Below are 57,671 nucleotides of genomic sequence, written 5' to 3'. Positions count from 1 at the left end.
ACGGCGGCCACGCGGGCCACCACTTCGGCCGGGTTGAAGGGCTTGATGATGTAGTCGTCGGCGCCCACGCGCAGGGCGGCCAGTTTGTCGGCATCCTGGTCGCGGGCTGTGAGCATGATGACGGGCGTTTCGCCGCGCCGCCGCACTTCGGCCAGCACGGCCCAGCCGTCGACGCGGGGCATTTGCACGTCGAGCAGCAGCAGGTCCGGCGCCAGCGCCAGGTGCTGCTGCAGCGCTTCCTGGCCATCGAGGGCGAAGGCCGTGCGGTAGCCGTCGCGCTCCAGATAACCGGCGAGGATGCGGGCGATTTGCGGTTCATCTTCGGCGATCAGGATGAGGGCGGAAGGGGGCGTGGTGGCAAGAAAAGAGGGCTGGCTGGCGCTGTGATGATAGTTCATGCAAATAGTCTAGCATTCTTCTTTCTCTCCATCGAATCTCCACATTTCTTTGACGAAATATCCACCTTGGCCTTTTATGCTGCGCTTATCTGTCGACCGGACCGCCGGTTGGGATCTGCCATAGAGAAAGACCATGCATCCGAGCCACTTCACCAAGAAAAACATGTTGATCGCCGCGGCACTGCTCAGCCTTGCCGCCTGTTCCAAACCCGCGCAGGAAGAAGCGGCCGCGCCGCCCGCCGCCGTGACGGTGCTCAAGCTGCAGGCGGCGCCCGTCGTCCTCAGCGACGAATTGCCGGGCCGGGTGGCCGCCTTCCGCACGGCCGATATCCGCCCGCAGGTGGGCGGCATCGTGCTGCGCCGCCAGTTCGAGCAGGGCGCCGACGTGACAGCGGGACAGAAGCTGTTCCAGCTCAATCCGGCGCCATTCCAGGCGGACGTCGATTCGGCCGCCGCCGCCCTGCAGCACGCGGTGGCCACGGCGAACCGCGCCAGCAGCCAGGCAGACAGGCTGAAACCGCTGGTGGAAGCGGACGCCATCAGCCGCCAGGCGTATGACGACGCCGTGGCCCAGCGCGAGCAAGCCGTGGCCACCGTGGCGCAGGCGCGCGCGACCCTGGCGCGGCGCCGCCTGGACCTGGCCTTTGCCAGCATCGAGGCGCCGATTGCCGGGCGCATCGGTTCCGAACTGGTGACCGAAGGTGCGCTCGTAGGCGTGGCCGATGCTGCGCCGATGGCGCGCATCCAGCAGATCGACAAGGTGTATGTCGACGTGCGCCAGCCGGCCGCCGCGCTGGCCGCGCTGCAAGCCTCGGGTACGGGTGGCGCGGACAAGCTGCCCGTGACCATTCTGGGCGCCGACGGCCAGCCGCATCCCGTCACGGGCCGCATCCTGTTCTCGGGCATCAGCGTCGATGCGGGCACGGGCGACGCCGTCATCCGCGTGCTGGTCGACAATCCGCAGCGCCAGCTCTTGCCCGGCATGTTCGTGCGCGCCCGCATCGCCCGCGCCGTGCAGGCCAACGGCGTGCTGCTGCCGCAGCAAGCCGTCTTGCGCAGCAGCGGCGGCCAGGCGCAGGCCTGGGTGCTGGACGGCACGAACAAAGCCAGCCTGAAACCGATCGCCGTGGGCGACGTGGTCGAGCACCAGTATGTGGTCAGCGGCGGCCTGAAGGCGGGCGACACCGTCGTCATCGAAGGCCAGGAACGCCTGCAGCCGGGCGCCACCGCCGCGCCGCAGCCATGGAAGCCGGCCGTCGTGGCAGCCGCAGCTGCCGCCAAAGCGCATTGATGCGCCATTTGAATCCAATGAAAGTCTAACGACATGCCTCAATTTTTCATCAACCGCCCCGTCTTTGCGTGGGTGGTGGCGGTCTTCATCGTCCTGTTCGGACTGATCGCCATACCGCAATTGCCGATTGCGCGTTTTCCTTCCGTGGCGCCGCCCAGCGTCAGCATCAGTGCCGTGTATCCGGGTGCCACGCCGCAAACCATGAACGATTCCGTGGTGGGCTTGATCGAACGCGAACTGTCGGGCGTCAAGCACCTGCTGTATTTCGAGTCGTCCACAGATACCTCGGGTTCGGCCTCGATCACCGTCACCTTCCAGCCGGGCACGGACCCGGAAATGGCGCAGGTGGACGTGCAAAACCGCCTGAAAGCCATCGAGCCGCGCCTGCCGCAAGCCGTGCGGCAAAACGGCTTGACGGTGGAATCGGCGTCGTCCGGCTTCCTGATGATCGTCAGCCTGATTTCCGAGAATGGCCAGCACGATGAAGTGGCGCTGGGCGACTACCTGGCGCGCAACGTGACGGAAGAGCTGCGCCGCATTCCCGGCGTGGGCAAGGTGCAGCTGTTCGGTTCCGAGCGGGCCATGCGCATCTGGGTCGACCCGGCCAAGCTGGTGTCGTACAACATCGCCATGGGCGAGCTGACGGCCGCCATCGCGCAGCAGAATGCGCAGATCGCCCCGGGCCGCCTCGGCGATTCGCCCGCCGTGCACGGCCAGCGCGTGACGATTCCGCTGACGGTGCAGGGCCAGCTGCAAACCCCGGCCGAATTTGCCGCCATCGTGCTGCGCGCGAACGCGGATGGCTCGAAAGTGACCATCGGCGACGTGGCGAAAGTGTCGCTGGGCGCGCAAAGCTTCAATTTCAGCATACGCGAAAACGGCCAAGCCGCGTCGGGCGCCGCCATCATGCTGTCGCCCGGTGCCAACGCCGTGCAGACGGCGGCCGCCGTGCGTGCGCGCATGGCCGAACTGGCGCACACCATGCCGGCCGGGATCAAGTACTCGGTGCCGTTCGATACGGCGCCGTTCGTGAAGATATCGATCGAAAAGGTCGTCGTCACCTTGCTGGAGGCGATGGTGCTGGTCTTCCTCGTCATGTACCTGTTCCTGCAAAAGATACGCTACACCCTGATTCCCGCCATCGTCGCGCCGATCGCCCTGATGGGCACATTTACCGTGATGCTGATGGCCGGCTACTCCGTCAACGTGCTGACCATGTTCGGCATGGTGCTGGCCATCGGCATCATCGTCGATGATGCCATCGTCGTGGTGGAAGCGGTCGAGCGCCTGATGGCGACCGAAGGCCTGTCGCCGAAGGAAGCGACGTCGAAGGCGATGCGCGAAATCACAGGTGCCGTGGTCGGCATCACCCTGGTGCTGACGGCCGTGTTCATCCCGATGGCGCTGGCCAGCGGTTCCGTGGGCGCCATCTACCGCCAGTTCACCCTGGCGATGGCCGTGTCGATCCTGTTCTCGGCGTTTCTGGCCTTGACCCTGACGCCGGCCCTGTGCGCCACGATGTTGAAACCGATCGGACCGCATGACCATGATAAAAAAGGCTTTTTCCTGTGGTTCGACCACCAGTTTGAGCGCATGACGGCCCGCTACGAAAAAGGCGTGGTGGCGATGCTGAAACGCGCCGGCCGCTCGATGGTGCTGTACGGCGCCATCGTCGCGGCGCTGGGCGTGGCCTTCATGCAGCTGCCGTCGGCCTTCCTGCCCGAGGAAGACCAGGGCTACTTCATCACCTCGATCCAGCTGCCGTCCGACGCCACCATGGAGCGCACGCTCGATGTCGTCAAGCTGTACGAGCAGCACGTGGCCACGCGTCCCGGCATCGAAGTGAACCAGTCGATCCTCGGCTTCAGCTTTTCCGGCGCGGGACCGAACGCGGGCCTGGCCTTCACCATGCTGAAGGACTGGAAACAGCGCAACGGCGCCACGGCGCAGGAAGAAGTGGCGCTGGCGCAGGCGGCCATGTCGCAGGCGAAGGAGGGCGTGATCATGAGCCTGATGCCGCCCGCCATCGATGAACTGGGCAACTCGTCCGGCTTTTCGATGCGCCTGCAAGACCGCGCCAGCCAGGGCATCGCGGCCCTGCAGGCGGCGCAGAATCAGCTGCTGGGCCTGGCCGCGCAAAGCAGCAAGGTGGCGGGCGTGTATCCGGACGGCTTGCCGCCCGGCGCCAGCGTGCGCCTCGATATCGACCGCACCAAGGCCGAAGCGCTGGGCGTATCGTTTACGGCGATTGCCGACATGCTGACGGCGGCCATGGGTTCGACCTATGTCAACGATTTTCCGAACGCGGGCCGCATGCAGCAGGTGATCATCCAGGCCGACGCGCCGTCGCGCATGCAGCTCAACGACGTGCTGGCCTTGCGCATCCGCAATAACGCGGGCGGCATGGTGGCCCTGGGCGAACTCGTGCGCCCCGTGTGGAGCGAGTCGCCGCTGCAGCTGGTGCGCTACCAGGGCTACCCATCGGCGCGCATTTCCGGCAGCGCGGCGCCCGGCGTGTCCAGCGGCGACGCCATGCTGGAAATGGAGCGGCTCGTGAAGCAGTTGCCGCCGGGCTTCGCGCTGGCGTGGACGGGCCAGTCGCTGCAAGAGAAGGAATCGGCGTCGCAGGCGCCCATGCTGATGGCGCTGTCGATGCTGGTGGTCTTCCTCGTGCTGGCGGCCCTGTATGAAAGCTGGTCGATTCCCGTCTCCGTGATGCTGGTGGTGCCGCTGGGTTTACTGGGCGCCGTGCTGGCCGTGATGCTGCGCGGCATGCCGAACGACGTGTTCTTCAAGGTGGGCATGATCACCATTATCGGCCTGTCGGCGAAGAATGCGATTCTGATCGTCGAGTATGCGCGCCAGTTGCAGGCGCAGGGCAAGGGGCTGGTCGAGGCGACGGTGGAAGCGGCCCGCCTGCGCCTGCGCCCGATTTTGATGACGTCATTGGCGTTCGCGCTGGGCGTGGTGCCGCTGATGCTGGCCACGGGCGCCAGCGCCGAGACGCAGCACGCGATCGGCACGGGCGTGTTCGGCGGCATGATTACCGCCACCGTGCTGGCCGTATTTTTCGTGCCCGTGTTCTTTGTCGTGGTGCTGGGCGCCGTCGACAAGATGGGCACGTACTTCAACAAACGCAGTGATCGCATCGCCGTCAAGGCGGTGGAAGGAGAGTTGTAATGCGTTTATTTTTTCTCACGCCCCTGGCCGCGCTGGCCTTGTCGGCGTGTTCCCTGACGCCGCCGCTGGTCAAGCCGGCGGCACCGATACCAGCCAGCTATGCAGAGATTGCCGCGCCAGCCGCGGCCGACACTGCGGCCGACCTGGGCTGGCGCCAGATGCTGCTCGATGCGCGCCTGCAGCGCCTGGTCGATATCGCGCTGGAAAACAACCGCGACTTGCGCGTGGCTTCGCTCAATGTGGAAGCCGTGCGGGCGCAGTACCAGATCCAGGATGCGGGCCGCTATCCGGCCATCGGCGCGAATGCGGGCGGCGTGCGCCAGCGCGGCGCCGACGCTGTGACACAGAATCAGTTCACTGCCGGCATCGCCATGAGCGCGTTCGAGATCGACCTGTTCGGCCGTCTGCGCTCGCTGTCGGACGCGGCGTTTGCCCGCTATCTGGCCACGCAGCAGGGCCAGCGCGCCGCGCATATGGCCCTGATCGGCGCCGTGGCCGACGCCTACCTGGAGCAGCGCCTGGCCGAGGAACAGCTGGCGCTGGCCCGGCAAACCCTGCTTGACTGGCGCCAGGCGCTGGTCCTGACGCAGCGCCTGCACGGCGCGCAGCAGGGCAGCGGCCTGGACGTCGCGCAAGCGCAAGGGCAGGCGGCCACGGCGGAAGCGGACGTGCAGGCGCGCGAACGGGCCAGTCTACTTTCGCGCAACAACCTGGAATTGCTGCTCGGTGCGCCGCTGCCCACGGACTTGCCCGCCGGCCGGCCGCTCGATGGCCAGCCCGTGCTGACGCAGCTGCCGCCCGGCCTGCCGTCGGACTTGCTGGCGCGCCGTCCCGATATTTTGCAAGCCGAGTACGCGCTGGCGGCGGCGAATGCGGAAATCGGCGCCGCCCGCGCCGCCTTCTTCCCCCGCCTGTCCTTGACGGCGTCGCTGGGCTTTGCCAGCCCGGAACTGGGCGACCTGTTCCGCGGCAGCGCGCGCAGCTGGTCGTTCGCGCCGCAAGTGACGCAGCCGCTGTTCCAGGGCGGCCAGCTGCGCGCGGAACTGCAGCTGTCGCGCCTGCGCAAGGACGTGGCCGTGCTGCAGTACGAACAGGCGATCCAGGCGGCGTTCCGCGAGGTGCGCGACGGCCTGGCCGGCAGTGCCACGTTTGCGCAGCAGATCGCCGCGCAGGAGCGCGTGGTGGCGGCGGCGCGGCAGCGTCAGCGCCTGTCGCAGCTGCGCTACGACGCGGGCCAGGACAGCCGCCTGGAATTGCTCGACGCGCAGCGCCAGTCGTATGCGGCCCAGCAAGCCCTGCTCGACGCGCGGCGCGACCAGTTCAAGTCGGCCGTGGCGCTGTACAAGGCGCTGGGTGGCGGCCTCGAGGAGTAAACCTCCGTCTACCAGGGCAGCGCCACGGGCACGCTGTCGCGGTGCTTCGCCTGGTAGTGGGAACGCAGGAATTGCGCCAGGAAGGTGAATTCGTTGTAGCAATGCATGAGCAGGGCGCGGGCGAATGCATCGGGGAAGAGGGCGGCGATCTCTTGCGGGCTGTGGCCGGCGTCCGGCAAGTCCTGGCCCATGTAGAAATGGCTGCGCAAGGTCATGCCCCAGGCCGTGTCGCGGCCCATGTGCAGCAGGCGCCCGCCGATGACGGCGCCGTCCGCGGTGCGGGGCGGCGCATAGCTCATGCCCACCCTGGCGCACACGGCGGCTGAAATGCGGCCCTCGGCCCGCGCCGCCTCGTATTGCCGTCCCTCGAAGAATTCACGGGGATCGCGGAACTGGATGGCCAGCTGTTCGGCCGGCATGCCGCTGAAAAATTCTTCCGCCAGATGGATGGAGCCGACGTGCGTCCCGGCGCTGCCTTCGATCCAGTCGCTGGCCAGATGGTCGACCGGGTGCCACATCAGGTAGCGCTCCGTGTCGGGCCGCGAGCGGAACCACCATTCAAACATCTCGCCAGTGCAATTTGGCAAGTCGGTGCGGCACGCCACGTGCAGCACGCCGCTGGGCAGCCGTTCAAAGCCCGTTTCCAGCGCCAGGGGAGCGGGGTGCAGCAGGGCGTGGACGTCGTTGAGATCCATGGTCTTACCTTTCAGTGTGGGTGGTGGAAACAGCGGTGGTGCCGGCCGGGCGGCGGCGCAGCAGCGGGGCGGCGGCCACGGCCGCGCCCAGCAGGGCCAGTGCGGCCGTGGCCGCAAACATCGCCGCGTGGCTGCCGGGCAGATACGTCATGAAGGAAGAGAGAAATTGCCCGCCGAAGATGGCCATCGACAGATAGGCGAGGTTGCGGTTGCGGCTGGGCAAGTGGCTGCGCTCGACCGTCATGTGCGTGCACAGGGGCACGGACAGGCCGAAGCCCATCCCCAGCGCCACGGCGCCGGCCAGCAGCGTGGACAGCGCGGCGGCCCCCGCGAACAACAGGTGTGCCAGCGCATAACAGGCGAAGGCGGCGCCCAGGGTACTGTGTTCATGCAGGCGCCGGACCACCTGGGGCATCAGCCAGGCGGCCGCCACGGCCACCAGCGACACGAAGGAAAGCAAATACCCGGCCCGGTCCTCGCTCCAGCCCAGCTGCTGCAGGCGCAGGGGCAGGATGATGATGGCGGCGAAAAACACCGTCATGGAGAGTGCCGCCAGCGCATGGACGAAGAGCAGGGCGCGCGACGGGCCGGGCGCTGGCGGCGCGCCATCCATGCCGGCATCCCCGGCAGGGGCAAGTGCCGGCACGCAGCGCCAGGCGCATGCCAGCAGCACCCACGAAGCCAGATACAGCAGGAAGGGATAGCGCCAGCCCGCTGTGGCCAGCAGGCCGCCCAGGGCGAGGAACAGCACGCCGCCCAGTTCGATCGTCATGCCTTGCCTGGCGATCATGCGCAGCCTTGCCTGGCCGCTGAACAGGGCCGAGATCAGCCCCGTGCCCGAGGCCATCACCAGCGCCGTCGGCGCGCCCAGCAGGAAACGGTTGGCGAACACGGCAACGTGCCCATGCAGGAACATGCCCGAGACGCCCAGCAAGCCGTACAGGAACAGCCCCGCCAGCAGGCTGCGGTGCAGTCCCAGGCGCTGCATGAGCATGGCGGCGAAGGGGCCGGACAGCACCACGCCCAGCGAGGGCAGCGTGACGAGCCAGCTGGCGGCGTCGGCCACGCCGAGCCGCGCGGCGATGGACGGCAATCCCGGGACCAGCACGCATCCCACCATGATGGTCAGGCTGGCAACGGAAAGGAGCGTGCACGTTGCTGTCTTCGATATACTGCGGCTGGACATGCGCCTCCCCGGTGCTTATGTTAAAAAACCGTTAATCGGAACACTGTTCCGAATGATGGAACAATTATAGGGCCATGTACAATGCCGGTCAATGCCATCACGGCAGCTATCGTCATGCACAATTGGGTAAAGAAATGAGTGAAGAAAACGAAGGTAATAGCGGCAAGCAAGTCATTGCGCGCGCGGCGGCGGTGCTGCGCGCGCTGGAAAACCAGACGGGCGGCCTGAGCCTGGCGCAGATCGCCAAGGGCGCGGACTTGCCGCGCACCACGGTGCACCGCATCGTCGCCGCGCTGGAAGCCCAGCAACTGGTCAGTTCCGGCGCCGGCGGGGTGAAGCTGGGTCCGGCCATCGCGCGTCTGGCGGCGTCGGCGCATACGGACGTGGTGGCGGTCCTGCGGCCGTATGCGGAAGCGTTGGGCCGGCGCACGCGCGAAACGGTGGACGTGTGCGTGTACCGCGGCCTGCATGCGGTGTCGGTGGACCAGTACTGTTCCGACCATGAACTGCGCGTCGTGTCGGCCGTGGGAACGGCCTACCCGATCCACTGCACCGCGCATGGCAAGGCCTTGCTGGCGCAGATGCCGGAAGACGCGCTGGCCCGGCTGTTCGGCGAACGCCTGGAAGCGCGCACGGACCAGACCATCACGGCGCTTGCGCAACTGCTGCCGCACCTGGAACAGGTACGCGCGCAGGGCTACGCCGTCGATATGGAAGAGCACGCGCCGGGCGTGTGCGGCATCGGCGTGGCCCTGAACACGGGGACGAGCGAGCGCTACGCGCTGTCGCTGGGCGTGCCGGCCCTGCGTTTCCACGCCCAGCGGGAACAGCTGCTGTCGGCGCTATTGCAGTGCAAGGCGGAAGTCGAAGCCGTGCTCGGTGCGCCGGGCGGTGCGTAGCGCACACCATGTGCAGGCATAAGATGGCTTGATTGCCGGCGAATCTGCTTTCGGAATGCTACGCGGGCTTGACGCATCGCCATTTTCCGCTGTTGCTTGCCGCCATGCGTATGGGGCGCGCCTGTCGTGCGTGGAAATGATTTCAAAATAACAAGCGTTCTGCCGCCTTGATGTTATTATAATTGTAACATCACTATTCCTCAGTGTTCTGCGGGACTGGTGTCTTTTCTGGTTCACATTGCAAAAGGAGTAGATATGCGTCAGTCCCATGTCGCGCTGTTGTTATCGGTTTGCATAGGCGGCGCACACGCTGCGCCCGCGATCCTGGCATTCGATGCCGATCACCTGAAGGTGGTTGAGGGCCAGCCGGTGCGCCTGCACTGGGAGGTGAGCGGGGCAGCCACGGTCACGCTCAATGGCGTGCCGGTCAGCGGCAACAGCCAGATTGTCAGGTATGCGGCCGGCGATGCCTCCACCTTACGCCATACCTTGACGGCCAGCACTCCCGGCGGGGTGGAAACCGCCACACGTACCATCGAACTGTCTCCCGGGATAGTGCTGGACAAGGACTATATTCCCGAAGCGTACGCGACCGGCTGCAAACCCGTGCAGGAGCCCGATTTTGTCCTCAGCCATGAGTATGCGCGCATCGAGCCGCGCGACTGCGCCTCGGTGAAGGTGCGCAACCCCGTGTTTGTCTGGCCGGAGATTTATAACGCCACGCAGATGGTCTTGACGCTCAATTTCCCTAGCGGAAAGAGTCCATTGCAGATAACCACGACGCGTACCTCGCTGATCCTGCCGGAACTGTTGAGTGAAACCGGGCTGTACACGTGGCAGGTGCAGTATCGCCTGCCGAACGGCCAGAGCAGGTCCGGCGCGGTCCGGCGCTTTCATTTCGACGGCAATGCCGTCGACAACCTGCCCGATCTGCCCACCGCCGCCGAAGTCATCGCCAGGATAGGACCGCGTTTGCATCCGCGCTTGATTCCGCTGGCGGCCGATGGCCAGGTCATGCAAGCGTCGGCCATCCACGCCGCCGTGCAGGCCAGCCCCCTGGCGGCATCCTACAAAACGTACCTGGCCGAGGCGGAGCAGGTATTGGCCAATACGAAGTACGCCATGCCCGCGGAGCCCATCGGCCTGAAACCGGAAGTTATCGCCGACGCAGCGTTCAGGGCTGCCCAGGGGATAGAGCGGTTGTCCGTGGCGGCGCTGCTCAAGGGCGACCAGCGGTATCACGCACAGGCCATCGCCCGCCTGCTGCAGCTGGCCAGCTGGGCGCCCGACGGCGCTACCGGCGAATGCCAGCAGGACCAGGCCAACAGGCAGATCATGCTCACCCTGGCCCAGGGGCTGGACATGTTTTACAACAACATGACCACGGCGGACCGCTATGTGCTGATCAATGTGATCAACCAACGGCTCAACCCGCTGATGTACAAGATGGAGGCGAGTTTGCGCGCCAATCCGTATGACTCCCATGTGCTGGCCGCGGCCTATTATGCGGTGCAAACCCTGATGCTGTCGGCCGGTGCCGTCGGCCAGGGACCGGCCGGCGACGTGACGTTTGAACAGGGTGCCGAATATGACAAGTCCTGCAATGCAAAAGGCAAGCCGCTGGCGCCGGTTGACCGTTTTACCACTGCCTGGGAAACGCTGATCACGAGTTCGGGCACGTGGGGTGGCGGCACGGACAGCGCGTTCGGCAATGGTGTCAGTTACGCGTGGAACACGCTCAATGCCTATGCGCCGGCCTTGGCCTCGTATCTGTTGATGGCCAACGTGGATCTCAGCCGTATCCCCGCGCTGCGGCAGTTCGGCGATAATTTCCATGCGCAGACGGTGCGGAACCGCTGGAGCAAGGTGCGCGGCACGTTCGGCGACGGCAGCAACCTGACGGGGGATTATGAATCCTATGCCTGGAACTCCTACCGCCTGTTTGCCCAGGTATCGCAGAATCCTGTCGATGAATGGTATTACCGGGACAATATTGAGCAGACACAGTCCTTTGCCTTGCCTTTCCATCATTATTTTCTGACGGCAATCAGACCGCCCGTTGAGCCCGCCGTGCTGCCCATCTTGAAACGCACGTATCTGTTCGAGGATGCGGGCGTGGTCGCCATGCATTCCAATACGGCCTATCCGCAGCGTTCCAGCCTGTTCTTCCGTTCCAGCCGTCTTGGCGCCATCAACCACAGCCATGCGGACAACAATGCGTTTACCTTTGTGTCAAAAGGCAAGAGTATTTTCATTTCGGGCGGCATCTATGATGAATTTGGCAGTTTGCCGGAGCAGAAGATAAGGCGCGCCACGCGCTACAAGAATGCGCTGACGTTCGACGCGGGAGAGGGATATGAGGACGCCGGCATAGGCCAGGCCGAGCCGGCGGCAAGCCCCGTTGCGCCGGGGGCGCCGCTGTTTTATATGCAGCCACATGGCAGGCTGATCAATTTTCATGCGGCCGAGACGAGCGACTGGTCGGTCGCCACCGGGGATGCCACGGACGCCTACCGCAGCCGCGACATAAAAACGTCAGTCTGGAACCCCTTGCTGCAAGGCGCGGTGCGCACGGTCGCCTATAACCCGAAGGCGGGCGTGGCCCTGATCTACGATTGGGCGCAAAGTGCGACCAAGCGCCGCTGGCAGATGAATTATCAGACGCTGGTGGCGCCGGTGGACATCGGCGCGCGGGAATTCCGGGTCGATGCGGGCGATGGCGTCAGCGTCTGCGTCAGTTATCACGGCTATGACGGAACGTTTTCGGCGCCGGAAAAGATGTCCAAGGTAGCCCAGGATACGCAACTGGCATGGCCGGCAGGGGAACCTGAGCAATATCATACGGCGTACAAGACGAATATACGCAGCAATTCCATGGCCAGCCTGATCGTCCTGAAGGAAGACTGCGATGCTGTTTCCGTGACGGCCGAGTATTTGTCGCCGACCAAGCTGCTCGTCAAGGTCGATACGAGCTGGTTCCTTTTCGATAAAAAAGCTGTGCAGCTATCGGAATAGGGAGGGCTTGGCAAGGCGCCGTGCCGGCCAGTTGCGGTCAGGTGAATGATGGCTTTGATTCTATTTGATATTTCCAGTATTATGGAATCATTGCATCCACTCACCGGCCTTGGCGCGATTGCGCGCCTTGCTGCCCTCTCCGGAACCTTGCCGTATGCTCACCGCCTTCCTGATCTTTCTCGCCACCTTAACCCTCGTCATCTGGCAGCCGCGCGGCCTGGGCATCGGCTGGAGCGCCGTCATCGGCGCCGGCGCGGCGCTGCTGGCCGGCGTGATCCACTGGGGCGACATCCCCGTCGTCTGGCATATCGTGTGGAATGCCACCGGCACGTTTATTGCCGTCATCATCATCAGCCTGCTGCTCGACGCGGCCGGCTTCTTCGAGTGGGCGGCGCTGCACGTGGCGCGCTGGGGCGGCGGCAGCGGGCGCAAGTTGTTTACCTTGCTGGTCTTGCTGGGCGCGCTGGTGTCCGCCGTGTTCGCCAACGACGGCGCCGCGCTGATATTGACGCCCATCGTCATCGCCATGCTGCGGGCATTGAAGTTTTCCGCCAAAGCCACCCTGGCCTACGTGATGGCGGCCGGTTTCATCGCCGACACGGCCAGCCTGCCGCTGGTGGTGTCGAACCTGGTCAATATCGTCTCGGCCGACTATTTCAAGATCGGCTTTGCCGAGTACGCGTCCGTGATGGTGCCCGTCAACGTCGTCGCCGTGGGCGCCACCCTGGCGGCCTTGCTGATCTTTTTCCGCCAGGATATCCCGCGCGACTATGACGTGGCGCAGCTGAAACGCCCGGGCGCCGCCATCCGCGACTTGCCCACCTTCCGCGCCGGCTGGCTGGTGCTGGCGCTGCTGCTGGTGGGCTTTTTCTCGCAGGAAGCGCTGGGCGTACCCATCAGCCTGATCGCCGCCGTCGGAGCCGCGCTGCTGCTGGGCGTGGCGGGCAAGGGGCACGTGATTTCCACGCGCCATGTGCTGCGTCATGCGCCATGGCAAATCGTCGTCTTTTCGCTGGGCATGTATCTGGTCGTGTACGGCTTGCGCAATGCGGGCTTGACGGCGTACCTGACGGGACTGCTGAACCATAGTGCCCAGTACGGCGTGTGGGGCGCGGCCCTGGGCACGGGCGTATTGACGGCCTTGTTGTCGTCCGTGATGAACAACCTGCCGACGGTGCTGGTGGGCGCGCTGGCCATCGACCCGACGACGGCGCAGGGCGCCGTGCGCGAGGCGATGATTTACGCCAACGTCATCGGCAGCGACCTGGGCCCGAAGATCACGCCCATCGGCAGCCTGGCTACCTTGCTGTGGCTGCATGTGCTCGACAGCAAGAATATCCACATTTCCTGGGGATATTACTTCCGCATCGGCATCGTGCTGACCGTGCCCGTGCTGCTGGCGACCCTGGCGGCGCTGGCGCTGCGCCTGTCCTGAGTTCCGTGTATGGTGGTGGCTGACAGCAACTTTAACGGGAAAGCCATGAAATTATTGCTTGTGGGCGCCACCGGCCTCGTGGGCCGCGAAGTGCTGCGCCTGGCGCTCAGTGACGCGCGCGTCAGCCAGATCGTCGCCCCCGTGCGCAAGCCCTTGCCCGCGCATCCCAAACTCGATGCGCCGCTCGTCGATTTCGACCGCTTGCCGCCCGGCGCGCCGTGGTGGCAGATGGATGCCGTCATCTGCACCCTGGGCACGACCATGAAGGTGGCCGGTACGCGGCAGGCGTTCCGGCGCGTTGACCACGACTACCCGCTGGCCGTGGCGCGCCTGGCTCTGGCGGCCGGCACGCGCGCGTACGCGCTCAATTCCGCGGCCGGCGCCAATCCCGGCTCGCGTATCTTCTACAACCGCGTCAAGGGCGAACTGGAACGCGACCTGGAGCAGCTGGGTTTTGCGTCGCTCACGTATGTGCGGCCCGGGCTGATCGGCGGCGAGCGCGACGTGACGCGCGCGGGCGAGGGTGCCGCCTTGCGCCTGCTGCGCGTGCTGGGGCCCGTGCTGCCGCGCCGCTGGCGCATCAATCCCGCGCCGCGCATCGCCGCCGCCCTGCTGGAAGCGGCGCTGGCCGCCGCGCCGGGTGTACATATCGTCGGTTCGGAACAGCTGGCCTGAACGCGCAGCCCGTATAATCGGCGTTCATGTTCTTTTGAGTACGCAAAATGCAAACAGTACGTCCTTACCGGGCCGGCGACCGCGACGCCTGCCTGGCTCTTTTCGACGGCAATACGCCGCGCTTTTTCGACCCGTCCGAGCGCGCGGCCTTCGTCGCCTGGCTGGAAGCATCAACGCAGCCGTATCTGGTCATCGAACGTGCGGTCGAGGGAACAACGCGCATCGTCGCCTGCGGCGGCCATGCGATCGAGGCGGGCGGCACGGTCGCCAGCCTGTGCTGGGGCATGGTGGCGCAGGACGTGCACGGCCAGGGACTGGGCCGCGCGCTGACGCAGGCGCGCCTGGACGCCATCCGCGCCGTGCCGCAAGTGGCCGGGGTGAGCATGAACACCAGCCAGCACACGCAGGGCTTTTATGCGCGCTTCGGCTTCGTGCCGGTCAAGGTGACGCCCGATGGCTTCGGACCCGGCATCGACCAGTGGGACATGATGTTGCAACTGACGGCGCGTGGGGCGCACCGATGAGCGCCGCCAGGCACGGAGGCCACCATGGCGGATGACCGCCACCCGTCGGCGCCGCTCGTCATCGTTGCCAGCAACGGCACCGGCGGCGACATGCAACCATTTATCGCGCTGGCGCAGGGCTTGCGGCAACGGGGGCGGCGCGTGCTGCTGCTGGTGCCGGGCTGGCAGGAAGCGGCTGCGCAGGCGTCAAGGCTGCCGTATCGCACCTTCGGCACGCAGGAAGAGGGGCAGGCCATGCTGGGCGACCCGGGCCTGTGGGATGAGCGCAAGGGCTGGGGCGTCGTGTGGCGCGGCCTCGTGCCGTACCTGGGCGCCGTGCGCGACGTCGTGCAAGGCTTGCCGGACGGTGAAGAGTGCGTGGTGCTGTGCCATCCCTTCCTCGTGCCGATGGCCGCCCTGGCACGCTCGGTACGCCCGGACCTGCGCATCGTCGCGGCCTATCTGGCGCCATCGAACCTGTGCAGCAGCCATGATTTCCTGGCGGCCGGCTCGCTGCGCATTCCCGCCTGGGTGCCGCTCGCCTGGCGCCAGGCCCTGTGGCGGATGATCCACCGCGGCATGGTCGATCCGGTGCTGCTGCCTGGCCTGAACGGTGCGCGCGCGCAGCACGGACTGCCGCCCGAAGCGCATTTTTTCGCGCACATGCTGGCCGCGCCCGATGCCTCGCTGGGGCTGTTTCCCGCCTGGTTCGCCGCCCCGCAGGCGGACTGGCCGCCGCATTTCGTGCAAGCCGGTTTCGCCGGCGCCGCCCCGCATGGCGCCGCGGCGCTGCCGCCGGAGCTGGAACGCTTTCTGGGCGAGGGCGAGCCGCCCATCGTCTTTACGCCCGGGACCGGGCACCAGCACGCGCAACGCTATTTCAGCATCGCCCTGGACGTGTTGCGGCGGCTGGGGCGGCGCGGCTTGTTCCTCACGTCCCATGCGGCGCAGCTGCCGCAGCACTTGCCCCCCAGCGTCATGTGGCAGGCGTACGCGCCGTTCGCGGCCCTGCTGCCGCGCGTGGCGGCCGTGGTGCACCATGGCGGCATCGGCACCAGCGCGGATGCCTTCCGCGCGGGCATCCCGCAACTGATCGTGCCGTTCGCCTACGACCAGTTCGACAATGGCTGGCGGATCAAACGGCTCGGGGTAGGCGATGTCTTGCTGGCCAGGCGTTTGTCGGCCGGGCGCATGCGGCGCCAGCTGGCGCGTTTGCTGGCCGCGCCCGAGGTTCAATTGGCGTGCGGCGAGGTGGCCCGCCTGATGGGGCAGGGGCCGCAGCCTGCGCACCTGCTCGATCAGGTCGAAGCGGCGCTGGCCGCCCGGACTGCTTAGGGCGTGTCGTGCGGCGTATCGTCGAGGGCGATGACGCGGTCGTTCGGGCCGGGCACGCAGCCGTCGGCGACCGGTTCCCAGCCCCGGTGCACCACCACCTGCTTGCCGTCGTGGCAGATTTCCACGCGCTCGCTGGCGGGCAGGCGCTGGCGCGCGAACGCTTCCAGGCTGGCCGGCAGGCTCACTGCCAGCCGCATCGTGCCGATGGCTTCGGGCGGATGGTCGTCCATGTGCACCAGGGGCACGAAGATGGAACCGAGCATCAGCCAGCGGGCGCCCACGTCGACGGCGGCGGGGTTGTAAGGCGCGGCGCGCAGCCAGTCCTGGGCCCGCGCGCGCAAGTCGCTGCCCGCGGCCAGCTCCCCCCAGGCGGCGGCCAGCATTTCCGCCACCCACTGATTGCAGTTCTGGTATTTCAAATTGAAAGCGTACGCATTGGCGCTGTAGCGGCCCGCCAGCAGCTCTTGCACGCGCACGGGGTCGAGCAGGGCGCGGCGCAGGGGCGGCACGGTTTCGGCCGGCAGTTTCACCAGCGAGATGTAGCCGAGCGATGGATTGGCCGTGCCCATGGCGAAACCTGCCGTGCCCTGGTCGAAGATGCGCGGACGGCCTTCGTCGCAGGCGTAGTACAGCTGGCGCGCGGACCAGCCGCTGTCGTTGTCGTGGCGCCAGGCCAGCGCCGCGTGCGAATAGCGGATGCCGAAGCGCGCCAGGTCCAGGCCGGAGCGGCTGATCAGGGCCACGCTGCCTTCGCTGGCGGCCAGTTCCTCGCGCACGACGGCGGCAAAGCGCAGCAGCCGGTCCTGTTCCGTGGCCGTGAGTTCCTGCGCGCGGTCGCAAAAGCGCGACGAGGCCAGCGAGGTGTCTGCCTGGGCGGCGCCAGCGCTGAAGATGGCGCAAACGCCCAGCAGCAGTGCCGGGCGGTGCGGGAGAAAACGAATCAAAGGCTGACGGGACGCGTGGCCAGTTCGCCGTACCAGTCGTCGGCCAGCACGAGGAAGAAGGCGGTGCGCGTGTCGTTGCGCGAGAATTCGATGCCGTAGGCGCGGTTTTGCGCATGCACCATGTCGCCTTGCGCCAGCTGCTGTTTGTCGAGCGCCGCCTGCGGCAAGTCCAGCACCAGCGGCGTGGCCGTGGCCTCGGCCTGCATGGTCAAACGCGTCATGCCGTCGCGGCCCGGCACGGCGGCCACGTCGATGATGCGGTAGGGGCCATTGGCCACCTTGTTGTCGCGCGAGGAGCTGTTGCTCGAACCGTTGAGCGAATCGGATATGCTGCCGCTCGACTGGGAGCCGGCGCTGGAGGCCGAGGAAACGAAACTGTCGGCGTTGGCGTTGCACGCCATGGTCAGAGCTGCGGCCAGGCCGAGCATGCGTAGGGAGGTAGTCAAGGCAGTTTTCCAGTGCACGTCAATGAAAGCGGGCCGGGTCCGTCCGGGCCTGCGCCATCATAGCAGATCGGCCGTCAGCTGAGCAGCACCTTGATCAGGGCCTTCGCTTCGGCCGACGGCTGCGTGCGCAGCGCCTGCAGCACGGGGTCGTGCTCCAGGTAAGCCTGCAGCGGCGCGCTGATGGTGACGTAGGCCTGCGGCAGCGGCGAAGGCACGGGCGCCAGCGCCTTGGCCAGCAGCAGGGTGTCGCGCAAGCCTTCGGGCGGCAACATGATGGTCGAGCCGGGCAAGGCGTTGACGGCATCGGCCACCGACAGCGGCACGCCCAGCTGGCGCATCAGCGCGCGGCCGATCACTTCCAGCGTGGAGGCCATCTGCGTTTCCAGCTCGGCGTACAGGCCCGGGGTCTTGTCGGCCTGGGCCAGCAAATAAAATCCGGCTACTTCATGCACGATACCGGCGAACAGCGCCGTATCGGCATCCGTCTGCGTGACGGCGCCTGCCAGCGCATGCGCCAGCGCCGCCACATGCACTGTGTGCGCCCACAGCTGGGTGGCGCGGGCGCGCAAGGCTTCGTCGCGGATGCCCGCGTTCAGCTGGCGGATGACGGCCGCCGTCGCCAGCGCATACAGGTTGCGGTGGCCCAGCCGCTCGACGGCGGCGCGCACGCTGGTGATGGCGGGCGTGTGGCCGGACGCGAACATGGCCGAATTGGCCAGCGCCACGGCGCGCGCCGACAAGGTGGGTTCGCACAGCAGCAGCCGGCTGATGTCGGCCGAGTGGCAATCCGGGTTGGCCAGTTCCTTTTGCAGGAGCAGGGCCGTGTTGATACTGGTGGGAAAGGCCAGGGTTTCCGTTTCGGCGCTGGCCAAAAGTTGCGCAAGGCTGCTGAGCGTGTTGACGTGCATGGATAAGAGGGAGCGAGAAGTAGCAATGTCCCCATATTATCAGGCAATCCGGCTGGCATGGCGTTCGCATGCCCAACCGGCCATGCCCGCCATCGGGAGCTGCGTTCCAGCGCCTTATGGCAGCAGCAAGGAGTGCTGGCTGGCCGTATGGAAATCGCGCCAGACGCGGTTGATGGCGCTGTCTTCGCGGGCCGCGTACAGGCCGCAGTATGGATACAGGCCGTCGACTGCCGCGCGGCACGCGGCGACCAGGGCCAGCGCACGCTCTTGCACGGCCTGCATGGCGTCCGCGTCGAGCGTTGCGCCGGCAGCCACCGTTGCCCAGCTGTCATCGAGCACGGCATAAAAGCGCGCGCGGGCGGCGATGAATGCGTCTTGCTTGTCTTGCAACATGGATAATACTTCCGGCACCTCCAGCAGCGGCAGGCCGGCGCGCGCGTGGCGGCGGTGGCGCATGCATTCTTCGGCCAATTCCATGAAATGCGCGGTCATGCCGGCCACGTTGGCAGCCAGGGTCACGTAGGCGAGCGAATAAAACGGGTAGCGGTACAGGGGGCCGTCGGCCGTCGCGGCCGCGGGACTGATGGTAAAGCCGTGTTCCTTGCCGAGCCACTGGCCGTCGATGCGGTAGCTGTGCGAGGCGCTGGCGCGCATGCCGATGCTGTTCCACGAGGGCACCAGCCGCACCAGCGCGGCGGGCACGAGGAAGGCGCGGATGCGCGGCTGGCCTTGTTCGTCGAGCAGGGGCTGGCCAGCGCGCCGCAGCCGGGCGTTCAGGGTGAAGTGGGTCGCCATGGGCGCGCCGCTGGCGTAGTCCCAGCTGCCCGTGATGCGGTAGCCGTCGCCTTCTTCCTCCGCGTACCCGGTGGCCGCGCCGCTGCCGCCCAGGCAGGCGCGCGGCGTGCCGATGATGGCGCGCGCCATGTCGGGCGCCAGAAAGCCCGCGAACCAGCCGGCGCCCGCGCACAGGGTCAGCACCCAGCCCATGCTGCCATCGACGGCGGCCACGGCTTCTTCCAGGCGCACCACGTGTGGCAGGGGCAGCTCGGCGCCGCCCGCGCTGCGCGGCGCCAGCATCGTCAGCCAGCCGCGCCGGTGCAGCAAGGCTTGCTGGACCGGATGCAGCAAGCGGGCGGTATCGGCCGCCTGGGCGTGGCGCGCGATGCGGCGCGCGTCGCGCTCGGAAAGGGCAGCAAGGGTAGCGAAGGCAGCGTGCGGCATGGGCAAAGTCCGGCAATGGCGAAGGCGGGCATTTTCGCACAGAGCCGGGCATGCAGGGACACGGCCGTTCAAGCGGCCTTGCTCAATCCTTCCGCTTCCCAAGCAGCCTTGACGCTGTCGCGCTGGGACACTCGGCCCAGGAAGGCTTGCAGATTTGCCAGCGCGGACAAGTCCACGCCCACGTTCGGCGCCCAGCCCGTGATGACGAACAGGTAGGCGTCGGCGACCGTGAACGTGTCGCCGGTCAGATAGGACCGGCCTTCCAGGCGGCTGTCCACCCACTTGAATTTTTTGCCCAATTGCTCGATGAACAAGGCCTTGGTGGCGGCATCGAAGCGGGGATCGAACAGGGGACTGAACGATTTGTGCAGCTCGGACGTGATGTAGTTCTGCCATTCCAGCACCTGGTAGCGGGCAAAGCTGCCCACGGGCGGCAGCAGGTCCTGCCTGCCGGCCTGTTCGGCGATGTACTGGGCGATGACGGGGCCTTCGCTCAAGGTCGTCCCATCGTCGAGCGCCAGCAGCGGCACCTGGCCTTTCGGGTTGAGTTCATAGTAATTGCCGCCTTCCTGTGTGCGGTGCTGGCCCAGGTCGACCTTGGCCAGGGTGAATGGCATGCCCGTTTCGCGCAAAATAATGTGCGGTGCTTGCGAGCAGGCGCCCGGCGAGTAAAAGAGTTTCATGGCGATCCTATCCTCGAACAGGTTGGGAAGACGCCACTATAGTCCTGCGGGAGCCGCCGGTAAATGCGTGTTCGTGCGGTGGCTGGTCATGCCCGGCGAACGATTGCGCTGGCTCAAAGCCCGGGATAGCGCAAGGGGGCAAGCAGCAAGAAAAACGCGTGCGCCATGCTGCTGGTGCGGATGGCTCACGCGCGCCCGCCGAGGCTGCCTCCGCCATCCACTGCCAAGACTTGGCCTGTCACGTAACTGGCTTGCTCCGATAGCAGGAAGCCGGCGGCGGCAGCGACTTCATCCGGCTGTCCCAGCCGCCGCATCGGTATCGTGGCAAGCACCTGGCGTTCCATTTCGCTGCCGACGGGGCGCGCCTTGCGGAACAGTGCCGTTTCCACGGGGCCTGGGGCGATCGCATTGACCGTCACGCCGTGCTGGGCCAACTCCAGCGCCCAGGTTCTCGTGCAGCCGACCAGGGCGCTTTTGGCGGCGGAATAGGCGGTGCGGTCCACGCTGCCGTAGACTGCGCGGCTGCAGATATTCACGATGCGGCCATAGCGGCGCTGCTTCATCGCATCCACGAACTGCTGTGTCACCTGGATGGCGGCGCGCACGTTCAGGTCGAACACGCTCTGCAAGGTGGCAAAGTCGATTTGACCCAGCGGCTGGGGCGAGGCAATGCCCGCATTGTTGACGATGCCATCGATATCAAACTGTTTTTCCAGCGCCTTGAGAACCTGCGCCGTCTGCGCCAGATCGGCCAGATCGCAGGCCACCAAGGTGCCCGGAAAGTCGACGCCCGCAACGTGCCGCGCGATGCCGATCACCCGATGGCCTTGCTGATGCAGCAGGGTGCAGATGGCATGGCCGATGCCGCGTGTCGCGCCGGTGACGAGGAAAGTACGAGATGTCATGGGGAGGAGGTCCTTTGGCCTGACAATGCCCAGCTGCGAAGGCTACACTTTTTTGCAAGGTCACGTCGCCGCAGCGGCTGACCATTCGCGCAGCAATTGCCCGAACGCTTCGGCGGCCGCCGTGGCGCCGGCGTGGCCCAGCTTGCGCTCGCGCAAGGCTTTGGTGCCGTGATGCTGTACGGCGGCATGGCCGCCTGCCTGTTCGCCGCGGCCAGCTGGCTGGTGTTTGGCGCCGGGAGCGAAGGTGCGTCAAGGGCGGGAAGGCTATAATCGGGGCACGTTGGCAAGTGTTGCTCAACGTCATTACGAGGCCGCCCATGCATAAACTGATTTCCGAACTCACCCGCCTGTATCTGTTCGAGGAACAGCAGCACTACGTCGATGCGCAGGGCGGCGTCCAGCCGTTGACGCCGGCCGTGCTGGCGCGCCACCTGTCGGGCGAGCAGACGGTGGTGGTACAGCTCGTGACCGAGAGCGGCCTGACGCGCGCGCTGGTGCTGGAGTTTGGCGGCAAGGGTGGCGGCGAGGCGCACTGGAGCGCGCTGTGCATGATCGCCAATGCCGTGCAGCACGAGCTGGACTTGCCTGCGCCCGCCGTCAGTATCTCGGGCGCGGCGTTCCAGTTATGGCTGTCTCTGGCCACGCCCGTGCCCGTTGCCCAGGCGCGCCAGTTCGTGCAGCTGTTGCGCTCGACCTTTTTGCCTGCGTCGACCGACATCCTCGCCGTCGCGCCGCCAGACTACGTAGCGCAGGTGGCGCTGCCGCCCGCCTTGCAGCCGTCGGGCAAGTGGGCCGCCTTCATTCATCCCAGCATGGGCGCCGCCTTCGTCGACGAGCCGGGCCTGGACATGCCGCCGCCGCCCGCCGCCCAGCTGGGTTTCCTGGAAAGCTTGCGCAGCATCACTCCGGCACAATTCGCGCAGGCGCTGGCGAAGCTGCAGGGACATGCGGGGCTGGCTGATGCCGTGCCCGTTCTCGCGCCCGTCGCCGCGCCATTACCGGCGGTACAGCCCGTTACGCAGCCAGGCTTGCTGCTGCAGGACGCTACACTGGAGGACATCGTGCGCTGGCTGCATGCGCGCAATATCGAGCCGACGTTCCGGCACAGGTTGCCGTAGCGGGGCTCTTAGACACCCAGGAGGCAATATGACAGTCAAGCGCATGGACAACGTCGGCATCGTCGTGGAAGACATCGATGCCGCCATTGCGTTCTTCACCGAACTTGGTCTCGTTCTCGAAGGGCGCGCCCCAATTGAAGGCGACTGGGCCGATGGCGTCACCGGTCTGCGCGGCATGCGCGTCGAGATTGCCATGATGCGTACGCCGGACGGTCACAGCCGTCTCGAGTTATCCCGTTTCCTCGCGCCGGCCGTGGTCGCCGATCACCGCGACGCCCCAGTGAACGCTCTCGGTTACCTGCGTATCATGTTTACCGTCGAGGATATCGACGATACGCTCGTCCGGCTCGTCCAGCGCGGCGCGAAGCTGGTCGGCGAAGTAGTCCGGTACGAGCACATGTATCGGCTCTGCTACATCCGTGGTCCCGAAGGCATCCTCATCGGACTTGCCGAACAGCTCCCGCGGCAGACGTCCTGAGGGAAGCCGCCGGACGTAGAAAACCAAAGGCTCGCCGTCCAATCGCTTGCTGAGGCAGGCCTGCGCGAAACACCGCGGCGGGAAATTGCTGCCGCATCGCTGCATATCGGCCGGCGCCTTCTGTCATCAGGGCATGGTCATGTCCAGACCGACCATGCTGACGACGAAGAAGGTGACGATCCCGAGTGCCAGAAGCAATAGCGCGAAGATGGCGACCACCTTGCCGCTCGCGCGCAGCACCGCGCGATTCTGCTTCGCCTTGTCCTTATCCTTCTTGCCTTGATCGTAATGCCACTTGATGGCGAAGAACATGCCCGTGGCGAGCACGAGTGCCTTGAATGTCACGAAGACTATAGGGGTCCAATCGATCATTTTGCGTATTTCCAGTCTATTACTTGATTACTTGACACTATCTGTCGTGAGGCGCACTGCCTCAAATTGCTGCTTCAGCAGCTTCTGTTCCAACTTTTTCTTCCACTATCCCCCCAGGCATCCTGTTTGACTCTTTCATTATAGCCAGCTCTGAAATAACGACGGTATCGAGCGCAGCGATGCGCCGCATGCGGATGAGTGAGGAAAAAACGTCTGCGACTGCCATGCAAGGATGGTGTTGCTGCACGTTATGAGGCATACTACCTTAAAACAATCTCCATACATTGAGACAAAATGTCCCAGTTAAAAACCATACAAGATGAAAATTTGACGGGCTGGTTGCCGCGATTGGCCGGGAACAAGGGGCCACGTTTTTTGCAAATTGCGGATGCCTTGCAGGTGGCGGTGGCAGACGGCTCGCTGACAGCGGGCGACCGTCTGCCGACGCAGCGCCAGTTGGCGGCACAGCTGGGCGTCGACCTGACGACGATCACGCGCGCCTACGACGAAGCCAGACGCCGCAACTTGCTGGAGGGGCGCGGCGCGCGCGGCACGTATGTCGCGGCGCCGAAAGTCGAATTGACCGCTATCCTCGACCTGAGCATGAATACGCCGCCACCGCCCGAGGGCGTGGACTTCGACGACATGTTGCGACAAGGTTTGTCTCAAGTACTGATGCGCGCCGATAATGAGTTGCTGATGACCTATCACTTGGGCGGGGGAAGCGACTCCGACCGCAAGGCCGGAGCAAGATGGCTGGAACCGATGTTCGGACCTCTGGATTCAAGGCAGGTGGTTGTCTGTCCCGGTGCGCAAGCGGCGATCGCCGCATTGATCCTTGCGCTGACGGAGCCTGGCGATGTGATCCTGGCGGAGCCGACGAGTTATCCGGGCTTGCGTGCCGCAGCGGCCCAGTTCGGCCGGCACGTCATCGCGGTGGGCGCGGACAAGCACGGGATGCTGCCTGAGCTGCTAGAGGAAGCGTGCCGCCAGCACCAGCCCGCGCTGGTCTACCTCAATCCGACATTGCAGAACCCGACCGCCATCACCATGCCGGAACGCCGGCGCAGGGAGCTGGCCGGCATTGCGCAGCGCTGCAATGTACGCATCGTCGAGGACGATCCCTACTGGCTTCTTGCCGATGCGCCGCCGCCGCCCGTTGCCGCGTTTGCCCCGGCACAGGTGCTCTACATCTCGACGCTGTCGAAATGCCTGACGCCCGGCTTGCGTGTCGCCTTCGTGCTGATACGCGACCCGGCGGAGCGCGAGCGTTTCCTGGTCGCGCTAAGATCATTTGCGCTGATGGTCGCTCCTCTGACGGCCGCCCTGGCCACGCAGTGGATACTCGACGGCTCGGCCGACAGATTGATGGAAGGCGTACGCAAGGAGGCGCGCCTGCGCCACCGGATGGCGCGCGATGTGCTGGCGGGACGCTACAGCGGCGCCGGAGACGGTCTGCATGTATGGCTCGAGTTGCCCGCGTATTGGAACTCCTCGCAGCTTGCGCTCGCAGCCGCCAGCTACGGCATCGCCGTCACGCCGGCGGAGGCGTTCGCAACGGGCAGCGCATCCGTGAACGCCATTCGCATCTCTTTGGGCAGCATCAAGGACCGTGGACGCTTGCAGGCCGGTCTTCAGCGGCTGTCTCACCTGCTTGCGCGGCGGCCCGAGTCATTCAGCGCTGCCGTGGTGTGACTGGCCGGGATGCGCCTCCGTATTGCCAGAAGCATCCCGGCATCAGGCCGCCATTTCCCTTGCCAGTGCCGACACCAGTTCCTCCGCCCCCATTTCCTGCGCCAGCGGCGCGCCCTGGCCGGCCCATTGCGCGGCGAATTCGCTGTCGCCGTGCCGGCTGGCCAAGGCGTTCAATTGTTTGGCGGCATCGTAGGCGACGGGATAGTCGGCGGGCGGCGGGCTGCCCGGCGCTTCGCCGTGTTCGATCAGCCGGTTCACCATGCCGCGCGCCAGTCGGCCCGATAGCACGCTGGTCAACCGCGTGCTTGCGGCCCGTTCGCTTTGCAGGTTGGCCCGGTAGCCCGCATTGGCCGACGATTCCGGGCACAGCACGAACGCCGTGCCCAGCTGGGCCGCTGCGGCGCCCAGGTCCAGCGCGGCGCGAACGCCTTGTCCATCCATGATGCCGCCGGCCGCGATCAGGGGGAGAGCAGTGCGGCCGGCCAGCAGGCGCAGCAGCACGCTGGTGCTGTGGCGCTCGTCCGGCGCTTGCGGGTCGAAGACGCCACGGTGTCCGCCCGCTTCCACGCCTTGCGCCACGATGGCGTCGACGCCCGCCTGTTCGATCAGCATCGCCTCGCGCAGATTGGTGGCCGTGGCCATCGTGTAGACGCCGGCCTGGCGCAGGGCGGCGATCTGCTGCCGCGCCGGCAAGCCGAAATGGAAGCTGACGACGGCGGGGCGCAGCTCCAGCAGCAGGGCAAACGCTGCCTCATTGCCGAGAAAGGTTTGATATATCTCGTCGAGTTCCGTAGGCACGGCCGCGCCCAGTTCCGCAAACAGGGGCGCCAGATGGGCCAGCCAGTCCGCCTCGCGCCGCGCATCCCTGACCGCCGGCGCATGGCAGAACACATTCACGTTGAAGGGACGGTCCGTCAGCGCGCGCGTGTCGGCGATCATCTGGCGCGCCTGCGCCACAGTGCCGGCGCCGATGGCCAGCGAACCGAGGCCGCCCGCGTTCGAGACGGCGGCCGCCATGCGCGGCGTGGAGACGCCCGCCATCGGCGCCTGGATGATGGGGTGCTGCAAGCCGAGACGGTCGAGGAAGCGCTGGGACGTGCTCATGATGTTTCCTTCATGAAATTGAGGACATTGTGCAATATTCTTATTTGAAGAATATAATAGCATGATAATTCTTGAATTGAGAACATGATGGACATGGAATCCCTGACGATTTTTTGCGCCGTGGCCAGTGAACTGAGCGTCACCCAGGCCGCAGCCAGGCTGGGCCGCGCGCCGTCCAGCGTCACCACGCGCATCCAGCAGCTGGAAGCCGATATGGGCGCGGAATTGTTCGTGCGCGCCAATAAACGCATGGCCCTGACGGCGGCGGGCGAACGCTTTCTCGAGTATGCGCAGCGTTTGCTGGCGCTGGCGGAAGAGGCGCGGCATGTCGTCACGGGCGGGCGCGACGGCGGCACCCTGCGCGTGGGCAGCATGGAAAGCACGGCGGCCAGCCGCCTGCCGGCGCTGCTGGCCGCGTATCACGCCCGCCATCCGGACACGCGCCTGGCGCTGAGCACGGGGCCGTCGCGCCCCCTGATCGAGCAAGTGCGCACGGGTTTGCTCGACTGCGCTTTCGTCGCCTTGCCGCCAGCGTTCGGCGGCGCCGCCGCGCTGGAAGAGCTGGGGCTGGCATCGACCGCCGCGTGGCGCGAGGAACTGTGTTTGCTGTTGCCGGCCAGCGAAGGGCAGGCGCGCCGTGCCGCGGACGTGCGCACGCGCTCGCTGGCGGCCTTTCCGCAGGGCTGCACCTACCGCGGCATCGCCGAAGAGCTGCTGGGCGTTGCAGGTTCGACCGATTGGCGCGTGCAGGAGCTGAGTTCGTATCACACCATGATCGCCTGCGTGGCGGCCGGCGCCTGCGTGACCGTGCTGCCGGCCAGCGTGCTGGCGCTGTCCGATGCGCCGGCCACCTTGACAACGCTGTCCGCCGGGCAAGCCGACACGGTGCTCGTGTGGAGAGTCGGATTCGACGTGCCCGCCTTTCAGCATTTGCTGGCGCTGCTCGGCGAGGCGGCGCCGTGAGCGGGGCGTCCAGGCTGCCTTCGGCTATCGCCGCGGCGGTCATTCTCGCCATCGGCATGGGCTTTGGCCGCTTCGCCTTCACGGCCATCTATCCGCAGATGGTCGAGGAAGGCGTCTTGAGCTTGCGCGAAGGCAGCCTGGCCGCCTCGGCCAACTATGCCGGTTACCTGTTGGGCGCCATCCTGGCCATGCGCGCGCGGGCCCACGACGCGCACCGGCTGTGCCTGTGGTCGGCGGCCGGCACGGCGCTGTGCCTGGGCGTGCTGGCCGTGCCGATGCCCGTCTGGCTCATCGTGGCGGTGCGGGGCGTGGCGGGCGTCTTCAGCGCCCTGGCCATGGTGGCCGCTTCCTTGTGGCTGCTGGAACAGCGCCGGCATGGCCGCAGCGCGCCGCTGCTGTACGCGGGCGTGGGCGTGGGCATCGCCGTCTCGGCCGAATTGCTGGTGCTGGCATCGCAGCTGGGCTGGCACAGCGCAGGCATGTGGCTGCTGCTGGCCGGCGTCGCCGCGCTGGCGGGGCTGGCGGCCGCACCCGCGATTGCCGCTGGCGGACTGGCGACGCTGGACGCGCCAGCGCAAAGGGCAGCTTCGGCGCTGGCGTCCGTGGCACCGTGGCCGCTGGTGCTGATCTACGGCTTGGCGGGACTCGGCTACATCGTCACGGCCACGTATTTGCCCGTGCTGGTCGGCGCGGCCTTGCCCGGCTTGAATTCCGCCCACGTGTGGGCCGTGTTCGGCCTCGGGGCGGCGCCCTCGTGCTTCCTGTGGCACCGGCTGCACGAGCGCCTGGGCACGCGCCAGGCGCTCAGGCTGAACCTGCTGCTGCAGGCGCTGGGCGTGGTCTTGCCCGTGCTGGCGCCCTCGGCCGCCGGTTACCTGCTCAGCGCCATCCTCGTCGGCGGCACGTTCGTCGGCACGGTGACCATCGCCATGCCGGCCGCGCAGCGGGCAGCCGTCAAGGCGGGCACCAACATGATGGCCGGCATGACGGTGGTGTATGGCGTGGGCCAGATCATCGGCCCCGTGTTGGCCGGCAGCCTGTATGCGCAGTCGCACAGTTTTAATAGTTCGCTGCTGGCGGCCGCCGGCGCGCTGCTGCTGGCCATCATCGTGAGCTTGCGGCTATAAAGTTCAAAGACCGAAGGCGCGGCGCATGAAAGCGTGCCGCAGCGCGTTGACCCGGGCGGAATCGCGCGTGTAGTACAGTTTATTGGCCAGCAGCACCGCATAGCGGCCGCGCCGGGGACTGATCCACAGGGCCGTGCCCGTGAAACCCTGGTGGCACCAGATGTCGTCCTGCGGCCCGCTGCCTGCCGCCGGGTGCCAGAACAGGCCGCGCGACGGGCTCAAGGAACCCGTCTGCACCGTCAGCGAATCACGCACCCAGCCGGCGTCGAATACCTCGTCATGGCGGTCCGGCGCCAGCATCGCCTGCAGGAAGCGCTGCAGGTCGGGCACATTCGAAAACAGCCCGGAAATGCCGCATACGCCGCCCAGCAGCCGCGTCGAAAAATCATGCGTCACGCCGGCAAGGTGCGCGCCCGCCTGCTCGCAATACTCGGTCGGCGCGACCAGCTTGCCATGCGCAGCCGGCAGCGGGCCAAAGCGCGTGGCGGCCATGCCCAGCGGCCGCAGCACATGTTCTTCCAGGGCCTGGTCCAGGGGCATGCCCAGCAGCCGCTCGATGACCAGGCCGAGGATCAGGGCCGCGCGGTCGGTGTAGTCGACCGCCTGGCCTGGTATGCCTTCCAGCGGCTCGCGCAGCACGCCGCGCACGATATCGTCGTACACCTCGCCATAGCTGGCGCGCAGGCGGGCGCGCAGCGGCAGGCCGGCCGTATGCGTGAGCAGCTGGAAAATCGTGACGGGCGCCAGCGCATAGCCGTGCGTGCCGGGCAGCACGTCGGCCAGCCGCGTGTCCAGGCCCAGGCGTTCCTGCTTCAGCAGCCGGCCCGTCAGCGACCAGACGCTGATGATCTTGGTCAAGGAAGCGATGTCGAACAGGGTGTCGACCTGCATCGCGGCACTGGCAGCCTCGGGTGTGAGCCGCCCGGCCGCGCCCGCCACGCCGTCGTCGATGGTGCCCATGGCCCAGGCCGCGCCCGGGAAAATGTGCTCGTGCACGCCGGCCTCCGCCAGCGCTGCCAGTTGCTCCGTACTGCTGCTTGTTATCTGCATGATGATTGTGCCGTCCTGCCGTGGTCTGTCACTTCTTCCCCCAGCCAGCGCGCCACCGACTGCGCTACCCATTCGCCCTCATCGAGCGGCAAGTCGTGGCCCGCATCGCCGTGGATCAAACAGTCGGCTTGCCAGGCGCGCGCCAGGCGCTGCGAGCAGCGGTGGTCGACCAATTGATCTTGCGCGCCGGCCATCACCAGCACGGGCATCGCCGGGGGAATCGCCGGGGCGCGGTAGCGGGCGGCCGACAGCAGCTGGCGCAGCGCATTGCAGCGGTTGACCGGATATTCCTGCTGGTAGCTGAGCCAGTCGGCCAGCAGCGCAGGGGTGCCATGGGCGTGCCTGCGGCTCGTCAGGCGCAGGATCAGCGCTTCCTGGCTGCGTGCATCGCCGGCCAGCAACTGGCGCAGCAGGGCGCCGTAGTTTTGCCAGCGCAGGCGCCGGTAAAACGGGCTATAGGGCCGCATGCTCGTGTTGACGAGCACGCAGCGTGCGATTTCCTGCGGATAGCGGCTTGCCCATTCGACGGCCACCATGCCGCCCAGGGACAGCGCCAGCAAGTGGTATGGCGCGGGGATGCCGCGCGCCAGCAAGTGCTGGCGGCAGTCTTCCACCATGGCGGCCACGCGGGTGGCGCTGTCTTCGTCGTGGCGCGTGCCGTTGCCGGGCAGGTCGGGCGTGACGATGCGGGCGCCGGGCAGGGCGCGCGCCAAGGTGGCGGGAAACTCCCCCCAGTGGCGCTGTTCGCGCATCAGGCCGCGCAATAAAATCCAGATGGGCGTGGTCATGATTCGTACCATTGCGCCAGGGCGCGCCGGCGCTGCGCCTTGCGCAGCAAGCCTTCCGGCATCCAGCGGCCGTGGCTGCTGGCGGCGCGCATGAGGAAATCGAACCACACCAGGTGCCGCCGCAGCACGCGCTGCAAGCGGTGCGCGGCCGTGGGGTTGAAGATGCTGACCCGGTTGAACAGCTGGCGCGGATTTTTCTTGACCCACAGCCACGAGCCCATTTCCAGGGTCAGGGGCAGGAACACGCGGCCCGTGTAGCTGGTGCCGTTCAGGTAGAGATAGTCCCACAGGTCGCCATGCGTGCGGTATTGCCGGCTTTGCGGCTCGAACACATAGTTGTGGTTGGGGTAGCTCTGGCTGAACAGCTCTTCCAGCGCGCCGATCTCGGCCAGGTGTTCGATCGGCACCTTGGTGTGGGCGTGCGGAAACCAGATGCGGTCGCGCAAGCCGAAGCCGGAATGGCAATCGAGGGCGATGCTGAACTGGCGCGACAGCAGTTCGCGTTCGACGAGGTCGCACACGGCCTGGCTTTCCGCCTCCATCGGCCCTCCGGCCGCGCCCCGGTACCAGGGCAGGCGGGGGCTGTAGCGCTGGCCGCCCAGCATGAACGGCACTTTTTCGCGCGCACTCAATGGCGCGTTGCGCATCAGGTCCACGCCGCGCGGATTGCTGCGCGTCGCTTGCCACATGCCGCCCGGATTGACCAGCGGCATGAACACGAGGCGCATGGTTTCCAGCTGCTGGTGCAAGGTGGCGTCCCAGCGCAGGCGCGCAACCAGGCTTTCCAAAAAGGACAGCAGCACTTGCGTGCCGATGCGTTCGAGGCCGTGGATGCCGCCGAAAAAGCCCAGCACGGGCACGTCGGGGCTGGGATTGCCCATGGCGATCGAATACACGGGAAATGCGCGTCCATCGATGGCGATGCTGCAGGGCGCGGCCACTTCCAGGTGACTGCCGCCCTCGTCGATGAGGCGCTTCAGCATGACCAGCTCGGGCAGATTCTTTTCGATCATCAGGCGTCTGAAAGGGAAAGTAGCAGCCAGTGTAGCCGAAATCATTGCCGCGTCCGATGTCCCGCATGGCGAAATTTATTGGTGATAAGCATGTCACGAAGCCGTCATGTTTGCTGTGTAGTCTGTTGCAGTTGACGCAAGGATTGTTCATTGTAAACACCCCAGGCGTCCGCTTTACTCCTCACACGATAGCGACACGATAGCGATATGACAGGCAGCCCGGCATCCGTTCATGTGCTTGCGCTGGCCGGATACCTGGTACTGCTGGGTTTCCTGGCCGCGGTGGGGCCCGTGCGGGCGCAGCCGGCCGACGGCGCCGTCTTGCAGTTCGATATCGCCGCGCAAAACCTCGGCGACGCGCTGGACCTGTACAGCCGCCGCACGGGCATCGCCGTGCTGATCGACCAGCGTTACGCGCAGCGCCAGTCGGCCGCCGTGCGCGGCCCCTATGCGGCGGGCGCGGCCCTGCAAGTCTTGCTGGAGGGCACGGGGCTGCAATCCCGCCTGTCCGACGCGCAAGCCGTCATCGTGTATGCCCCGGCCGCAGCTTCGGCGTTAGCCGCAGCGGACCTGCCGCCAGCCGCCATGCTGGCCGCCGCCGACATCCCGGGCGCCACGCAGGGCGGCGGCGACCACGCGGCCTATGTGGGCCGGCTGCAGCACGTGCTGCTGGGATTGCTGTGCCGCGCCGCGCAGACGCGCCCCGGCGGCTACCGCCTGGCGCTGCAGCTGTATCTGAACCGCGCCGGCGTCGTCGACCGCGTGCACCTGCTCGACAGCACGGGCTTGCGCGCGCGCGACACGGCGATTGCGCGCGTGGTGCTGGGCATGCGCGTTGGCGCGGCGCCGCTGCCGTCGATGCCGCAGCCCGTCTCCATCCTGCTGCTGCCGCAAGGGCCGGGCAGCGAAGTCGATTGCGCCGCTGGCGCGCAAGGAATCTCCGCGCCATGAGCCTGCCCGACCTGCGCACCAGGCTCAAAGGCCACCTCAGTGCGCGCTATGCCGTGCTGCGCTGGCGCCTGGAACGCGTGGTCGGCTGCAAGCACCATGCGGCCGATGCGCTGCAGGAAACCTGGCTGCGCCTCGAGGCGATGGTGGCGCCCGGTCCCGCCGCCGCGCCCGTCCATAATCCCGACGCCTACCTGCTGCGCATGGCGGCCAATATCGCCACCGATGCCTACCGCCGCGACCGCATCATCGTCACCGAGCGCGAACGCGAGGAGCTGATGCACATGGCCGACGAGACGGGCGACGACATCAGCGACCCGGCGCGCATCGTCTCGGCGCGGCTCGACGTGCAGGCGCTCGACGCGGCCTTGGCGGGCCTGTCGCCGCGCCGCCGCGCCATCCTGACGGCGGCGCGCATCGACGGCATGCTCAATGCGGAGATCGCCGAGCGCTTCGGCATTTCCGTGGCGATGGTGAAGAAAGAATTGCAGGCCGCCATGCAACACTGTAAAACGTGCATGGCCGACGCCGATGCGGCCCAGCGCAGCGATGTGTCGGGCCGCCGTAAATATTGATGAATCCCATGACCGCTTCCGACCGCGATCCACGCGACCTTGTTGAACATGACGACACTGCCATCGGCCGGGAAGCCGCCGCCTGGTGGGTACGCCTGCGTGCCGACGATTTCACGCAGGCCGACGCCGACGCCTTGCGCGCCTGGTGCGCGCGCAGCCCCGCGCATGCGCGCGCCTGGCGCGAACTCAGGCAGGTGTGGCAGGCGCTCGATCCCGCCTTGACCCGCGCCGCCGCCGTGCCGCCGCAGGCGAACGTGCTGGCGTTCCCGCTCCGTCCAGGGCGGCGCGCTTTTCTCGGCGGCGCGCTGGCGGCCGGCGTGGCCGTGCTGGCCCTGCGCCCGCCGCTGGGCGCCTGGCCGTCGCTGCAGGAGCTTGGCGCCGACTACCGCACGGGCACGGGCGAGCAGCGGCAACTGGCCCTGTCGCAGCAGATGACGGTGCAGATGAATACGCAGACGCGCATCGATGTGCGGGCGCCCGAGTCGATCGAACTGCTGGGCGGCGAAGCGGAAATCCTCGCCAGCGGCGCGCGCCAGCCCGTGTCGGTGGTGGCGGGCGCGGGGCGTTTATTGGCGCAGTCGGCCCGCTTCAATGTGCGCCACACGGGCGACGCCGTCTGCGTGACTTGCCTGGCGGGCGCCGTCGAGGTGGTCTGGCAGCAGCGGCGCCAGACCCTTGATGCAGGACAGCAACTGGTGTACGACGACGGGGGCGCGCAGGCGGCCACGGCCGCACCAAAGGGCGAAGCGAGCGCCTGGCGCACGGGTGCGTTGTCGTTTGCCGGCAAGCCGCTGTCCCAGGTGGTCGATGAAATCAACCGCTACCGGCCCGGCCGCGTGCTGCTGCGCAATCCCGAACTGGGCCGCCGCCTCGTGCGCATGCGCTTTTCCATCCGCCAGATGGATGGCGCGCTGGCGATGATACGCGACTTGACGGGAGCAGAAATGATCAGTTTTCCGGGCGGCATCGTCTTGCTGAGCTGATCTCGGCGGATGCCGGATGCCCCGGCGGCACGCGTATCAAAATATTTTTCAAAAAACATTATCCCTTCCGCCGCCCAGCTACGTCATGGAGGCATGGACGCTTGCGCTAACGCCAGGCTCCGTTCCCATCCCACTAGCCAGGAAACCATTGCCATGACCAAGCTTCACACTGCCCAGCGCCCAGTCCCAACCGTTGACACGGGCGCGCAGCGTACTTCCACGCTGGGCAGCCGCCTGCGGCTCACGCCGCTTGCTTACGCACTGACCACCATGCTGATGGCGGGCGCCTTCAGCACGCCGGCGCGGGCGCAGCAGGCGTTCAGCGGCGGCTGGTTCGCGGCCAAGGGGGCGGCGCAGAATACGGCTGCCACCTCGGGCCGATTGCCGAATGGCCAGCCGCTGCCGTTGGGCAGCCGGCCCGAGGGCCAGCAACAGCAGGCCAATCAGCAGTTGCAACGCTCGCTCAACAACCTGAACCTGGCCGCGCGCGCCATCGCCGCGCAGCAAGCGGCTCAGGCGCAGGCGCGCCAGAGTGCCGCCGGCGGCGCCAGCGCGCCGAACGGCCTGGCGCAGGGCGGCTTGCAGGTCGACACCAACAGCCTGACGGCCGGCTGGCTCCATGCCCAGGCGCCCGTGCAGACGGTGGCGAACGGCAAGACGGCCGTGGTGGTGCAGCAGACGGCGGACAAGGCCATCCTGAACTGGGAAACATTTAATGTGGGCAAGGATACGACCCTGACCTTCCAGCAGCAAAAGGACTGGGCCGTGCTGAACCGGGTCAACGATCCGCAAGCGCGCCCCAGCCAGATCCAGGGGCAGATCAAGGCCGACGGCACGGTGCTGCTCGTCAACCGCAACGGCATCGTGTTTACCGGCACGAGCCAGGTCGACACGCGCAGCCTGGTGGCGGCCGCGGCCCGCATCAGCGATACGCAATTCCAGAAAAACGGCATCTACAGCGCCGGCACGGCCGGCGCCACGACATTTACTGACGCGGCCGGCAAGGTACAGGTACAGGCGGGCGCGCGCCTGGCCAGCAATGCGCCCAAGGGCAGCACGGAAGGCGGCGGTTACGTGATGCTGCTGGGCAAGGAAGTGCACCAGGCGGGCGAGATCGCCACGCCCAAGGGCCAGGCCCTGCTGGCCGCCGGCGACAGTTTTACCATTAAAAAAGGCGTGGGCACGGATGGCAATCCGCTGTCGAGCACGCGCGGCAGCGAAGTCACGCCGCAGTTCGCGGCCGGCAGCACGGCGGGCAAGGTCGTCAACACGGGCCTGATCCAAGCGCGCGAAGGCGACGTTACTCTGGCGGGGCGCGACGTGCGCCAGGAAGGCGTCGTGCTCGCCTCCACCACGGCCGCCACGCGCGGCACCGTGCACCTGAACGCGCTGGGCAGCGACGCGGCCGTCACCGTGGGACGGGGCGCCACCACGGCCATCGTCATCGAGGACGACGGCAAGACGACGGCGCTCGACAGCCAGCGCGACGCCATGCGCGGCCCGGCCGCGACGTCCACGGAAAACATCGTTGCCGTCAGCGACCGCCGCGACCAGTCGCGCATCGAGATCGGCAGCGCCGGCACGGTGGAATTCCTCGGCGACTCGCTGACCCTGGCCACGGGCGGCCAGATCGCCGTCAACGCCGCCAGCCGCAGCCTGCTGCGCGACGGCGCCCAGCTCGACGTCTCCGGCGCCGTGGGCGTCAAGGTGGCCATGGAGGCGAACAATGTCGAGATCAACGTGCAGGGCAACGAGCAGCGCGACGCGCCCGTCAACCGCGACGGCAAGGCCTTGCTCAACAGCAGTATCTGGGTCGACCGCCGCAAGCTGGTGTTCGTACCGAAAGGCACGAACGGCTACGACAGCGACCGCTGGTACACGGCCGGCGGCTTGCTGGAAGTGGCCGGCTACCTGGGCACGCAGGGCCATTCCGTCAGCGAGTGGATGGCGCAGGGCGGCACCGTCAGCTTCGGCGGCAAGGATGTCGTCACGCAGCTTGGCTCCGCCATCAACCTGTCGGGCGGCACCCTGGACGTGCAGACGGGCGCGGTGCGCCAGACCTGGCTCAAAGGCCTGGACGGCAAGTTGCATGAGGCGGGCGGCGCGCCGGCCGACTTGCCGTACGCGGGCGTATACAAGGGTTATGAGGAAGAACATGCGCGCTGGGGCAAGGATGCCAGCGCGTTCTACGCCAATCCATTGATCGCCGCGCAACAGCGCCTGGAAAACGGCTACACGGTGGGCCGCGACGCGGGCAAGCTGGTGGTCGCCACCGGTTCGGCCGTGCTGGAAGGGGGCATCGCGGGCGAGGTCTTCCAGGGCGAGCGCCAGACCCAGGCGCCGCATGCCCTGCTCGACGGCTACCAGCAGTCGCAGCTGGCCGCCGCGCAGCGGGGGCAGCTGATCGTCGGCCAGTACCAGCCGATGTTCGACAAGCGCACGGGCGTGCTGCAGCACGCATTGTCGGCCGTCATGGACGAGGTGCGCCTGACGCGCGTGCAGGACGGCATCGCCGCCGGCCTCGACGTGACAGGCGTGCTGGCTTCAGAGCGCCAGGGCAAGCTGCTGCTCGATACCAACTTGCTCAATGACCAACATCTGGGCGCCATCCGCCTCGCCGCGAAAGGCGCGATCACGGTCGACAGCGCGCTGCAGGTGGCCGACGGCGGCAACATCACCCTGTTCGGCAAGGACGTGGCCATCAACGCCAGCCTGCGCAGCCATGGCGGCAGCATCATGGCCGGCAATGTGCTGAACCAGCTCGGCGCGCTGGGCATGGTCGATACGGTCGTCAACCCGGGCGGGCCAGCGGGCAAGCTGGTGCTGGCCGATGGCGTTAGCCTCGATACCAGCGGTCTGCTCAGCAACGTGCTGCGCGACCCGCTGGCCGCCGCCGGCCTGCCGTATATCAACGGCGGCAATGTGTCGCTGCGGGCGAATGGCGACGTGCGCGTCGGCAGCGGCAGCCTGATCGACGCCGGCTCGGGCGCGGCCATCCTGTCGCAGGCGAAACAGCAGGGTGGCAAGGGCGGCAACGTGAGCCTGGCCAGCTACGGAACGACATCGGACCTGGTGCTGGGCGAAGGCGCGCAAGTGCGCGGCCATGGCGTTGCCGGCGGCGGCAAGCTGGAATTACAGGCAAACAAGATTTTGATCGGCAAAACTGAAAAACCCGAGGCCGGCACCCTGCAACTGGGCGGCGACTTTTTTGAGCAGGGTTTTTCCAGCTACAGCCTGGTCGGCAAGCAGGGCTTGACGGTCGCGGACGGCACGCAGGTGGACGTGCGCATGCCCGTGCTGCGCGTAGTGGACAATGAAAAACTGGCCCTGTGGACGCCGGAACAGGTCACGGAAAACCCGGTCAAGGGCACCTTGACCCAGCGCAAGGGCGCCAGCCTGGCCCTGCAGGTGGGCGATATCCTGTCCGGCGCGGCCGACATGGCCAGCGCTGAATTGCTGATAGGCAAGGGCGCCGTGGTGAGCGTCGATGCGGGCCAGTCCATCAAGCTGGCCAGCGTGGGCCAGCTGACGGTGGACGGGCGCCTGAACGCGTGGGGCGGCAAGATCAGCCTGGGCGGCGTGGGCGTGGACGTGAACGTGTCCGAAGCGGTGGAAGCGGCCGGCCATGGCCGTTCCATCTGGATCGGCGACAATGCCGTGCTCGACGTCGCGTCGCGCGCCGTCACGGCCACCGATGCGCAGGGCCGGCGCTACGGCAAGGTGGCGGACGGCGGCAGCATCGTCGTCGGCGGCGAAATCGACCATGCGCAGGGCAGCACGTCGGCGGCCAGCCTGTTCGTCGTCGTGCGCGACGGCGCCGTGCTCGACGCGTCCGGCGCGCATGCGGTGCTGGACGTCAATGGCGCGGCTGTCGACGTGGCCAGCGCGGGCGGCAGCATCGCGCTGGCGTCGAACAACGGCTTGTATCTCGATGGCCAGCTGCTGGCCAAGGCGGGCGGTGCGGGCGCGGCGGGCGGCAGCCTGTACGTGGCCACGGGCACCCCGGTCTACCTGAAAACGCTGGCGACGGACAAGGTGCTGCAGGGGCGCCAGCTGATCCTCTCGCAGCGCCAGCTTGCCAGCGACCTGGTCGCAGGCATCGGTGCGCAGGACGGCCAGCAGGCGCTCCAGTACGGCCATGGCCGTTACTCGGTCGAGCAAGTGGAGGCGGGCGGCTTCGGCAACCTGGCCCTGCTGGGCGCCGCCTCCTTCGATGGCGACGTGTCGCTGACGCTGCAGCAAAGCTTCCAGTTGTATGGCGCGCCCGTGCTGGCGCCAGGCAGCAAGCCCGGCGCGAAGGTTGGCATCGCGGCACCGTACGTGCGCCTGGCCAGCGTCAAGCCGGCGGGACGCGATTTCTATGTCACGCCGGGTACGGCGGGTCAGGCGCCGATGGCCGGCCAGGTCAGCATAGCTGGCGACCTGATCGACGTGCGCGGCCTGGTCGACATTCGGGCGGACGACGTGCGCCTGACGAGCCGCGGCGACGTGCGCTTTCTGCTGTCGCCGCTGGGCTGGGACGGCAACCAGCCGACGACGGTGCTGTCCACGCCGGGCGACATGACCCTCAGCGCGGCCCAGCTGTACCCGGAAACGGGCGCCGGCGCCGCCGTGCGGGCCGGCTATGGTATCGTCAACGGCAAGATTGGCTACGATCCGGCCCACAGCCTGAACATCGCCCGCAGCACGGCTGACGTGCCGCTCATGCCGTATTCCGCTTTCGGCTCGCTGGAACTGGCCGCCGCGCACATCGAGCAGGGCGGCGTCGTGCGCGCGCCGCTGGGGCGCCTGGCCATCGGCGCGGCCGGCTATGAGAACGACAGGAGCCTGACCGTTAACTTGTTGCCAGGTAGTATCACCTCCGTCAGCGGTGCCGGCCTGGTCATGCCGTATGGCGGCACCGTCGATGGCCAGACCTGGAACGTCAACGGCAAGCCGGTCACCCTGATGGGCGTGGGCGGCATCAATGTGCAGGGCGGCCTGCGCATCGGCGTGGACATCGCCGGCGTGGCCGTGGACGTGCGGCCGGGCGCGCTGCTCGACCTGTCGGGCGGCGGCGAACTGACGGGTGCAGGTTTCATTTCCGGGCGCGGCGGCTCCACCGACGCGCGCACGCATCCGCTGGTGCAGGTAGGCGCGAATGGCGGCTTCATCCTGCCGGGTCTGGCAACCAACCCCGTGTACGCCATCGTGCCGGGCGCGCAAGCGCCGCAGGCGCCATCGGGCGGCGACAAGGGCGCCTCCGATGCAGCCATCGGCCGGCAGGTGACGATAGGCAGCGGCGTGCCGGGTCTGCCCGCCGGCACCTACACCCTGATGCCGTCGACCTATGCCTTGCTGCCGGGCGCCTTCCGCGTGGAACTGAACGGCCTGGCGGGGCAAGGCAGCGCCGGCTCGCTGGCGCAGCCGCTGCGCAACGGTTCCTGGGCCGCGCCCGGCACCCTGTCGATCGCCGGCACGGACATCCGCGCGCCGCTGGCCAGCCAGCTGATACTCACGCCGGCCAAGGTCTTGCGCACGTATTCGCAATACAACGAAACCGGCTATGCGGCGTTCGCGTTGGCCGATGCGAAAACGCGCGGCATTCCCCGCGCACTGCTGCCTGCCGACGCGAAAACGCTCAAGCTGACCCTGGCGCAAGGCGGCGGCCCGGACACGTTCCAGTTCAAGGGCACGGGCAAATTCTCCACGGCCGAGGGCGGCTACGGCGGCACCGTGGTGCTGGCGTCGAGCAATGTCACCGACGGCGACATTGAAATCCTCGCCGACGGTGCGCCGGCCGCCAGCGTCGCCGGGCAGCTCAGCGTGCGTGCCTCAAGCCTGAACAATATCGGCGCGGCCCGTATTGTGGTGGGCAATGCACCGTCTGTGGAATATGGCCAGGGCGGCAACTACGTGAACTTCGGTTTCAACACGGCGCGCGCCATCTACCTGCGCGCGGGCGCCATCCTGTCGGCGCCGGAAGTGTTCCTCGTTGCCCAAGACCCGAGTAATTATCTGCTGGGCGACGGCTTGATCGATATCGCGCCCGGCGCCGGCATCAGCACTGTGGGGCGCGGCAAGGCCGCGTACGACGCCAACGACGGCTTTATCTACCAAAAAAGGCGCGCGGACGTGCACATGCTGGCCGCCTCGAACGGCTTGCTCAACGTGGCGCCCGTCAGCGGCACGGCGCGCGGCGGCATCCGCATCGGCGTGTGCGGCGACATCTGCACCGACAAAGGAACAGCGAGCCTGTACTCGGAAGGCACCTTGCTGTTGTCGACGAACGGCAGTTTCGCACTGGACGACACGGCCCGCTACGGCACGCGCAACCTGAGCCTGGCCGTGGGCGCCATCAACATGGGCAGCAGCGAGGCGCTGGCGGCGGCCCAGGCCAACGGCACGCGCTCGAGCGGCCTGGCCATGAACCAGGGCGTGCTGGACCGCCTGCTGCGCGGCGACACCAGCACCGGCGCGCCAGCCCTGCAGGCGCTGATGCTGAACGCGGCCGACAGCGTCAATTTCTATGGCGACGTGGTGCTCGACACCTACGACAAGGGCACGGGCAAATCCACCTTGGACCGCCTGGTGCTGACCACGCCGGCCATGTATGGCCAGGGCGGCGCCGACACCGTGGCGACCATCCGCACCGCCAACCTGATCTGGGGCGGCGCCCTGTCGCCGGCCGGCAATGTCATCACGCATGGCGCCGGCACGGGCAGCGGCACCCTGAACCTGGAAGCGGAACGCATCGATTTCGGCTTCGGCCCGTTCACGCAGCCGGCCGGCGTCGCCTCGTTCGACCGGCTGGCGCTGGGTTTTGCCAACGTCAACCTGAAGGCGTCGGGCCAGGTGACGGCCAACCACAAGGGCAGCCTGTCCGTCTACCAGGCGCAGGGCGCATATGAAACGGGCAAGGGTTTCCAGTACAGCGGCGGCAACCTCAATATCAGCACGCCGCTGCTGACGGGCGAGGCGGGTTCCGCGCACAGCTACACGTCGGGCGGCGCGCTGAAGGTGGCGGCGCCGGCCGGTACGGCGCCAGCGGCTCCCGTCAAGAATAACGCTGCGCTGGGCGCGCAGCTGGCGCTGAATGGCGACAGCGTGAGCGTGGCGACGGCCGTGGTGCTGCCGAGCGGCAAGCTGACCATCAACGCGCAGTACGACATCGCCGTGGCCGACGGCGCGCGCATCGACATGGCGGGCCGCAAGAGCACCTTCTTCGACGTGGACAAATACAGCTGGGGCGGCGACGTGATCCTGGACAGCCGCGCCGGCGATATCGGCCAGGGCGCGGGCAGCGTGATCGACCTGTCGGCCGAGAACAACCGCGCCGGCAGCCTGAAGGCCGTGGCCCTCGATGGCGCGGCCGGCATGGTGGATTTGCAGGGCAAGATACTGGGCGGCGCCAGCGGCAGCTACGACGCGGGCGGCACCATGGTCCCGTACAAGAAGGGCAGCGTGGACGTGCGCGCGCAAACGCTGGGCGCGGGCGGCGCGCCGGACAGCCGGTTCGCGTTGCTGAACACGCGCCTGAACGAAGGCGGCGTGACGGGTGCGCGCAGCTTCCAGCTGAAGCAGGGCGACCTGACGATAGCCAATGAGCTGAAGGCGGGCGAAGTGCAGGTATCGCTCGACAACGGCCGCCTGACGGTGGCCGGCACGATCGACGCCAGCGGCGAGCGCGTGGGCAGCATCCGCCTGGCCGGCAAGCATGGTCTCACCCTGGCCGGCAACGCCGTGCTCGACGCGCATGGCACGCTGTTGCGCGTCGACAGCTACGGCAAGATCATCGACAGCCCGAACCGGGCCATGGTCGAACTGAACGCGGGCGAAGGCGTATTGAGCCTGGCCGGCGGCGCGCAGATCGACGTGCGCCATGCCACGGCAGCCGTGGCCGGCAAGGGCAAGGGCGAATACGACGGCGCCGCGCGCGGCACGGTGGAACTGAGCGCGCCGCGCCTGGGCAGCGGCGGTTCCCGCACGGATGCGGACGCGGCCACCTTTGGTGATATCGCCATCGCCACCGGCGGCGGTTTTACCGTGCGCGGCGCGAAATCGATCGCCGTCAACGCCATGCAGCGCTACGACGATGCGGCCTACGCCGCGGACCTGTCGGCCAGCGGCCGCCCCTACCAGGTGATCAACCAGGCATATCTCGACAGCAAGCATGCGGACAGCACCGCCTTCATTGACGCGGCGCTGGCCAACACGAACTTGCGCAATATCAAGCTGGCGGGCCTGGCCACGGCCGCGTATGCCGATGCGCTGCATCTGCGTCCCGGCGTCGATATCGTCAGCAAGACGGCGGACGGCGACCTGGTGGTGCAGGGCGACCTGGATCTGTCGGGCATGCGCTACGCCAGCCTCAATCCGCGCTTTCAGGCAACAAATGTGCGCGGGTCGGGTGAGGTGGGCAGCCTGCTGCTGCGCGCCGGCGGCGACTTGAGTATCTACGGCAGCATCAACGACGGCTTCGCGCCGCCGCCCGCCACCAAGGATGACGGCGGCTGGGTCCTGCTGCCGGGGCGCGACATCAATGGCAGCGACGTCATCGTCCCGGGCCAGGGCGTGACCCTGGCCGACGGCACCTTGTTCCCGGGCGGGATCGCGCTCAATTACGACGTGCCCGTCAAGGGTTTCAATCTGCAGGCCAATACGCGCCTGCCCGTGGCCGTCGTGCTGGACCAGGCCATGACGGTGCGGGCCGGCACCGTGCTGGCCGCCGCCGTGCGCGACAGCGACGGCAATATCGTCCACGCGGCCGGCACCTTGCTGACGACGCAACAAGTGTTTACGCCCGGCATGCGCCTCGATGCGGGCAGCGTGCTGGCGCAAGCGGTCAAGGTGCGCGCCATGAGCTGGCCCAAGGGCGTGCCGCTGCCGGGCGTGGCTGGCGAACGCAGCGTTTTCGTACTTGATGGCAACCTGGCGCTGGCCGTGGGCGCATTGATCCCGTCCGGCACCGACGTCAAGCTGATGCCCGATGTGAAGTCGATTCAGCTGCGCCCGGAAGTGGCGGGCAGCCAGGGCAAGCTGTGGGCGATCGCGCCCATGCTGGCCGAAGGCTCGCAAGCCTGGGGCATGCGCCTGGTGGCCGGTGCCGACCTCGATGCGGCTGACACGCGCAGCGTACAGGCGCACCCAAGCCACGGCACCCTGCGCCTGGCCGACAGCCATTACGGCATGTATGGCATCCTCGTGCCGCCGAAAGGCGTGCAGTACTGGAGCGAAGCGGCTGCGGAACTGGGCGTCGAAGGCATCGTGGCGGGCGAAGTCATCACCGAGGAATTCACCAGCCAGTTCGGCCAGACTGTGGCGGAGCTCTGCGCCAGCGACCCGTCCCTGTGCGTGCTGAAGGTGGCCTACGTGTGGACCAAGGCCGGCGCGGAAGAGTTTGCGGATGACAACGTGAAGGCGGGCGACCTGCTCGACCCCGTGGCGCTCAAGTGGCCGACGGTTTGCGAGGAAAAGCCCACCTGGTGCGGCACGGCCAACGCCACGTTCGACTACAAGGCCTCGAGCCTGCGCCACAGCGTGCTGCGCACGGGCACGGGCGACCTGGACCTGGTCAGCGGCGGCGACCTGCGCATGGATAGCCTGTATGGCGTGTACACGGCAGGCATGTCGTCCGTGGCGACATCGGCCGGCGATCCGTACAACCAGGCGCGCGGCCGCAATGCCGACGGCAAGGTGCTGAGCAATCCTGACGGTGCGCACGAACACCTGGTCGACGGCGGCGCCGACAGCGTGTACCGCGCCTGGTACCCGGACCAGGGCGGCAACCTGCTGCTGAACGTGGCGGGCAACCTGACGGGCTCGCTGATGACGGGCAGCAGCGCGATCAATCTGCGTCCCGTCGGTTCGGACAGCGGCCACGACAGCGCGGCCGTCGGCAACTGGCTGTGGCGCCAGGGCAGCGGCGCGGTCGCCACGGGTGGCCAGGCGCAGCCGGCGGCGTGGTGGATCAACTTCGGCAGCTATGTGGGCGATGCCAGCGGCAACAAGGGCGCCGACAAGCTGCTGGGCTTTACGGGCTTCGGTACCCTGGGCGGCGGCAACGTGCGCGCCGACGTGGCCGGCGACGCGGGCGTGCAGGCGCTGCTGTCCGGCAGCAGTTTTGACAACAATATCAATACCCGTTCGCAGGGCCTGCTGTTGGCCGTGGGCGGCACGGGCCGCGTGCAGGCCGATGGCAGCCTGCTGCTGACGGGCGGCGGCGACCTCGATCTGCGCGTTGGCGGCGCCCTCAATCCGGCCGGCACGGCAGGCCTCAACCACATGAATGGCGCGCTGGTCGATGTGCGCGGCCACGCGGCCACGTCGGCCACGCAACTGGGCAGCGTGGCGCTGGAATACGGCTCGCAGCCTACCCAGCACGTGCCGCTGGAAACGCGCGCCTACGATGCCTTCACCGCGACGCGCGCCGCGCCGAAGGGCGGCATGACCCTGGTGCCGGGCGACGCCACCTTCACGGTGGCGACCCTGGGCGACCAGGTGTTGCAGGACGTGGCCGACCCCGGCCGCGTGCCTTTGCTCAGCGCATCCCCGTTCACCAGCGCCGCGGGCGAGGCGGGCGTCGGCTACAGCTGGTTCAGCCTGTGGACGCCGCGCACGGCGCTCGACCTGTTCTCCGCCGGCGGCAATATGACGCCGTTGACGGCACCGGTCGGCACGGCCACCGACCTGGCCATCGTTTACCCGTCCATCGTGCGCGTCGCGGCGCCGAATGGCAGTTTGTACTACGGCAAGGCAACCGCCAGCTGGAATAGCGCCAACAGCTATGCCGAGCCGCTGGTGCTGGCGCCATCGCCGAATGCCCAGCTGGAGTGGCTGGCTGGCGATTCCATCTATGCGGGCGGCTATGCCGTCAGCCAGTCCGGCGCCGGCGCGGACAGCATGGCGACGCCGTTCAAGCCAGCCTTCGTGGGCTGGAGCGCGAATGCGGCCGATGCTAATCCCGTGACGGGCAACATTTCCAGCACGGGCGCGCCGGCGACGCGCTCGAACTTCCCGCTGTTCGCCTTCGGCCCCGATTCCGCCGCCGGGCCCGCCAACAGCGGCACGCAAGCGGCCCGCATCTATGCCGTGAAGGGCGATTTGATCGGCGTCAATAGCGGCCGCATGGTCGCGTTCTACGACGCCAGGCATGCGGGCACCACCTGGTATGAGGGGGCGCAACCGGTGTGGATGAAGGCGGGCCGCGATATCGTCAGCAGCGGCACGGCATTGCTTGAGGGTATAGACGGTAGCGAGAACACGAGCGGCATGATATTCAGGAATTACAGCAACCTGTTCGTGCATAACAATGCGTTTGACGTCTCGGTGGTCTCGGCCGGGCGCGATATCCTGAACAGCTCCTTCAACGTGGCCGGCCCCGGCACGCTCGATATCAGCGCGGGACGCAACATATTGATGCAGGACAAGGGCAGCGTCGTCAGCCTCGGTCCCGTCGTCGCCGGAGATAAACGCCCGGGCGCCGGCATCGCCATGCAGGCGGGCGTGGGCGCGGCCGGCCTCGACTATCTGCGCTTCGTCAAGCCGTATCTTGACCCGGCCAACGTGGCGCAGGCGGGCGTGCCGCTGGCCGAGCAGGCCGGCAAGGTGGTGAAGTCGTACGCGACCGAATTGACGACCTGGCTGAATGAACGCTACGGCTTCAAGGGCACGGCCGCCGAGGCGCAGGCCTTTTATCTGGCCTTGCCCGAGCCGCAGCAGCGCGTCTTTGCCCGCGACGTGTATTTCGCGGAACTGAAGGCGGGCGGGCGCGAATTCAACGATGCGGACAGCGCCCGCTACGGCAGTTTCCTGCGCAGCCGCAATGCCATCGCGGCCCTGGCGCCGGCCAAGGACGCCAGCGGCAAGGCCATCGATTATGCGGGCGACATCGTCATGTACCGCGGGCTTTACGCCAAGCGGAACGACGGCGAGCAGCGCTGGGACTATTTCCCCCGCAGCGGCTACGTGCACACCAACTTCGGCGGCGACATCCAGCTGTTGACGCCTGGCGGCAAGCAGGTGTTCGGCATCGAAGGCGAGGCGCCGCCGTCGACCTCGGGCGTCATCACCAAGGGCGGCGGCAATATCGAGCTGTTCTCGCACGGCAGCATCCTGCTGGGCCAAAGCCGCGTCATGACGACGTTTGGCGGCGATATCCTCGGCTGGTCGTCGGAGGGCGACATCAACGCGGGGCGCGGCTCGAAGTCGACCATCGTCTACACGCCGCCCAAGCGCGTGTATGACAACTGGGGCAACGTGACCCTGTCGTCCGACGTGCCGAGCACGGGCGCCGGCATCGCCACCCTGGCGCCGATCGCGGAAGTGCCGGCCGGCGACGTGGACTTGCTGGCGCCGCTGGGCACCATCGACGCGGGCGAGGCGGGCATCCGCGTCTCGGGCAGCGTCAACCTTGCCGCGCTGACGGTAGTGAACGCGGCGAACATCCAGGTCAAGGGCGAAGCGAAGGGCATGCCGACGGTGGCGTCCGTCAACGTGGCCGCCATGACCAACGCCAGCGCGGCCGCCACGCAGGCCACGGCCGCCGCCCAGGAGGTGGTGCAGCGCGAGCGCGCCGCCACCCGTGCCGCGCAGCCGTCCGTGTTCACGGTGCGCGTGCTGGGCTTTGGCAACGACGCACCGCCCGACAGCGCGCAAGCGGCGCCGCAGGACGGCGCACGCACCGAGGCGGCCGACTACAACCCGCGCAGCGCCGTGCGCGTGCTGGGTCTGGGCACGCTGCCGGAATCGGCCACGCGCCAGCTGACGGCGCAAGAGCGCAGCAGGTTGTCGCCATGATGGCCGGCATGGCTGGCGCCTTGCCCTTGCGCATGACAGGTGCCATGCGGCAGGCAGGCATGGCCTGGTACCGGCCCGCCATCCGGCCCCGCATGCAGGCGGCCAATGATATGGCGCCCGTGTCAACGCCGGCGCCGGGGCAGGGCGCAAGGCTGCAGGCGGTGCTGGAAGGCAATTACGCGGCCCTGCACCGGCGCCTGGCGCGCCACCTGGGCTGCGCCGAGCTGGCCAGCGACAGCCTGCACGACGCCTGGCTGCGCCTGGGCGCGCTGACGGCCGGGGACGGTGCGGCGCTGGCGCACAGCCCCGTCGCCTATGTGTTTCGCGTGGCGTGTAACGCGGCCATGGACAGTCTGCGGCGCAATCGCGCCTGGCTGTATGCGGACGAGGAGGATGGCGTCGCCGGCCTCGTCGATTTCCTCGCCGATAAGGCGGCGGGACCGGAGCGCCTGGCCGAGCTGCATGCCGACGTGCGGCGGCTGGCGCAAGCCGTCGACTTGCTGCCGCGGCGCCACCGGCAGGTGCTCGAAGCGCTGCGCGTGGATGAGCTGACCCGCCAGGAAGTGGCCGAGCGGCACGACATGTCGCTGCGCAACGTCGATACGGCCTTGCGCCAGGCGCTCGACCATTGCGCCCGCCACACGGGCTACGCGGCGCAGGGCGGCGTCGGCACGACCCGGCGCAGCTTGAGGCTGAACGTTCGTTCGCGTACAGACGCTTAGGCATCCGGCGGCCAGACTGCTGCTTCGGGCCTGCATGCGCCCACCCAGCCAGTCCACAGCCAGGAGGAAGCGCAAGATGACAGATTGTAATCACATCAATGCCGGCAGGCGCGGCTTGCTGATCGCCGGTGCGCTGTCGGCCACGGCGGTGGCCGTGCCCGGCGTGACGGGGGCGGCCGAAGCGGCCCATGGCGCGGCCCAATCCGGACAGGCGCCGCCCGTCCTGATGAAGGTCGGCCTGAACGTCAACGGCCGGCGCCACAGCCTGGAACTCGACACGCGCACCACCTTGCTCGACGCCTTGCGCGAACATTTGCAACTGACGGGAACCAAAAAGGGCTGCGACCATGGCCAGTGCGGCGCCTGCACCGTCATGCTCGACGGCCAGCGCATCAATGCCTGTCTGACCCTGGCCGTGATGCATGACGGCGCCAAGGTCACCACCATCGAGGGGCTGGGCACGCCGGAGAAACTGCATCCGATGCAGGCCGCCTTCATCGCGCATGACGGTTATCAATGCGGCTACTGCACCCCGGGGCAGATCTGTTCGGCCGTCGCCGCGCTGGGCGAGATCCGCCAGGGCATCCCCAGCCACGTCAGCGCGGACCTGAACGCGGCCCCCTCGGTGACGCCCGAAGAATTGCGCGAACGCATGAGCGGCAACCTGTGCCGCTGTGGCGCCTATTCCAACATCATCGAAGCCATCACCGAGGTGGCGGGGAGGCCCGCATGAGAGTGTTCAGCTATCAAAAGCCCGCCACGCCGGCCGAAGCGGCGGCCGCCGCCTTGACTACGCCGGGCGCCCGCTTCATCGCGGGAGGCACGAATCTGCTCGATCTGATGAAACTGGAAATCGAGACGCCCGCGCATTTGATCGACGTCAATGGCCTCGCGCTGGACAAGGTGGAGACGACGAAGGACGGCGGCTTGCGCATCGGCGCCCTCGTGCGCAACACGGCCCTGGCCGCGCACGCCACCGTGCGGCGCGACTATGCCGTGCTGTCGCGCGCCTTGCTGGCCGGCGCCTCGGCGCAATTGCGCAACAAGGCGACGACGGCCGGCAACCTGCTGCAGCGCACGCGCTGCCCGTATTTCTATGACACGAACCAGGCCTGCAACAAGCGCGTGCCGGGCAGCGGCTGCTCGGCCATAGCCGGCTTCAGCCGGCCGCTGGCGATTCTGGGCGGCAGCGAGGCGTGCATCGCCACGCACCCGAGCGACATGGCCGTCGCCATGCGCGTGCTCGACGCCGGCATCGACACGGTGCGGGCCGACGGCAGCACGCGCAGCATCCCCATCGCCGACTTTTACCGCTTGCCGGGCAGTACGCCGCAGCTAGAAACGGTGCTGCAGCCGGGCGAATTGATCACCAGCGTGACCTTGCCCCGGCCTATCGGCGGCACGCACGTCTACCGCAAGGTGCGCGACCGCGCCTCGTACGCGTTCGCGCTGGTGTCCGTCGCGGCGATCATCTTGCCCGATGGCACGGGCAGGCTGGCCCTGGGCGGCGTCGCGCCGCAGCCGTGGAGAATTGCCGCCGCCGAGCAGGCCATGCCCGCTGGCGCGGCCGCCGTGAGCGAACGCCTGCTGGCCGGCGCCAGGCCGACGGCCGATAACGGCTTCAAGCTGACCCTGGCGCAGCGCACCGTGGCGTCCGTCCTGGCGCAAGCACCAGCGAAGAAAGGCTAGAGCGATGAAATTCACGACACCTGCGACCACCAATCCCATCGACCAGCTGAAGGTCGTGGGGCGCCCCACGAACCGCATCGACGGCCCCCTGAAAACCACGGGCATGGCGCCGTACGCGTATGAACAGAACAAGGCCGCGCCGCATGCCGCCTACGGCCACGTCGTCGGCGCGGCGATTGCCAAGGGGCGCATCGCTTCGATCGACACCAGCGCCGCGCGCCGCGCGCCCGGCGTGCTGGCCGTGGTGACGGCGGAATCGGCGGGCAAGCTGGGCAAAGGCAAGATGAACACAGCCACCTTGCTGGGCGGGCCGGAGATCGAGCATTACCACCAGGCCATCGCGCTGGTGGTGGCGGAAACGTTCGAGCAAGCGCGTTCGGCCGCGCAGTTGCTCGATGTCAAGTATATCGAGCAGCCGGGCGCCTTCGATTTGGCCAAAGCAAAGGGCACGGCGGCCAAGCCGAAGGACGGCAAGCCCGACAGCAAGACGGGCAACTTCGCCGGCGCCTTTGCGAATGCGCCAGTGCGGCTGGACGCGACCTATACGACGCCTGACCAGTCGCACGCCATGATGGAGCCGCACGCCTCGATTGCCGCCTGGGAGGGGGATAAATTGACAGTCTGGACGGCGAACCAGATGGTGGACTGGGGCCGGGGCGATCTGGCCCGCACCCTGGGAATGCCGAAAGACAAGCTGCGCATCGTCTCGCCGTATATCGGCGGCGGCTTCGGCGGCAAGCTGTTCGTGCGCGCCGAAGCGCTGCTGGCGGCCCTGGGGGCCCGGGCGGCGCAGCGTCCCGTCAAGGTCGCCCTGACGCGGCCCATGATGATCAACAACACGACGCACCGGCCCGCCACCATCCAGCGCCTGCGCATCGGCGCCACGCGCGACGGCAAGATCACGGCCATCGGCCATGAATCGTGGTCCGGCGACCTGAAGGGCGGTCAGCCGGAAACGGCCGTGATGCAGACGCGCCTGCTGTACGCGGGGGCCAACCGCATGACGGCCATGCGCCTGGCCGTGCTCGACTTGCCAGAAGGCAACGCCATGCGCGCGCCGGGCGAGGCGCCGGGGCTGATGGCGCTGGAAATCGCCATGGACGAGCTGGCGGAGAAATTGAACATGGACCCCATCGTCGTGCGCATCCTGAACGACACCAAGGTGGACCCGGAAAAACCGGGCCGGCCGTTTTCCCAGCGCCGCCTGATCGACTGCCTGCGCACGGGCGCCGTGGAATTCGGCTGGAAAGAGAGAGCAGCGCAGCCGGGCATGCGGCGCGACGGCCGCTGGCTCGTGGGCATGGGCGTGGCGGCCGCTTTCCGCAACAACCTCGTCATGCAGTCCGCCGCCAGGGTGCGTCTCGATGGCAACGGCATCGTGACCGTGGAAACGGACATGACGGATATCGGCACGGGCAGCTATACGATCATCGCGCAGACGGCGGCGGAAATGCTGGGCGTGACCTTGAACCGGGTCGTCGTGCGTCTGGGCGACTCGGATTTTCCCGTCTCGGCCGGTTCGGGCGGGCAGTGGGGCGGCAACAGCTCGACGGCCGGCGTGTACGCTGCCTGCGTGCGCCTGCGTCAGGCCATCGCCGGCAAGCTGGGCTTTGATGAAAAGGAGGCGCGCTTTTCCGATGGGCAAGTCAGCCAGGGCGAACGCAGCGTGCCGCTCGCCGCCGCCGCCGCCCATGGCGACGTCGTCGCGGAAGACCATATGGAATACGGCGAGCTCGATAAAAAATTCCAGCAATCGACGTTCGGCGCGCATTTCGTCGAAGTGGGCGTGGACAGCGACACGGGCGAAGTACGCGTGCGCCGCATGCTGGCCGTGTGCGCGGCCGGCCGCATCCTGAACCCGAAATCGGCGCGCAGCCAGGTGATCGGCGCCATGACCATGGGCGTGGGCGCGGCCCTGATGGAGGAACTGGTGGTCGACCGGCGCCGCGGCTTCTTCGTCAACCACGACCTGGCCGGCTACGAAGTGCCCGTGCACGCCGACATCCCGCACCAGGACGTGATCTTCCTCGATGAAACGGACCCCATGTCCTCGCCCATGAAAGCCAAGGGCGTGGGCGAGCTGGGCATCTGCGGCGTGGCGGCGGCCGTCGCCAACGCCGTCTACAACGCGACGGGCGTGCGCGTGCGCGACTATCCGCTGACCCTCGACAAGTTGCTGCGCGGACTGCCCGTCATGAGCTGACATCTGCCCGGCGCCGGCGCGCGCGTGACAAAGCGTGTATTTTTGGTAATTTCCAGATGCTATGCTCGGAACGCATGCTGCGGGGCAAGTTCCCTCTCCGCAAGGCCATGCCGCCAGGAGAATGCATGAACAGATCATCAATGCCGCCCCGGATACTGATCGTCGATGACGAGCTGGCGCACGTGCGCGCCCTGTGCGACACCTTGCGCGGCCAGGCGTACGACACGACGGGGCTCGCTTCGGGCGAGGCGGCGCTGGCCCTGCTGGCCGTCGAATCGTTCGACCTGCTGCTGGTCGACCTGATGATGCCGGGCATGAACGGCATCGCCGTGGTGGAAGCGGCGCGCAAGATCGATCCGGACCTGGCCTGCATCATCATGACGGGCGAAGGCACGATCGCCTCGGCCGTGCAAGCGATGAAGGCGGGCGCGCTCGATTACGTCGTCAAGCCGTTCAAGGTGTCGGGCATCCTGCTGATACTGGCGCGGGCGCTGGAGACGCGCCAGCTGCGCATCGCCAATGCGCGCCTGGAACTGCTGCTGCGCCAGCACACGGCCGAACTCGACGCCATGAACCGGGATTTGCGGCTGGCGCGCGAAGTGGCCGAGCGGGCGAACGAGGAAAAGACCAATTTCCTGGCCAGCATGAGCCACGAGCTGCGCACGCCGCTCAACGCCATCCTCGGCTTTTCGCAGATGCTCACGTCCGACTCCATCCCCTCGACGGCGCAGGAAAAGAAAACCTTTGCCTCGCACATCTTCGGCGCCGGCCGGCATTTGCTGACCTTGATCAACGATATCCTCGACATCGCCAAAATCGAGTCGGGCAATATGGCGCTGTCGATGGAGTCCGTGGGCCTGGCCGGCATTTACCACGAATGCTGGCAAATGATGGAGCCGCTGGCGCGCAAGCGCGGCATCACCTTGACGTTCGTCGAAGCGGGCAGCGTGCACGTGCTGGCCGACCGCACGCGCCTCAAGCAGGTGCTGCTCAACCTGCTGTCGAACGCCGTCAAGTACAACCGCGATCAGGGCGAGATCCACGTCGATTGCCAGCCCGTCGATGCACGGCAGCTGCGCCTGTCCGTGCGCGACACGGGCGGCGGGCTGAGCGCCGCGCAGCTAGAGGTGCTGTTCCAGCCCTTCAACCGCCTGGGACGCGATGGGCGCGACGAGGAGGGCACGGGCCTGGGACTGGTGGTCAGCAAGCGCCTGGCCGAAGCCATGCAGGCGACCATAGGCGTGACCAGCACGCCCGGGCGCGGCAGCACTTTCTGGCTCGATATCGACAGTTGCCCCGCGCGCTACCCGCTGCAGGAAAGCCCGCGCCTGTCCGCCATTGCCCGGCCCGCTGAAACGATGCCCCTGCCGGAGCGCAAGACGCTGCTGTATGTGGAAGACAATCCCCTGAACGTGACCCTGGTGGCGGGCTTGGTGCATTTTCGCCCCGATCTCGACCTGCTGTCTGCCGGCGACGGGCAGACGGGCCTGGACATGGCGCGCCGCCACCTGCCGCAGCTAATACTGATGGATTGCGACTTGCCCGACATCAGCGGCACGCAAGTCATGCAGCTGCTGCGTGCCGATGCCCGCACCGCGCACATTCCCGTCATCGCGCTGACGGCCGTGGCCGGACCCGGCGATATCCGCCAGGGGCTGGCGGCGGGCTTTTTCCGCTATCTGACCAAGCCGATCGACGTGGCGGCGTTTTCCGAGGCCGTCAACAGCGCGCTGGAATCGGCCACGGCGCAGTGCAGCGCATGAACGGCCCGGCACCGGCGCGGCGGGCGGTCTGGCTGGCGGCCGCACTGCCGCTGCTGGCGCTGGCCGCCGTGGCCGTCTGGCGGCTCGCTGCCCGTCCCGCGCCGCCGCCCGGCCCCGTGGAAGTGCTGCGCCTGGCCGTGAATGCGGAGTATGTGGGCAGCTGCCCCGTGCTGGCCGCGCGCGCGCACGGCTATTTCGCGCGCGAAGGCATCGACGCGCTGCTGCAGCCGTATTCGTCGGGCAAGGCCTCGCTGGAAGCCGTGCTGCAGGGCAAGGCCGACCTGAGCACGGTGTCGGATATTCCCGTGGTGCTGGCCAGCCTGCAGAACCAGTCCGTCGTCATCATCGCCAGCATCTTCGAGGCCGAGCGCGACCACGGCATCGTGGGGCGCCTGGACCGCGGCGTGTCCACGCCCGCGAGCCTGAAGGGCAAGCGCATCGGCGTCACGTTGGGCACATCCGGCCAGTTCACGCTCGAGGCCTTTTTGAACCGCCAGAAGCTGCTGCCCGCCGAAGTCAGCGTGCGCAATTACACGCCGGACCAGCTGGCCGGGGCGCTGGCGCGGGGCGAGGTCGATGCGGCGGCAGGCTGGGAACCGTTCCTGACGGGCATGACGCACGCCATTGCCGGCAATGCGGCCATCTTCTATGGCGAAGACGTGTATGCGGGCCTGTTCAACGTGGCCGGCACGGGCGGCTATGTGCGCAGCCACCCGGCGACGATGCGCAAGGTGCTGCGCGCACTGATCGCCGGCGCGCGCTTTTGCCGGGACGAGCCCGATGCCGCGCGCGCGCTGTTTGCCAAGGCGTCGGCCAGCGAGGCGCAGCGCCTGCAGGCAGCCTGGCACGGTTATCAGTTCGGCATCGTGCTCGACCAGCGCTTGCTGCTGGCGCTGGAAGACGAGGCGCGCTGGGCCATCAAGAACCGCCTGGCCGGGAACGGCGAGATGCCGAACTTCCTCGATGCCGTCTACCTGGACGGCCTGGAAGCCGTGGCGCCGTCGGCCGTGACGGTCATCCATTGAGAAGGCCACCGTGAAAATCGTCACGCGCTTCAAGCTGGCAGAACTGTTTTGCGTGCTGCTCGTGGCCATCATCGTCGCCGTGCTGTTCTCCACCAGCATGGCGATGCAGCGCGAACTGGCGAAGAACAAGGCGGCGGCCGATATCCTGCAAGCCGTCACGTCGCTGCGCTACCTGTCGATCGAATATGCGCTGCACCATGGCGCGCGCACGCGGGCACAGTGGCAGCTGCGCAGCGAGTCGCTGTCCAGCGGCTTGCTGGCCACGCCGGCCTTCGCCGCCGGCGAGGAACGCGCGCTGCTGCGGGAATTGCGGCGCGACCTGGCAAGCGTGGACGGCCTGTTCGAGCTGTTTGTCGCCAATCACCGCGAGCTGGGTCAGGACCCGCAGCGGCGCGAGGTGCTGGGCGAGCTGGAGTCGCGCCTGTCCGGCCAGATCATGGGCAAGGTGCAGGGCATGATCGCCGATGCGATGCGGCTGTCCGCATTGAGCCGGCAAGGCGTGCTGGACGCCCAGCAGCAGGCCAACGTGGCCGTGATACTGTTCGGCGGCATGATCATCGCGCTGGTGGCCGGTTTGATCTATTTCACCATGACCAGCGTCACGGGGCCGCTGGAGAAGCTGCGCCAGGGCACCCTGATCGTCGGCGAAGGCAAGCTCGATTTTGCGCTCGGCGTGCATACCCGGAATGAAATCGGCGACCTGGCACGCGCCTTCGACGGCATGACGGAAAAGCTGCGCCGCACCACCGTCTCGCGCGACGAACTGGCGCAGGCGAATGCGGCCCTGGAAACGCAGATACAGGAACGTCAGCTGGCCGAGCGCAAGGTGCATGAACAGCTTGAGCGCCTGAACCTGCTGCAGCAGATCACGCGCTCGATCGGCGAGCGGCAGGATTTGCGCAGCATTTTCCAGGTGGTGGTGCGCAGCCTGGAAGAGCAGCTGCCCATCGATTTCAGCTGCATTTGCCTGTACGAACCGTCCGAACACGCGCTGCAGGTGATGTGCGTGGGCGTGCGCAGCGAGGCGCTGGCGCTATCGTTCATGATGGGCGAACACGCGCACATTCCCATCGACGAGAATGGCCTGTCGAGCTGCGTGCGCGGCAAGCTCGTGTATGAAGCCGACATCGCCGACGTGGCGTTCCCGTTTCCGCAGCGCCTGGCGCAAGGGGGGCTGCGCGCCCTCGTCATGGCCCCGCTGCCGGCCGAAAACACGGTCTTCGGCATCCTCATCGTGGCGCGCCGCGCCGCGCACAGCTTTACCAGCGGCGAGTGCGAATTCCTCAGCCAGCTGAGCGAACACGTGGCGCTGGCCGCCAACCAGGCGCGGCTCTACGGCGCGCTGCAGCGCGCGTATGACGATTTGCGCCAGACGCAGCAGTCGGTAATGCAGCAGGAGCGCCTGCGCGCGCTGGGGCAGATGGCCAGCGGCATCGCGCACGATATCAATAACGCCATTTCCCCCGTGGCCCTGTACACGGAATCGCTGCTGGAGACGGAAACCAATCTCAGTCCGCAGGGCCGGCACTGCCTGGAAGTGATCGAACGCGCCATCGACGACGTGGCCGCCACCGTGGCGCGCATGCGCGAATTCTACCGCCAGCGCGAACCGCAACTGGCGCTCTCGCCCATCGACGCGAACCTGGTGGTGCAGCAGGTGCTGGACCTGACGCGCGCGCGCTGGAGCGACATGCCGCAGCAGCGCGGCATCGTCATCGCCCTGCACACGGAGCTGGCGCACGGCCTGCCCATGCTGTCCGGCAGCGCGGGCGAGCTGCGCGAAGCGCTGACGAACCTGGTCTTCAACGCCGTCGACGCCATGCCGGAAGGCGGCACCCTGAGCGTGCGCACCAGCTGCGCCGACGTAGCGGGCGAGGCGGCGCGGCAGGTGCGCATCGAAGTGGGCGACACGGGCATCGGCATGGACGACAATACGCGCCGCCGCTGTCTGGAACCGTTTTTCACCACCAAGGGCGAGCGTGGCACGGGTCTGGGCCTGGCCATGGTGTACGGCATGATGGAGCGCCATGGCGCCAGCATCGACATCGTCACGGCGCCGGGGCAGGGCACGGCGGTGCGCCTGGTTTTCCCCGCCTGCGCCGCGGACGAGGGGCAGCAAGCGCCCGACATGGCCTACCTTGTGCCGCCGCGCCTGCGCATCCTCGTGGTGGACGACGACCCGATGGTGCTCAAGTCCCTGCGCGACATCCTGGAAATCGATGGCCACGACGTGGTGTCGGCCGATGGGGGCCAGGCCGGCATCGATAGCTTCCTGGCCGCGCGCGACAGGCACGAGGATTTTGCCGTGGTCATCACGGACCTGGGCATGCCTCACGTGGACGGGCGCAAGGTGGCCAGCGCCGTGCGCCGCTGTTCGCCGGCCACGCCCATCATCATGCTCACGGGCTGGGGCCAGCGCCTGGCGGCCGACAGCGATTATCCCGAGCACGTCAACTGCGTGCTGGGCAAGCCGCCCCGGCTGAAGGAATTGCGGCGTGCCCTGAATGCGGTCATGTCGACGGCTTAGAGCCTATCCCAGCAGGGAGCGTCTTCTGCTGGCAGTTCATCAGGAGTGCGGACAAGGCGTGAGGAGGACGCGTGGCGAGCCACGCGACGACGATCAACGCACTCCCCGCTTCTGAGGGGCGCCAGCAGGGGATGTATTCATCTACTGGGATAGGCTCTTAGCCTGCTGCGGCATCTCTCATCGCTGAAAAACCAGCCAGGACCAGCTGACTCCCGCGTGGCGGTTCTGCTGCTGAACGGATGGCGCCTGCGCACTCAGCACCACCTTCAGATGGTGGCGTGCCGCGAGGGCGATCGTTTCACTGGCAGAGACGTCAAAGATGCGCCGGTTCTCCGGGGCGGGGCCATGCCTGAGCGACATGACGAGCAGCGCGCCAGGCTTGAGCAACTGGCCGATGTTTTCCATCGCCGCGCTTCTTTCTTCCGCTGCAAGATGCATCCAGACGGCGGCGAGTACAACCAGGTCAAACCTGGTTTCGCGCGCCGTCATCACTGACAGCGCGGGCAGGCTGTCGTCCACCCACTCGATATCGGGCGACGCATGCGCCCGCATGCCCGCTTCCCGGAACGCGGCGACGGGCTCCACTGCCACCACCTTGTGCCCCAGGCTCGCCAGCCACGCCGAATCGGCGCCTGTGCCGGCACCGATGTCGAGCACGGCGCCTGCCCGGCGTGGCAGCAGGTGGCTGACCACTTTGTATTTATCAGCGGCGATCACGCCGGTATACCGGGTGATCAGCTGTCCGGCATTGTCGGCATATCCTTCGGTGCCCGGGACTGGGGATGCATGCATGCGATGGCGAGTGTCCAATGGGATGGAGGTCAAATCAACACCCTGCGCGCGGCGCGTGCGATCAGTGGTGTTGCCTGCGTAGGACAACTTTAGCAAAATTGCGCGACATCTTCCAGTCCCTGCCATATAATGAGAATCATTATCATTTATATCGCCGGATCCGCTCTTGTCTGCCTTTTCTTTTCCCCCGAATGACGCCGCCTTGGCCGCCAGCCTCTTTACGGGCCACCAGGGCTGGCTGCTGCAGCGCTTGCTGTTGCGCTTGCGTAATCGGGCGGAAGCCGAGGATGTGGTGTCGGAAACCTTTGTGCGCGTGCTGCATGCGGGAAGATTGTCCGCCATCCGCGAGCCGCGCGCCTACCTGACGACGGTAGCGAAAAGCATCTTGCTGCAGCAGTGGCGGCGGCGCGATATCGAGCAGGCGTATCTGGAGACCCTGGCGCTGCTGCCCGATGCCGTCCAGCCGTCGCCGGAGGAACGCGCCGTGCTGCTCGAAGCGCTGGAACGCCTGTCGCGCGCGCTCGATACCCTGTCCGCCAAGGCCCGCAGCGCTTTTCTGATGAGTCAGCTCGACGGCTTGACGTATGCGCAGATCGCCGCCCGCCTGGGCGTGTCGGCCAGCATGGTGCGCCAGTACATGGCGCAGGGCTTGCGCTGCTGCCTGGCGGTGGCGGACGCGGCATGAGCGTTGCTTCGTCCGTCCAGGATGCCGCCATCGGCTGGCTGGTCGAACTCAGTTCGGGCGAAGCGGACGAAGGACAGCGCCAGGCCTTCGCCCGCTGGCTGGCCGCCGATGCGCGCCATGCGGCCGCTTGGCGTACGCTGGGGCAGGCTGTCGAGCACAGCGTCGGCCCGCTGCAGGCAGCG

At 67.3% G+C, this 57,671-nt stretch carries 44 protein-coding genes (2 of these 44 running past the window's edge); 28 read left to right on the top strand and 16 right to left on the bottom strand.

Annotated features, from left to right (window positions below; genetic code table 11):
• Positions 1–398, bottom strand: the 5' portion of a protein-coding gene (locus AC1RBA_RS05775; protein ID WP_121669237.1) for a response regulator. It extends 352 nt beyond the left edge of the window; the window shows 398 of its 750 coding nt (coding positions 1–398); its start codon is at positions 396–398; its stop codon lies off the left edge, out of view.
• A 133-nt stretch (positions 399–531) separates the two neighbouring features.
• On the opposite strand from AC1RBA_RS05775, the gene AC1RBA_RS05770 reads away from it, so the two are divergent.
• The 3 genes from AC1RBA_RS05770 to AC1RBA_RS05760 are packed head-to-tail and all read left to right on the top strand — an operon-like array spanning position 532 to position 6,242.
• Positions 532–1,689, top strand: coding sequence for an efflux RND transporter periplasmic adaptor subunit (locus AC1RBA_RS05770; RefSeq protein ID WP_070313147.1), 1,158 nt, complete (start codon positions 532–534; stop codon positions 1,687–1,689).
• 33 nt (positions 1,690–1,722) lie between these two features.
• Positions 1,723–4,869 (top strand): multidrug efflux RND transporter permease subunit, encoded by a 3,147-nt coding sequence (locus tag AC1RBA_RS05765; protein WP_492417130.1) that lies wholly within the window; start codon positions 1,723–1,725, stop codon positions 4,867–4,869.
• Positions 4,869–6,242, top strand: a complete 1,374-nt coding sequence (locus tag AC1RBA_RS05760) for an efflux transporter outer membrane subunit (RefSeq protein ID WP_492417128.1) — start codon at positions 4,869–4,871, stop codon at positions 6,240–6,242. Before AC1RBA_RS05765 ends, AC1RBA_RS05760 begins: the two co-directional genes overlap by 1 nt.
• 8 nt (positions 6,243–6,250) lie before the next feature.
• Here AC1RBA_RS05760 and AC1RBA_RS05755 read toward each other — a convergent pair whose 3' ends face one another.
• Together AC1RBA_RS05755 and AC1RBA_RS05750 are read right to left on the bottom strand one after the other, a co-directional pair.
• A complete protein-coding gene (locus AC1RBA_RS05755; RefSeq protein WP_492417126.1) occupies positions 6,251–6,937 on the bottom strand; it encodes a DAPG hydrolase family protein in 687 nt (228 codons plus the stop codon).
• 4 nt (positions 6,938–6,941) lie between these two features.
• Positions 6,942–8,123, bottom strand: a complete 1,182-nt coding sequence (locus AC1RBA_RS05750) for an MFS transporter (protein WP_492417124.1) — start codon at positions 8,121–8,123, stop codon at positions 6,942–6,944.
• A 134-nt stretch (positions 8,124–8,257) separates the two neighbouring features.
• Here AC1RBA_RS05750 and AC1RBA_RS05745 point away from each other — a divergent pair, with 134 nt between their 5' ends.
• From AC1RBA_RS05745 to AC1RBA_RS05720, 6 genes are all read left to right on the top strand, one after another.
• Entirely contained in the window at positions 8,258–9,022 is a 765-nt protein-coding gene (locus tag AC1RBA_RS05745) for an IclR family transcriptional regulator (RefSeq protein WP_492417122.1), read from the top strand.
• Positions 9,023–9,241: 219 nt separating this feature from the next.
• Positions 9,242–12,037, top strand: a complete 2,796-nt coding sequence (locus AC1RBA_RS05740; protein ID WP_492417121.1) for a heparinase II/III domain-containing protein — start codon at positions 9,242–9,244, stop codon at positions 12,035–12,037.
• 154 nt (positions 12,038–12,191) lie between these two features.
• On the top strand, positions 12,192–13,472 hold the full coding sequence (locus AC1RBA_RS05735) for an arsenic transporter (protein ID WP_492417120.1): 1,281 nt from the start codon (positions 12,192–12,194) through the stop codon (positions 13,470–13,472).
• 45 nt (positions 13,473–13,517) lie between these two features.
• A complete protein-coding gene (locus tag AC1RBA_RS05730) occupies positions 13,518–14,147 on the top strand; it encodes a Rossmann-fold NAD(P)-binding domain-containing protein (protein ID WP_409026508.1) in 630 nt (209 codons plus the stop codon).
• A gap of 47 nt (positions 14,148–14,194) precedes the next feature.
• The gene (locus AC1RBA_RS05725) at positions 14,195–14,671 is read left to right on the top strand and encodes a GNAT family N-acetyltransferase (protein WP_409026507.1); all 477 of its coding nucleotides are present in this window, start codon (positions 14,195–14,197) and stop codon (positions 14,669–14,671) included.
• 24 nt (positions 14,672–14,695) lie between these two features.
• A complete protein-coding gene (locus AC1RBA_RS05720; RefSeq protein ID WP_492417117.1) occupies positions 14,696–15,985 on the top strand; it encodes a glycosyltransferase in 1,290 nt (429 codons plus the stop codon).
• On the opposite strand, the gene AC1RBA_RS05715 is transcribed toward AC1RBA_RS05720, so the two are convergent.
• The 6 genes from AC1RBA_RS05715 to AC1RBA_RS05690 form a co-directional block, all read right to left on the bottom strand.
• Positions 15,982–16,929, bottom strand: a complete 948-nt coding sequence (locus tag AC1RBA_RS05715; RefSeq protein ID WP_492417116.1) for a DUF2145 domain-containing protein — start codon at positions 16,927–16,929, stop codon at positions 15,982–15,984. The two genes, AC1RBA_RS05720 and AC1RBA_RS05715, sit on opposite strands and share 4 nt — an antisense overlap.
• Positions 16,926–17,357 (bottom strand): hypothetical protein, encoded by a 432-nt coding sequence (locus tag AC1RBA_RS05710; protein WP_492417178.1) that lies wholly within the window; start codon positions 17,355–17,357, stop codon positions 16,926–16,928. Before AC1RBA_RS05710 ends, AC1RBA_RS05715 begins: the two co-directional genes overlap by 4 nt.
• A 92-nt stretch (positions 17,358–17,449) precedes the next feature.
• A complete protein-coding gene (locus AC1RBA_RS05705; protein ID WP_227741955.1) occupies positions 17,450–18,247 on the bottom strand; it encodes an HDOD domain-containing protein in 798 nt (265 codons plus the stop codon).
• Positions 18,248–18,397: 150 nt separating this feature from the next.
• A complete protein-coding gene (locus AC1RBA_RS05700) occupies positions 18,398–19,504 on the bottom strand; it encodes an acyl-CoA dehydrogenase family protein (RefSeq protein ID WP_492417114.1) in 1,107 nt (368 codons plus the stop codon).
• A 68-nt stretch (positions 19,505–19,572) separates the two neighbouring features.
• Positions 19,573–20,187, bottom strand: a complete 615-nt coding sequence (gene gstA, locus AC1RBA_RS05695) for a glutathione transferase GstA (protein WP_121669246.1) — start codon at positions 20,185–20,187, stop codon at positions 19,573–19,575.
• Positions 20,188–20,372: 185 nt separating this feature from the next.
• The gene (locus tag AC1RBA_RS05690; protein ID WP_492417112.1) at positions 20,373–21,092 is read right to left on the bottom strand and encodes an SDR family oxidoreductase; all 720 of its coding nucleotides are present in this window, start codon (positions 21,090–21,092) and stop codon (positions 20,373–20,375) included.
• Positions 21,093–21,188: 96 nt separating this feature from the next.
• On the opposite strand from AC1RBA_RS05690, the gene AC1RBA_RS05685 reads away from it, so the two are divergent.
• From AC1RBA_RS05685 to AC1RBA_RS05675, 3 genes are read left to right on the top strand one after another with little or no spacing between them, the layout of a single operon-like run.
• Entirely contained in the window at positions 21,189–21,362 is a 174-nt protein-coding gene (locus tag AC1RBA_RS05685; RefSeq protein ID WP_492417110.1) for a hypothetical protein, read from the top strand.
• Positions 21,363–21,409: 47 nt separating this feature from the next.
• Positions 21,410–22,210 (top strand): TOTE conflict system archaeo-eukaryotic primase domain-containing protein, encoded by an 801-nt coding sequence (locus AC1RBA_RS05680; protein WP_492417108.1) that lies wholly within the window; start codon positions 21,410–21,412, stop codon positions 22,208–22,210.
• A gap of 28 nt (positions 22,211–22,238) precedes the next feature.
• Positions 22,239–22,688, top strand: coding sequence for a VOC family protein (locus AC1RBA_RS05675; RefSeq protein WP_492417107.1), 450 nt, complete (start codon positions 22,239–22,241; stop codon positions 22,686–22,688).
• Positions 22,689–22,814: 126 nt separating this feature from the next.
• Here AC1RBA_RS05675 and AC1RBA_RS05670 read toward each other — a convergent pair whose 3' ends face one another.
• Both AC1RBA_RS05670 and AC1RBA_RS05665 read right to left on the bottom strand, forming a co-directional pair.
• Positions 22,815–23,060, bottom strand: a complete 246-nt coding sequence (locus tag AC1RBA_RS05670) for a hypothetical protein (protein ID WP_070224327.1) — start codon at positions 23,058–23,060, stop codon at positions 22,815–22,817.
• A gap of 61 nt (positions 23,061–23,121) precedes the next feature.
• The gene (locus AC1RBA_RS05665; protein ID WP_492417105.1) at positions 23,122–23,286 is read right to left on the bottom strand and encodes a hypothetical protein; all 165 of its coding nucleotides are present in this window, start codon (positions 23,284–23,286) and stop codon (positions 23,122–23,124) included.
• Between the two features lie 68 nt (positions 23,287–23,354).
• On the opposite strand from AC1RBA_RS05665, the gene AC1RBA_RS05660 reads away from it, so the two are divergent.
• Positions 23,355–24,755 carry an aminotransferase-like domain-containing protein gene (locus AC1RBA_RS05660; RefSeq protein ID WP_492417104.1) on the top strand — a complete coding sequence of 467 codons (1,401 nt, stop codon included), beginning with the start codon at positions 23,355–23,357 and terminating at the stop codon, positions 24,753–24,755.
• Between the two features lie 42 nt (positions 24,756–24,797).
• Here AC1RBA_RS05660 and AC1RBA_RS05655 read toward each other — a convergent pair whose 3' ends face one another.
• Complete coding sequence (locus AC1RBA_RS05655; protein ID WP_492417102.1) at positions 24,798–25,859, bottom strand: NAD(P)H-dependent flavin oxidoreductase; 1,062 nt, start codon at positions 25,857–25,859, stop codon at positions 24,798–24,800.
• Between the two features lie 87 nt (positions 25,860–25,946).
• Between AC1RBA_RS05655 and AC1RBA_RS05650 the strand changes: the two genes are divergently transcribed.
• Together AC1RBA_RS05650 and AC1RBA_RS05645 are read left to right on the top strand one after the other, a co-directional pair.
• Positions 25,947–26,822, top strand: a complete 876-nt coding sequence (locus AC1RBA_RS05650) for a LysR substrate-binding domain-containing protein (protein ID WP_492417177.1) — start codon at positions 25,947–25,949, stop codon at positions 26,820–26,822.
• Positions 26,819–27,949: a YbfB/YjiJ family MFS transporter gene (locus AC1RBA_RS05645; protein ID WP_492417100.1), complete on the top strand. Its 1,131-nt coding sequence runs from the start codon at positions 26,819–26,821 to the stop codon at positions 27,947–27,949. The genes AC1RBA_RS05650 and AC1RBA_RS05645 overlap by 4 nt, the downstream gene beginning before the upstream one ends.
• Before the next feature lie 3 nt (positions 27,950–27,952).
• Here the strand turns inward: AC1RBA_RS05645 and AC1RBA_RS05640 are convergent, their stop codons facing one another.
• From AC1RBA_RS05640 to AC1RBA_RS05630, 3 genes are read right to left on the bottom strand one after another with little or no spacing between them, the layout of a single operon-like run.
• Positions 27,953–28,999, bottom strand: coding sequence for a serine hydrolase domain-containing protein (locus AC1RBA_RS05640; RefSeq protein ID WP_492417098.1), 1,047 nt, complete (start codon positions 28,997–28,999; stop codon positions 27,953–27,955).
• Complete coding sequence (locus AC1RBA_RS05635) at positions 28,990–29,787, bottom strand: alpha/beta fold hydrolase (RefSeq protein WP_492417096.1); 798 nt, start codon at positions 29,785–29,787, stop codon at positions 28,990–28,992. The genes AC1RBA_RS05640 and AC1RBA_RS05635 overlap by 10 nt, the downstream gene beginning before the upstream one ends.
• Positions 29,784–30,800 carry a M14 family zinc carboxypeptidase gene (locus AC1RBA_RS05630; protein ID WP_230506081.1) on the bottom strand — a complete coding sequence of 339 codons (1,017 nt, stop codon included), beginning with the start codon at positions 30,798–30,800 and terminating at the stop codon, positions 29,784–29,786. Before AC1RBA_RS05630 ends, AC1RBA_RS05635 begins: the two co-directional genes overlap by 4 nt.
• 207 nt (positions 30,801–31,007) lie before the next feature.
• On the opposite strand from AC1RBA_RS05630, the gene AC1RBA_RS05625 reads away from it, so the two are divergent.
• The 11 genes from AC1RBA_RS05625 to AC1RBA_RS05575 all read left to right on the top strand — a co-directional run bounded on the left by AC1RBA_RS05625 (position 31,008) and on the right by AC1RBA_RS05575 (position 56,012).
• A complete protein-coding gene (locus AC1RBA_RS05625) occupies positions 31,008–31,751 on the top strand; it encodes a hypothetical protein (RefSeq protein WP_492417094.1) in 744 nt (247 codons plus the stop codon).
• A complete protein-coding gene (locus AC1RBA_RS05620; protein WP_070312884.1) occupies positions 31,748–32,323 on the top strand; it encodes an RNA polymerase sigma factor in 576 nt (191 codons plus the stop codon). Before AC1RBA_RS05625 ends, AC1RBA_RS05620 begins: the two co-directional genes overlap by 4 nt.
• An 8-nt stretch (positions 32,324–32,331) precedes the next feature.
• Complete coding sequence (locus AC1RBA_RS05615) at positions 32,332–33,306, top strand: FecR family protein (protein WP_492417093.1); 975 nt, start codon at positions 32,332–32,334, stop codon at positions 33,304–33,306.
• Positions 33,307–33,459: 153 nt separating this feature from the next.
• Positions 33,460–46,083, top strand: a complete 12,624-nt coding sequence (locus tag AC1RBA_RS05610) for a filamentous hemagglutinin family protein (RefSeq protein WP_492417092.1) — start codon at positions 33,460–33,462, stop codon at positions 46,081–46,083.
• Complete coding sequence (locus AC1RBA_RS05605; protein WP_492417090.1) at positions 46,080–46,805, top strand: RNA polymerase sigma factor; 726 nt, start codon at positions 46,080–46,082, stop codon at positions 46,803–46,805. Before AC1RBA_RS05610 ends, AC1RBA_RS05605 begins: the two co-directional genes overlap by 4 nt.
• A gap of 76 nt (positions 46,806–46,881) precedes the next feature.
• On the top strand, positions 46,882–47,538 hold the full coding sequence (gene paoA, locus AC1RBA_RS05600) for an aldehyde dehydrogenase iron-sulfur subunit PaoA (protein ID WP_492417088.1): 657 nt from the start codon (positions 46,882–46,884) through the stop codon (positions 47,536–47,538).
• Positions 47,535–48,494 carry an FAD binding domain-containing protein gene (locus tag AC1RBA_RS05595; protein WP_492417086.1) on the top strand — a complete coding sequence of 320 codons (960 nt, stop codon included), beginning with the start codon at positions 47,535–47,537 and terminating at the stop codon, positions 48,492–48,494. The genes paoA and AC1RBA_RS05595 overlap by 4 nt, the downstream gene beginning before the upstream one ends.
• Before the next feature lie 4 nt (positions 48,495–48,498).
• Positions 48,499–50,697 (top strand): aldehyde oxidoreductase molybdenum-binding subunit PaoC, encoded by a 2,199-nt coding sequence (paoC, locus tag AC1RBA_RS05590; RefSeq protein ID WP_492417084.1) that lies wholly within the window; start codon positions 48,499–48,501, stop codon positions 50,695–50,697.
• Positions 50,698–50,822: 125 nt separating this feature from the next.
• Positions 50,823–52,460 (top strand): response regulator, encoded by a 1,638-nt coding sequence (locus AC1RBA_RS05585; protein WP_492417082.1) that lies wholly within the window; start codon positions 50,823–50,825, stop codon positions 52,458–52,460.
• A complete protein-coding gene (locus AC1RBA_RS05580) occupies positions 52,457–53,485 on the top strand; it encodes an ABC transporter substrate-binding protein (protein WP_492417081.1) in 1,029 nt (342 codons plus the stop codon). The genes AC1RBA_RS05585 and AC1RBA_RS05580 overlap by 4 nt, the downstream gene beginning before the upstream one ends.
• A 10-nt stretch (positions 53,486–53,495) precedes the next feature.
• A complete protein-coding gene (locus AC1RBA_RS05575; RefSeq protein WP_492417079.1) occupies positions 53,496–56,012 on the top strand; it encodes an ATP-binding protein in 2,517 nt (838 codons plus the stop codon).
• Positions 56,013–56,189: 177 nt separating this feature from the next.
• Here AC1RBA_RS05575 and AC1RBA_RS05570 read toward each other — a convergent pair whose 3' ends face one another.
• Entirely contained in the window at positions 56,190–56,804 is a 615-nt protein-coding gene (locus tag AC1RBA_RS05570) for a class I SAM-dependent methyltransferase (RefSeq protein WP_409026486.1), read from the bottom strand.
• Positions 56,805–56,970: 166 nt separating this feature from the next.
• Between AC1RBA_RS05570 and AC1RBA_RS05565 the strand changes: the two genes are divergently transcribed.
• Together AC1RBA_RS05565 and AC1RBA_RS05560 are read left to right on the top strand one after the other, a co-directional pair.
• A complete protein-coding gene (locus AC1RBA_RS05565) occupies positions 56,971–57,489 on the top strand; it encodes a sigma-70 family RNA polymerase sigma factor (protein ID WP_070313604.1) in 519 nt (172 codons plus the stop codon).
• Positions 57,486–57,671, top strand: the start of a protein-coding gene (locus tag AC1RBA_RS05560) for a FecR family protein (RefSeq protein ID WP_492417077.1). It continues 789 nt past the right edge of the window; only the first 186 of its 975 coding nucleotides appear in the window; it begins with the start codon at positions 57,486–57,488; the stop codon falls past the right edge of the window. The genes AC1RBA_RS05565 and AC1RBA_RS05560 overlap by 4 nt, the downstream gene beginning before the upstream one ends.

Source organism: Janthinobacterium sp. GW823-FHT03B06, assembly GCF_058796955.1.
The sequence above is the reverse complement of the archived record's forward strand: the minus strand, read 5'-3'. Positions and strand labels throughout refer to the sequence as shown.

Bases quoted from the DNA above. Each gene is read 5' to 3' on its own strand.
- AC1RBA_RS05770 (WP_070313147.1), top strand. From the start codon at position 532: ATGCATCCGAGCCACTTCACCAAGAAAAACATGTTGATCGCCGCGGCA.
- AC1RBA_RS05765 (WP_492417130.1), top strand. From the start codon at position 1,723: ATGCCTCAATTTTTCATCAACCGCCCCGTCTTTGCGTGGGTGGTGGCG.
- AC1RBA_RS05760 (WP_492417128.1), top strand. From the start codon at position 4,869: ATGCGTTTATTTTTTCTCACGCCCCTGGCCGCGCTGGCCTTGTCGGCG.
- AC1RBA_RS05755 (WP_492417126.1), bottom strand. From the start codon at position 6,937: ATGGATCTCAACGACGTCCACGCCCTGCTGCACCCCGCTCCCCTGGCG.
- AC1RBA_RS05750 (WP_492417124.1), bottom strand. From the start codon at position 8,123: ATGTCCAGCCGCAGTATATCGAAGACAGCAACGTGCACGCTCCTTTCC.
- AC1RBA_RS05745 (WP_492417122.1), top strand. From the start codon at position 8,258: ATGAGTGAAGAAAACGAAGGTAATAGCGGCAAGCAAGTCATTGCGCGC.
- AC1RBA_RS05735 (WP_492417120.1), top strand. From the start codon at position 12,192: ATGCTCACCGCCTTCCTGATCTTTCTCGCCACCTTAACCCTCGTCATC.
- AC1RBA_RS05730 (WP_409026508.1), top strand. From the start codon at position 13,518: ATGAAATTATTGCTTGTGGGCGCCACCGGCCTCGTGGGCCGCGAAGTG.
- AC1RBA_RS05725 (WP_409026507.1), top strand. From the start codon at position 14,195: ATGCAAACAGTACGTCCTTACCGGGCCGGCGACCGCGACGCCTGCCTG.
- AC1RBA_RS05720 (WP_492417117.1), top strand. From the start codon at position 14,696: ATGGCGGATGACCGCCACCCGTCGGCGCCGCTCGTCATCGTTGCCAGC.
- AC1RBA_RS05710 (WP_492417178.1), bottom strand. From the start codon at position 17,357: ATGCTCGGCCTGGCCGCAGCTCTGACCATGGCGTGCAACGCCAACGCC.
- AC1RBA_RS05700 (WP_492417114.1), bottom strand. From the start codon at position 19,504: ATGCCGCACGCTGCCTTCGCTACCCTTGCTGCCCTTTCCGAGCGCGAC.
- gstA (WP_121669246.1), bottom strand. From the start codon at position 20,187: ATGAAACTCTTTTACTCGCCGGGCGCCTGCTCGCAAGCACCGCACATT.
- AC1RBA_RS05690 (WP_492417112.1), bottom strand. From the start codon at position 21,092: ATGACATCTCGTACTTTCCTCGTCACCGGCGCGACACGCGGCATCGGC.
- AC1RBA_RS05680 (WP_492417108.1), top strand. From the start codon at position 21,410: ATGCATAAACTGATTTCCGAACTCACCCGCCTGTATCTGTTCGAGGAA.
- AC1RBA_RS05675 (WP_492417107.1), top strand. From the start codon at position 22,239: ATGACAGTCAAGCGCATGGACAACGTCGGCATCGTCGTGGAAGACATC.
- AC1RBA_RS05670 (WP_070224327.1), bottom strand. From the start codon at position 23,060: ATGATCGATTGGACCCCTATAGTCTTCGTGACATTCAAGGCACTCGTG.
- AC1RBA_RS05665 (WP_492417105.1), bottom strand. From the start codon at position 23,286: ATGGCAGTCGCAGACGTTTTTTCCTCACTCATCCGCATGCGGCGCATC.
- AC1RBA_RS05660 (WP_492417104.1), top strand. From the start codon at position 23,355: ATGTCCCAGTTAAAAACCATACAAGATGAAAATTTGACGGGCTGGTTG.
- AC1RBA_RS05655 (WP_492417102.1), bottom strand. From the start codon at position 25,859: ATGAGCACGTCCCAGCGCTTCCTCGACCGTCTCGGCTTGCAGCACCCC.
- AC1RBA_RS05650 (WP_492417177.1), top strand. From the start codon at position 25,947: ATGGACATGGAATCCCTGACGATTTTTTGCGCCGTGGCCAGTGAACTG.
- AC1RBA_RS05640 (WP_492417098.1), bottom strand. From the start codon at position 28,999: ATGCAGATAACAAGCAGCAGTACGGAGCAACTGGCAGCGCTGGCGGAG.
- AC1RBA_RS05635 (WP_492417096.1), bottom strand. From the start codon at position 29,787: ATGACCACGCCCATCTGGATTTTATTGCGCGGCCTGATGCGCGAACAG.
- AC1RBA_RS05630 (WP_230506081.1), bottom strand. From the start codon at position 30,800: ATGATCGAAAAGAATCTGCCCGAGCTGGTCATGCTGAAGCGCCTCATC.
- AC1RBA_RS05625 (WP_492417094.1), top strand. From the start codon at position 31,008: ATGACAGGCAGCCCGGCATCCGTTCATGTGCTTGCGCTGGCCGGATAC.
- AC1RBA_RS05620 (WP_070312884.1), top strand. From the start codon at position 31,748: ATGAGCCTGCCCGACCTGCGCACCAGGCTCAAAGGCCACCTCAGTGCG.
- AC1RBA_RS05615 (WP_492417093.1), top strand. From the start codon at position 32,332: ATGACCGCTTCCGACCGCGATCCACGCGACCTTGTTGAACATGACGAC.
- AC1RBA_RS05610 (WP_492417092.1), top strand. From the start codon at position 33,460: ATGACCAAGCTTCACACTGCCCAGCGCCCAGTCCCAACCGTTGACACG.
- AC1RBA_RS05605 (WP_492417090.1), top strand. From the start codon at position 46,080: ATGATGGCCGGCATGGCTGGCGCCTTGCCCTTGCGCATGACAGGTGCC.
- paoA (WP_492417088.1), top strand. From the start codon at position 46,882: ATGACAGATTGTAATCACATCAATGCCGGCAGGCGCGGCTTGCTGATC.
- AC1RBA_RS05595 (WP_492417086.1), top strand. From the start codon at position 47,535: ATGAGAGTGTTCAGCTATCAAAAGCCCGCCACGCCGGCCGAAGCGGCG.
- paoC (WP_492417084.1), top strand. From the start codon at position 48,499: ATGAAATTCACGACACCTGCGACCACCAATCCCATCGACCAGCTGAAG.
- AC1RBA_RS05585 (WP_492417082.1), top strand. From the start codon at position 50,823: ATGAACAGATCATCAATGCCGCCCCGGATACTGATCGTCGATGACGAG.
- AC1RBA_RS05580 (WP_492417081.1), top strand. From the start codon at position 52,457: ATGAACGGCCCGGCACCGGCGCGGCGGGCGGTCTGGCTGGCGGCCGCA.
- AC1RBA_RS05570 (WP_409026486.1), bottom strand. From the start codon at position 56,804: ATGCATGCATCCCCAGTCCCGGGCACCGAAGGATATGCCGACAATGCC.